A 57,671-nucleotide genomic window follows, 5' to 3' on the forward strand; every position below is an offset into this window, starting at 1 on the left:
TCACTTTTATATTCTAAAATATCTCCCGGTTGGCAATCTAATGCTTTACAGATCCCATCTAGAGTTGAAAGTCTTATTGCTTTTGCCTTTCCATTTTTCAATATTGAAATATTGGCCATTGTAATTCCAACCTTCTCTGATAATTCCGTAACACTCATTTTTCTTTTCGCCAACATCACATCGATATTTATGATTATCGCCATTGTTTTCACCTCAGACCGTTAAATCATTTTCTTCTTTTATATCAATAGCTTTTTGCAAGAGTCTTTGTAGAACAGAAGCAAAGACTGCAACAGCAAATGACGTACCAATAATTATCATTCCAATTAATAGAAGACCCGGTGCGTCATCCCACTCCGCTACAATATACACCAATGGTAGTATGACAACATATAAGCCACTGATTATTTTGGCACCGTTTTTTATCTTTTTTAAAGCTATTACCGAAATTTGAGAAAAGGCTTGATCCTTTTCAATATAATTTAATAATTTTAACGTTTGATACAATGCCATATAGAACGGTATCGTAGCTATATACATAACAATTAAAATACTAAGTACAATATAACCTAGCGTATCACCATTTGCTGTATGGCTAAATGCTACCTTTACTAGCTGTGGTAATCCAAATATACATAAAGCAAGAACCGGAATTCCCATAATGATCACAGTTATTTTTAAAAATAATGTTGAAACTTGTTTCATAAAAAGCACCTCACTTTAATATTTTCATATCAATTATAAATCGGATATTTTCTGTAAAAAAATATCAACTTTTAACAAACTTAATTATTTCAAATTATTAATAAACTTGATTCTGCCTTATATAGAAAAAACATACAACGAAATAGGAAAAAATCTGTTCTGTATAGTAAAGAAAACACTAAGAACAATAGAATCATATCTGAATTCATATATAGGCGGAAGACTCCAATTATGAATCCTATAATCTAATAGCTTTTTGTGGAGATGTAGTTTTATAAAAATTGTTAACACTTTAATAATTACTTTTACACATCACGTTTTTTAAAACTATATATTGCAATGAGTAGGATAATTAATCCATAAAACAACGCATACCAAACCATCATATTACTAGGAGAAGAAATACTAGTGAACATTCCGCCTTGAGCTAGTGACAATGGATTGTCTGATGAATCAAATAATAAAATTGTCATCTTTCGATATATCGAGTCTATTGGAAAGACAAGACTCATGATAATCCCGATATTTACTAGACTTGCTTTTTCTGCTATTACTCCAAATTGTTCAATAAAGCCTCCAATAAACGCCGATCCATATATAATGATCGAAATAATTCCTGCATTTAAAGTTGTCATTCTTGTACTTAATAACAACCCGAACGATATCAGAACAAAGGGCTGAATAACAAATACACTTACTGCCTTGAATAGCTGTATCGGTTTAATATCTAGCGACATCCATTCCGATCCAAACGATTTGTGGAGTAGAATAATACTTAAAAAAAGGAAGACTGTATAAGCCATCAATAAAAAAGCTAATCCTATAAACTTTCCTAACACGTATTGGGTTCTAGAAATTGGGCGCATTAACCATGTATCAATTTGATGATTAGATATTTCACCTGATATTGCACTAACACTTGACAATATCGCAAGTAAAGCAACAATAAAAGATGAAAAGTATAATCCAATTCCTAAAAATTGTGAGGCAACAAACTTTTGTAATATAATGTGTTCTGTACCTTGAACCGATCCACCACCCGGGGTATCCTTTCCAGCAAAATAAATAGCTGTTCCATAAAGCGCTAGAAAAATCACTGTCATAATAATAGTAATTAAAAATATCCGCTTCGAAATAATTTCTTTAAAGGTTAGCTTACTGATTGTCCACATAATTGCTCTCCCTTTTCCGGTTTACCCAATGTAAAAAGACATCTTCTAAATATGGTTTGATTGGTTTTACTTTATAGATTGCGACCTGATTTGAGGAAAGATAATCGATAAGTCTTGGTATATTGGTTTCGTCCTCTAGTTGGATAACCCAGCTCATACGTGATTTTTCCTCATTTACTTTTTGATAATGTGTTACATATGAAGGAAGAGGCACATCGATAGGCCCTTCTGTTACAATTTCAACTTGTGCATCGGTTATCATTAGTTCTCGCCAAGGTCCTTGTACAATCATTTCTCCTTGGTGAACAATCGAAACATAATCACAAACGGACTCTACTTCATATAACAAATGACTATTTAAAAAAATTGTTTTTCCCCGATCTTTGAGATATGCCATGAGATTTCGCACATCTTTGCGTCCGATTGGATCAAGTGCAGAAGTCGGTTCATCAAGAAAAACTACCTTTGGATCATTTAAAATTGCACAAGCAAGACCGATCCGTTGGGACATTCCCTTAGAAAATCCACTAATACGGCCATTTTCTCTTCCTGTCATCCCTACTAGTTCTATCACTTCTTCAATTCGAATATTTCGTTGTCTGATTGGTATCTTACATAACTCAGCATGGGTTTTTAACAATTGTTTCCCAGTTAACCAATCTGGATAACGAAATAACTCAGGTAGATAACCCACATTTTCCAGTGACTTCGGTGACCCAATCGGCTCTCCGAGTATAAAACCTTCTCCACTTGTAGGTTGGATTAATCCAAGAAGCGTGCGTACGAATGTGCTTTTTCCAGAGCCATTAGGTCCTAAAAAACCATACACAATTCCCTCACCTACCGATAATGTCACATCTTTAATACCACCTTTTCCGTTGTATGTTTTTGTTAAAGATTTTGTCTGAATAACGTTCATCATCTTTCCTCCGATATATTTCATAGGTTCAGAGCGCGATATGCTCTGAACTTGCTATTCAATTCATTTGTTTAACTAATTGTGGTAATTCATCCGCACCAATTTCACCTTCAGAAACGATTGTATGGATATTGCCATTTTCCTGCCATATAATTGCAGATTTCTGTTCACTTTCAACTAAAACTCCTTTAGAATTGCCTACATCAACTTTCGAGGCCGTATATTCTTCTGTTTCCACAAAAGGAATTGGCATTGTTGTTTCAAAGTTATGAATACCAGCAAGCTGCTCTTTTACATTGTTCGGTAAAAATGGTAGAGATAGTAACGTATTTCTTAACTCTCCAATAGACACTCCCTCTGGAACTTTAATTTCTGGAGATTTTGTACGCATATAAGAGATGCGTTGGTCTTTCATCTTATAATCTGTTTTAATGGCTTCATATGTTGATACGGTAAATGGTTTTCCATCTAACAATGCCTCAAATTGATAGTTAGAACCTAATTGAGATAAGATTTGATTCGTATTTTCTACATTTAGAGTAAACGTTATGGTTGATGCTGGGGTCACTTTTACTCCTTCAACGACAAATCCTTCTAACTTCGGTATATGATACCCAGATTCCTTAGCTAATTCATATGTTTCAAAGTACTTCGGCTCTTCAGATGTATCAGATATTTCCAACTCTCCAATCCCCTTTAAATCAAGAGTTCCTTCTTTATTTTCACTAACCCAATTCTCAATTTCCCTTAAATCATTTTGTGTCAACTTAACCATTTCAACTTGGTCAACTCGAAATAATGATAGAAATTGATTCGCCTTCACCTGAACTTGAGGGATTGCTAATGAGCTAAAAATAGCTGTTGCTACAATACTTGAAGTTAATAATTGTTTTGTTGTTCTATTCAAGATACATCATCCTTTTCTAACTTTAAGATATTTTGTCATTTTTAAAAAAATATCATGTCAGATTGCTATAACAAGTCACATCTTCAATATTTTTTACATAAAAAAATAATCCACCTCACTTTTCCTATGAATTGATGGTAACAAAATATTTATCGTAACTCAATAATAAAATATTGAATTACACAGTATTTTTATTGTTTGATTTTTTGGTTTTTTTAATAAAAAAAAGCATTCCCAATAAAGAAATGCTTTAAGATTTACCTATTCTGTTTGTAAATTGCAGGACATAGGGACAGGTTCATCGTCCGAGTATTAACAAAATTGCAGACATTACACCTGTCCCTATGTCCTTCTTTCTAAGTCGTCGGTCCATTTCGATGCTTGGAAATCAATACCCTCTGTCATCGTCGGGCTTTCTATCTTTCTATTATAATAGTCATCCTCATCCCGATGGAGAAAGGCGATGATGACTACATCTTGTTCGATGTTTCCAGATTCTCTAAGATTAGACATAAGCGAGCGTTTGTCCCGTCTCGATTCGCGACAGGGACAGCTGAGAAAGGATCAATCATACCTTCAGCAGAAATCATGCGTTCCACGAATTACTTTGTCCCCATTTCCAAGTTAAGCACGAGCTATGATTCCTTATTTTTTCAATAATCTGTAGCAAGATTTAAGGCAAAAGCCGTTTTCCCAACGGATGGTCTTGCCACCACAATAATCAGTTCTCCCCTTTGTAGGCCTCCTCCATGGCATCCTCACTCGGCGCTTCCAAATAAGACCTTACAAATTCCCGGCTTTTTCGCATCCTATAGGAATTAAACAACGTTTCCTTTTTACCTGGAATAAGATAACCAAAAGAAGGCATTGTTTGCATCGCATCAAGCAATGGTTTAATTAATGTTTCAAACCGATTACTAGAAACCATGATAATTGCAAGGGGAACCCAATAATGATAGTCATAACCATACTCGCAATGACAATAGTTAATGTATACTTGCTTACAAGGTCACTCCTGATAATGCAGATTTTACTTTTTCAGCAATGTCTTCTGGAAGCCATTCTGTCCACACTTTTTCATAATTTTCTAAGAACCATAAAGCCGCTTCCTCTGGCGTTGCCTCATTTTCCTGCATATAAAGTAATGCTTCTCCTGTTAAAACATTAGAAGTTTGATAGTTACTTAGAAATTCTGTAACTTCTGGTGCCCGCTTTGTAAATTCTGCATTCGCTACAATATAAGCTGGATTTTCAGGGAATGCAGTACCAAAGTTTTTATTAAAAATCTCCTCATTATACGCGGGTTCTTCAAGTCGAGTCATATCATACTTAGTCATTGTCCATGTTGGAGACCATTGATAACCAACCCATGCTTCATTATTCATAAATGCTTTCTCTATCGATGCAGAGACTGCTCCCGCAGAGCCAGGTGTAAAATAATTATAATACTCATTAAGACCATATGTATTAACTTTCTCCTCTAAAACATCATGGATAACTGTTCCAGAGGGCGCACCAATAATCACGCCTTTCGATGGATCTGAGGGATCTTTAAATAGCTCTGGATACTTTTTCAAATCCTCCACCGTTTTTAAATCAGGTGCCATTGGTTCAATTCCCTTTTCAGGATCACCTTCAATAACATATGTTGGAACAAAGAATCCTTGGTCATCGGTCACAAGATTCGTCGAAAGTTCGACCACATCACCAGCAGCTTTTGCCTCCAAGTACGGTTCCTCCATGTTGTTGTACCAAAGTTCCATATAAACATCGATTTCACCTTTCGTAAGCCCTGTAAATGTTGCAATAGAAGAACCATTTACAAAATCAACAGGATAATCATAGCCATTTTCAATAATGAATGCTGCAATAAAATTATGTACTTGCATACTATCCCATCCCCCATCAGCGATGGAAATCACTTGTTTTTCAGCGGCCTTTTTCCCGTCTTCTGAAACATCGCTATATATCCCCAATCCAATTAAAAGAACAAACATAAAGGACCAAATATATCTCCATTTTTTTACCATCTTCTCCCTCCTTTCTATAGAAAGTGTAACATCTATAATCCATAAGTTTATGTAAAACGAATCCAATTGGGACATGTAGACATGAAACATATGGTAGGTTCATCTTCCGAGTATTAACAAAATTACGGACAGTTCACCTGTCCCTGTGTCCTATTTTTCCAATAAATAATTTTTTGCAACCCCTCTTATCACATTTGTTGAAATGCCATCAAAAGTTCCTCCAATGATTCCCCCTGCCAACGGAATCATTTTCCCTAATATGACACAAGGCCCTCCGATTGGTTTTTCCTCCATTTTTGAGGTGGGGGTGTTACTGCCCCTTAACCTGCGATAAAACTCCCCTCTACATAATAAGCATCATTCTCTTCATGATCCCTCACGGTGAATTTCTCCCCTAAACTAAAGACTTTTTGTTTGATAAATAGTTTTTTCAACCCTTTACCTCCTTTTACTCTTATCTATAATACGAATCGAAGTTAAAATGTTTCTTTTTGATAAGTAGTGGCACGCCTCCACACCTAGTACTATTAAATATCCTTAGTTATGATAGAATAAAATCTAGTATTTCAAACTGGACGGTGCTAGCATTGGAAAAAGTGAAAAGGAAAGAAGTCGATTTGTATGAACCAATTAATAAGTATTTTAAACGCAAAGGATATGAAGTTTACGGAGAGGTTAAAGATTGTGATATTGCTGTAATTAAAGATGACTTGCTCATTATTGTGGAATTAAAATTAAACTTAACGGTCGACCTACTCATTCAAGCAACCAAACGACAACGATTGTCCGAGCATGTGTATGTTGCCATCCCGAAGCCGAAAAAGCACAACCCTCGCTCAAGAAAGTGGCGTGATACGTGCCATCTATTACGAAGATTAGAGTTAGGTTTGATTCTTGTTTCCTTTACCGAAAAGCAAAGACGAGTGGAAATTGTCATTGAGCCAACCCCTTTTCAGCGTCCAATCAGTATGGGGAAAGCCAAATATCGCAGGCAAGCAATCATGAAAGAGATTAATGGTCGAAGTGCGGATTATAATATTGGTGGGTCGAACAGAAAACAGATTATGACAGCATATCGTGAAAACTGCATCCAAATCGCTTGTTATCTAGATGAACATGGGGAACTATCTCCTAAGCAATTAGTGCAAATGGGGACAGGTAAGAAAACACAATCGATATTAAGTAAAAACTATTACGGCTGGTTTACTCGCGTTAAACGAGGAATCTATGTGATTAGTGAAAAAGGAAAGAAAGAATTGAAGCAATACCCGGAGTTGGTGGAGTATTATCGTCAATAGCTTTTATATTCAATTACCACAGCTGTGGTAATAGCAAAATAAAACTACTGTCCGTAAATTAACGAGTTTGATTCATTCGTTTATAGATGATACTTTCATCTTCAAGATTTCATAGACATAGCAAGTCGCATCGCTAGCCTTACAGGAGTCGCGGGGGTTTCTATTTGATTGACATCTCCAATAAAAAAACATGCCCTTTTCGGGATTGTAAAAGGCAAAGGAACCTGTTGAACCAGAATGACCAATTAATTTACCTTTTCCCATAAAAAGTGTTGCAAGCCCATTTAGTGGAATTCTCATAAATCCAGAACCGTAATGAATTGGAAGCATAGAAACCTTCAACCTGTTGTTTACTTTCAGTTTATGAAAAACAGTATGATTAAATAATTTTTCTTTAAAGAAAGCCTTCGTAAATACCATTAATTCACGAGCCATAGAAACTTAACCGCCACTTGCGCGAATGCTCATAAGTAATTTTAGACGGTAAAAGGCAGTGTTCTTGTAATAAATATACGGGATAAAATCTTCCTCATCTACCGGAAGATAGGTACTCCTTAAGGATTAAAAATTAATTGTCTATAAACTTCTTCCAATGTTGAATTAGTAACTATTTCAATTATTTTTCCGGGAATTTCAAAGTCTATATCTATGTAATAGCTCTTTTCCCCATACCCGATGCAAAGTGTGGTTTGATTTCCTTTGTCTTTATGATGGTTTCATCAAAACCAATTTGCGCATCTTTATAAAGAGCGCTTTTTTTCACCTTGCTGCTCCCCTCCTCAATCACATCCCTCAATCCACTAGTATGAAACAATAAGTTCGAGATGGTAAGTCTATTAGAATGCTCACGACCTTTGTAAACATGAAGGTTCCTTAATGTGTCCTTTTTTAAATATTTTGTTAGTTCATCACCTAATGACAGTTTTCCCTGCTCTCTCAAAATAAAAATACAAGTGGTTGTGAACAGCTTTGACCAATTACTTAGCATCATTTTTAAATTGCATACTAAAAAAACAAGATATACGAAAAGAGCCTATCATTTTATACGGAGAATAGTTACTGAGCTTTATAAGAATTTGTTTTATCTCCTATTAGCAGAGACCATATCATGATCATTAAGGATGAAGGAGCTACTCATGGAAAAAATAAATTTATGGGGAGCATTTATCGTCGCGGCTGCAATGCTGTTTTTTATCTTGCTAAAGTTACCGTTTAAAGATTGGCTGCTTATTTTTTTGTTTACTAGTTATATCTTGGTAATCGCTGGTACAGTTGTTGTAGAAAAAAATGCTATCCTACCCTGTTAAAATTCTTGAAAAACATTTTGAATCCAGCTTGCAGTTTGAAATGCTCACATTACATTACCAGTCCTTTTCCTCTAATTTTATAAAACAACTATCACTCGACATATACCGGAATCATCCTGCAAGGCTTATTATATACTTCTGCTCTATCCTTAATGGAAGTTTTGTTAGATACGCACACTGATGTCATTGAATACCATGCATGGGCATGGTTTTACACGTGCACGTTTATAAGTATCTTTATCCTAATCAATTTCGCACGTTCCTTCATAAAATGGGTAAATAAAAGCCTAACAATGTAACAACGCATAATTATTGGTTCTAAGAAAGGAATCGTTAGGTGTACTTTGAAATTTGGTTTCGCCGATGCTACAAGTGGATAGGTTTCCATCTGGTTAACTTATCACTATGGGTTATATTGGTTACGAAGAATACAACTAATTTGGTGGTATTATAACGGATAAAGAGATTAGTAACGTGCACGTATTACAAAATGAGGAACTACATACAACGAACATTTTTTAAAGTCAATGATGACCTTTATGGATGTACAGTGTCTTCTAAAAGGACTCTTTCAATGGTCTCGGACGGGTTCCATCTATTTTTTGCGTCTACTCGTCGATATTTGTCAAACGATTGCTAAAGGATTTTTGACTTCTTTGTAGAATTTTATAAATTAGTAAGGTATAGGGACAGGTGCACGCACTGTCACCTTGTACCGGAGGAGGGTATTAGATGTCTTATAAATATTTACGTTACGAAAGAGAAAATCATGTAGCAGTTGTGACGATTAGCAATTTGCCTGGTAATCAATTAAACACACAAGTGTATCAGGAAATAACTGAATTAATGGGGTATCTGGAAACAGATAAAAATATCAACGCCATTATTATCACTGGAGATGGCGAAGATGCATTTGTTGCGGGTGCGGATATTGGTGAAATGGAAAACCTAAGTACGGTTGGAATGATGGATTTGACCCAGGTAACGAGAGAAGCTTTTTCAAAGATTGAAAACTTGAATAAACCGGTTATCGCATGCATTAATGGGGAAGCACGCGGTGGTGGCTTTGAACTTGCCTTAAGCTGTGACTTACGGATTGCATCCCATGATGCACAACTTTCTTTTCCGGAAATCAATTTAGGTGTCATCCCCGGGGGCGGCGGAACGCAACGAATTCAAAAAGTTGTAGGACAAGGAACTGCGAAAGAGTTATTATACTTTGGGGAACCAATTGATGCCGAACGAGCGTACGAGCTGCAAATTGTGAACAAAGTGGTGGAATCGAGTGACCTTTTACCAACATCGATTGAATGGGCAGAAAGACTAGCTAAAAAAGCCCCTGTAGCGATGCGTATGTTGAAATTGGCAGTCAATACCGGTGCCAATGTTGACCTTGAATCAGCTTTGACCATTGAAGCAACGAGCTATGACGGTGCTTTCGCAACAGAAGACGCACAAGAAGGAATAACAGCCCGCTTAGAAAACAGACAACCTAGCTTTAAAGGCAGGTAATTGGGACACAGGATTGAGGTGACCCCCAAAAGTTAAAGTTTTATATTAAGCAGATAATTGGCTGGTGTGATTGCGGTATTGAACTGGACTCATACCAGCTAATTTTTGCTTGATACGTTTATTATTATAGTAAACTATATGTTTCTCAATCTTGTTTTTTAATTCCTTAAAAGAACACAATGCTTCTCCATGATACATCTCTTGTTTGAGTAAACCGAAAAAGTTTTCCATCGGCGAATTATCTAAGCAGTTTCCTTTTCTAGACATACTTTGAAAAATCTTATTCACTTTCAGTGTTTCTACCCATTTTCTATGTTGATAGTGCCACCCTTGATCAGAATGAATAGTTGTTCTGTATTTTGATTCTTTAACGATTTCTAACGTTTCATTGAGAGGTTTCATCACTAGTTCTAAATTCGGGCGCCTGTTTATTCCAAATGAAATAATTTCGCCATTAAACATATCCATAATCGGATTTAAATATAATTTTCCGTCGGTACATTTAAATTCAGTAATATCTGTCGTTAGTTTTTGAAGTGGCACATTGGTGTAAAATCGACGATTGATGCGGTTTTTGGCAACCTTCCCAATGGTACCTTTATAGGAACGATATTTACGTGTTTTTGTCCAGAATTTCTTGCCTTTAAGTCCTAGTTTCTTCATGATACGTTGAACCTTCTTATGATTCACTTTATGTCCACGGTTTCTTAATTCAAGGTGAATACGACGGTAACCATAATTACCGTTATGTTCATTGAAAATGGATTGAATGAGCCTCTCTAAGTCCTGATCTCGATTTTCCTTCATCATTATTTTAATATGATAATGATATGAAGACTCAGGGATGCCAACTATTTGTAAGACATCTTTTAATTTGAATTCTTCTTTGAGTTCGAATGATAGTGCTGCTTGTGCTTTTCTAGATATCCCTCCGGATCTATCTGAAAAGCTCGCAACTTTTTTAAGTATTCTACCTCCAAACGAAGAAATTCGTATTCTCTTTCCAATTGTTCACGTGTCATTTCTTTTTCATTTATTTGCTTCTTTTTTGTTTGTTTATTTTCTCTATTCTTAGATGTATTAGTCATAGATGGCAGTCCTTTCGTTTCAAAAACATCAACACCCCCCTTAAGAAAGGCTTTCTTCCAGTCAGCTATAATAGTGGAATTTTTCATCCCGAAATGAAGGGCTGTTTCCGTCTCTGAATATCCTGTTCTCTCTATAAATCTTAATACATCTAGCTTAAATTGAACAGAGTAAGTATGTTTCTTCTTCACACTTTTTAAACCATCTTCACCAAATTCTTCATATACTCGTATCCATCTACCTACACTGGATTTTGATTTTATATTATGCTTCTTAGCTAAATCTCTAATTCCTAAATATCCATTTTGATAATCTTTAACTACTTTTATCTTTAAATCATCACTATATTTTTTGACCATAATAGAACACCCCAAAAATTAGTTTTTTCACTCTAACTTTTGGGGTGCACTACAGTTCCTCGTCCCGCAATTTTCCCCTTCATAGATAAAAGCTCTGTGGTAGCATAGAGGCTTAGTTTTCGGTAATGAAGAAAGTGTGCCTTTCCTTCTTTTATTGATTAATCCTTCCTTTCATTAGAATCTACCAAAAACAAGTTGCTCTATTTTTGAAGCGCATGCTGTTGAATAAAAGAATTCGCAAACGTATCTAGAACAAGTGAGCAAATCAAAAAAGCCAAAGGAGAACCTTTGGCTTTGGCTTAAAATAGTTGGAAATGGGACGAGGAACCTGACCCTATGTCCCACTTAGTTTAATTTCTGTGCTGTTCCTGTACGTGAAGATGTTTCAATTGCGTCGAGAAGTTGATGGCGAACGAGAGCATGGGCAAAATCAGGCGTATGGTTCGTACCTTCACGAATATCCTTTGCAAATTGCGCATATAGTCTTCTCGTATTATTTGATACACCTTGCTCATATAGTTCCCCTGAATTACTTGATCCATCAACTGGTCCATCTTGAGCTAAATCATAATAAACAGAGGGAATAGTCATTTCGCTGACCACGGTATCTTCCCCGCGGCCACCTTCCAGTTTTAAATCTGTTAACTGAACTTGTCCAATTGGAGCAGTTAAAATCAAGTCCCCCTTAGTACCGTTAATTTCCCAACGCATATTCTCTCCACGAGAGCTACCACCTCGGTAAAATACAGAGATAGCTGCACCACTATTCACTGTACCTATAATAGAAGCATGATTTGGAGAAGTAACAGGAATACTCTCATTTTCCTCCATTAACAGAACTTCTGATTGGTTGGATACTAGGTTAGCTGAAACACTTGAAAAATCACCGAGCATGTAAGATAAAGCATCTAAGGCATGAAAAATTGGAATAGATAGTAGTGTCGCTCCGTTTGCTGCATCAAATAAATAGGCATGGTTACGATCGGTAACATTTCCCCAAGCCATGCCTGATCCAACTAGAATGGATCCTTGCACCTCACCAATATAACCATCTGCAATTAAATCACGCACGTAACGAATAGCTGGTTGAAAACGTGCCTGTAAGCCTACAGCAGTGCGAACACCAGCTAGCTCAGCGCGTTTAGCAAGATCTTTTGCTTCTTCTAGACCGTTACCAAGTGGCCATTCAGAAAATACCATTTTACCCGCATCCAGAGCAGCAGAGATTAGTTCATGATGGTAAGGAACCCTTACTGTTACAACAACTAAATCCACGTCAGGATGATTTACTAAATCCTTATAATGATCAAAAGCTGGCACTCCAAATTCCTTTTCAGCTGCTTCTGCTGATTCACGACGGCTCGTACTTACTGCCCGTAGTTCATACTCTTCTGGTAATGCTTTAATAGCTGGAATATGTGCGTTGACTGCCCAACTATCAGGGTTTAATGGGCTTGCACCAATAATGCCAACACCAATTTTCTTTTTACTCAATTGTTTTTCAGTTGCCATGCAACCTCTCCTTTACTCTATTTATTATTCCATTTAATTCGCTTGCAAATGAAATGATTAAGAAGGAAGGGTTTAAAAATGGTACCCTCCATCTATTTCATGAGCTTCTCAATCATAAACGCTCTTCAGGTCTAATANCCCTCCGGATCTATCTGAAAAGCTCGCAACTTTTTTAAGTATTCTACCTCCAAACGAAGAAATTCGTATTCTCTTTCCAATTGTTCACGTGTCATTTCTTTTTCATTTATTTGCTTCTTTTTTGTTTGTTTATTTTCTCTATTCTTAGATGTATTAGTCATAGATGGCAGTCCTTTCGTTTCAAAAACATCAACACCCCCCTTAAGAAAGGCTTTCTTCCAGTCAGCTATAATAGTGGAATTTTTCATCCCGAAATGAAGGGCTGTTTCCGTCTCTGAATATCCTGTTCTCTCTATAAATCTTAATACATCTAGCTTAAATTGAACAGAGTAAGTATGTTTCTTCTTCACACTTTTTAAACCATCTTCACCAAATTCTTCATATACTCGTATCCATCTACCTACACTGGATTTTGATTTTATATTATGCTTCTTAGCTAAATCTCTAATTCCTAAATATCCATTTTGATAATCTTTAACTACTTTTATCTTTAAATCATCACTATATTTTTTGACCATAATAGAACACCCCAAAAATTAGTTTTTTCACTCTAACTTTTGGGGTGCACTACAGATATTAACTGGGGGTCAGGCACCACAGTCATGAGGGATTTAGTTGACGTGGATTTCGGTGTCAGTCCCCCGCTTCTTTATACGTAATTTTTTTACTTCACCGGGGGATAGCCACCATATCACGGTCAAGAATTATTATTAAACAAATAATTTATAACACTCTCAAACGCCGATACATCTTTCGTTATCAAAAAGGCAGGCATAAGAATTATAGTGAATATAACTGCTAAATAAGAAACTACCCATTTTGCAAAGATATTTGAAACCGTTTTCATTTATATCGCCTCTTTCTGACTTTTAATAATATTCTATTATATCTAACGAAGAAAATCAAGTAATTGTGACATATTTGTGAACTTTTTTTATGTAACTTAATAGTTTTAGGAAATGCTTAAGTATAATATGGAACAATTGAATAGGAACTATAGAAGAGATTCCTTGACAAGTTATCATGGATTGACTAATGAATTTAGTCTATTCAACAACCATTCTATCTATCAGCCACCCTGTTCCCATCAAAGATGTATGTTTTAAATAGCTCAAGTACTAAACCTCGTTTGAAGATACCCTGAACAAACGAATGGTTCAAGCTCAGTTCCCAACTTTGCTTGGTTGCTTCTTTCAAATTCTTCTGTAAAACACAAAAAAATTCCTCCCCTTTTCGTTTCCGACTTTGGAGGAGGAAAGGATATACACTTTTGTTAGCCAGTTTTTTACAGCCTTTATTCTTCGACGATAGAATCAGCGTTCTTCACTGCCCTCAGCTGGTATTAACCGGGTTCAAAGGGGTCAAGAAATGAACCTTGTCTCAGCCAAGCGTATAATTTTTTTACAAATCTAACATATTATAACTATTAAATTGTTATTTTTCTGTTGCTATATTCCCCATTGCAATAGAAATTCTATTCCAACTATTAATTTGATTAATGATCAGAACAAGGTCAACATATTGTTTCTCGTCATAATGTTCTCGCACTCGTTGGTAAAGCTCATCTGGAACACGTTTTGTCGGGATTAATGTCACATGCTCAGCTAACTCTAAAGCTACTTTTTCTGCTTCTGTATAGAATTCACACTCGCCCCAGGCACTAACACAGTAAATTCTTTGTTCGGTTTCCCCCATTTTTCGTGCATCACTTGTATGCATATTCAAACAAAATGCACACCCATTAATTTGAGAAACTCGAATTTTAATAAGCTCACGAAGTTTTCGTTCGATCGCTGTCCCTTTTGTGTACTTTTCCATCCCCATCATCATTTCCATTCCTTCAGGGGCAATTTCATAATAAGAAACCCTTTGACTCATAAAGCAAGACTCCTTTAATTTGGTATATGACCATTATACCACTCAAGAACATATGTACCATTCCAGGTGTTGGGGACTGGTAGTCTAATGCATAATAGGTGCAAATTCATTTTCTGGAAATGCGCTCGTTAATAGATGATACTTTCATCTTCAAGATTTCATAGACATGACAAGTCGCATCGCTAGCCGTACAGGGGTCGCGGGGCTTTCCATTTGATTGAAATCTCCTATAAAAAACTTGTCCTTTTCGGGATAGTAAAATGCAAAGGAACCTGTTGAACCAGAATGGCCAATTAATTCACCTTTTCCCATAAAAAGTATGCAAGCCCATTTAGTCGAATTCTCATAAATCCAGAACCGTAACGAATTGGAAGCATAGAAACCTTCAACCTGTTGTTTACTTTCAGTTTATGAAAAACAGTATGATTAAATAATTTACAGCTTTGTGATGCTTGCAAGTAAGAACGGTGTATCTTTATTCTTACCCCCGTACCCAAAACTATATGAAACATCTCCATTAAAGTTTTCAACAAGAAGAACAGATTCATGTATTTGTTTTTCTTTGTAACGCTTCCGAAAATTTTTTGGACTTTTCTTTTTTGAATTTCCATATGGATGCCCCCATGATATTTTAGTAAATAACGATTATGAATAATACCATTATTCCATTAAATGGCCCGTCCGTGGAAGACTGTAAATGCTAAACTAGGCTTAACACTTTTATACAAATAAGCGAATATGATGTCATTCCATGTTAATACTTTTCTGCACTGAGAACGTGGGAACTAATATAGTATAGGAAGATTTTTTGTCATCATTTAAATGTGTAACTAACCTAAAAACCCCACTTGTATGAACAAGTAGGGTTTTATTTGACTTCGACTTCTGATTCTAATGGAAATTCCGTTTTCAACACGTCCTTTTCTTAAATAGCCAACTTACTATACTCGTTAATTTGTTCTTCTGTTAATTGTTCTATAAAATGATAAAAGCTAACTGACTTCATTCCATATCTTTCACAAATAGACAAGTAACCACGGTATGCTGCTACACACATATTTTCCATTATTTCCCTCCTATTTGTTATATAACAGAGATTATTTTATATTTATAATATATAACAGTACTATGTGTTTGTCAATAACTATTTTGAGGGAAAATTAAAATAACCTCTTTAGAATAAGTTCATCTGTTATAAAACACAAGGACGGTTCTAATGCTCCCACCCAAAAATAGAAGCAGAACCGTCCACCATACTTCCAACAGCATGAATGGCCATAATATTTATGCTGCCTGAATATGATAAAACAACGTCAGCTTGAGTGAATGAAGAAGGGCAAGTAGAGGAATATTCCTAGTAAAATCATCGTAATAAGCAGTACAATACTTTTCCACCTTTTTCGCCTCCAGAACAATAGGGAAACGATGATGCTTTGTACAAATATCATTGTTGCCCCAATGATGACCATCCAAAGTGAGCCGATAAATGTTCCTAACATATTGATAAGGATCCCAACAGGCATCAAAGCAATCACAATGATAACAACTGGACTTCCTTTAATACGTTCTAAAATCTTTGTGCGTTCAGATTCAGAAAATTGGTCGTATTCAATAAGTGCAAACCACCCAGTAAGGAGAACGATTGCACCTAGTACCGAAATCGAACCCATGTGAAAACCCCCTTTATTATCATACTAACCAATTTCCTATCCAATTGAAACATCATGGAGAACTGCAGATTTTGGGATTAGCCCCCAACCCGCCGCAAACAAAAAACACCCGTCAGGATAAACGCAACGGATGTTATTTAACGAAGCATTATAAATTAGGTCGCTTGCCACCAAGTGGATTCAATTTTTCAATCGCATAACCGGTATTCAGTACACGTCCATCCGCAAATGCTGGTCCCGTAATTTGGATTCCTACTGGCATCTTTCCATTCCATCCACAAAGAACGGATAGGGTCGGTGTACCAGTCATATTTAATGGGTTTGTCAAGCGAATAAAGTTCGGTAGTAATGGCACCTGCTCACCGTTCAAATCAACCATTTCATCCCCGATTTTATTCGGCATAACTGGTAATGTCGGTGAAATTAGCACGTCTACTTTTTTGAATATGTCATTGAATTCTTCTGTCAACTGTTCTTTTACTCTAGCAGCATCTGCATATTGCTTGGAAGATGGGAAAAATCCAGAAACTAGGGAATCACGTATATCTTTCCCAAAGTCTTCGGGTCTTTCAATAATACTATTATAATGAACAGCAGAAGCTTCGGAAACAGAGAACGTAAATCCTGCCCAGTCAGCATCTTTCATCGTAGGTATTTTAACCGTTTCTACCTCTGCACCCAGATCAACAAGTACTTGGATGGTATCACGAACAGACTTTTCAATATTGGAATCGATGTTGTTGAAGAAGTACTCTTCATTAACACCAATTACTAAGTCTTTCACATCTCCCGTAATTTGATTGAGATAGTTTTCAGGCTTCCGTTCAACAGAGCCAGCATTTTTTTCATCGTGACCAGCGATGATTTCGAGTAATCCAGCTGCATCTTTCACCGTTTTTGTCATTGGGCCAACATGATCCTGAGTCCATGATAATGGGAACACTCCATGGGTGCTAACTAACCCACGAGTAGGTTTTAATCCAACAATTCCACAAGCAGCCGCTGGAATACGGATAGAACCGGCTGTATCTGTTCCAATAGATGCAGCACTTGCACCAACTGTAACAGCTGCGCCTGACCCACCACTAGAACCACCTGGTGTCTTCTCCAAATCCCATGGGTTACGGACTGGACCGTAATACGGGTTATTGCTTGTAATACTCAGCGCATATTCATGTAAATTCAATTTCCCTGTAAAAATAACTCCAGCATCCCGAAGTTTTTGTACCACCGTAGCATCATAAGAAGGGACATAGTCTTTATGTATTTTTGAGCCCATCGTTGTTAATTTATCTTTAAAGAAAATATTGTCTTTCATTCCCATTGGGATTCCGTGATACATTCCACGATAGTTACCATTTCCGATTTCTACTTCTGCCTTCTTTGCAGATGCAATTGCCTCATTGCGATAAATGGATATGTACGCATTCGTTTTTTCCTGCGTTTCTTCCGCACAATCAAGTACCGCTTCTGTCAATTCAACAGGAGAAATCTCTTTGCTTTTAAGAAGTGGTGCTAATTCCTCAACTGATTTTGATACAAGCTCGTTTGCCAATTTCTCTCCTCCACCTTCTCTCGTTGTAATTTTCTGTACACTTTCATTGTAAGATGGAGAATTCTAGTAATCAAGAAATACAATTTTTATAGAAAGGTATAAAGTTAATTGATTGAGAATGGTGTCAGTCCCCCACTTCTCTAAAGCATTAATGCTTTACTACACTGGGGGATAGGCACCATTCCTATAGGCTCTTCAAAGCCGATATTTCTTCTATCAATTCCGCGCCAACATTTGTTTCTAGTACTAGTTTCCTTTCTACCTCTTCGTTTACCACTTGCGTTAATTATGATTTTACATTTTGTAGACTACTTTTATTTATTAGGAAATACCAATGACCGAAAAAATATCTTATTTTTATCCTTCATATTTCCTCACTACTGTAGCGATTCCTTGGCCAACACCAATACACATAGTTGCTAGACCATACTCCACTTTTCTTCTTTTCATTTCATACAATAAAGTAGTTAGAATTCTGGCCCCACTTGCACCTAATGGATGCCCATAAGCAATCGATCCACCATTGACATTTACTTTATCTATGTCGATTGATAACTCATTAATACAAGCTAGAGACTGCGCGGCAAAGGCCTCATTTAATTCAACCAGCCCAATATTATCTATGGATATATTTGCTCTTTTAATAGCTTTCTTTGTTGCTGGTACAGGCCCAATTCCCATGATGGCTGGATCTACTCCTGCCACAGCAAATGATTCAATATAAGCCATTGGGGATAGCCCCAATTCTTTTGCTTTATTTCCCGTCATTAATAATAAAGCACTAGCTCCATCATTAATTCCTGAAGCGTTCCCTGCTGTTACGGTTCCACCTTCATAAACCGTTTTCAAGGTCTGTAATTTTTTTAATGAAGTGTTAGGGCGTGGATGTTCATCCTGTTTTACTAAGCTTGTTTTTCCCTTGATTTTTATTTTAACCGGAACCATTTCTTCTTGCATGCTTCCAGTTTCTATTGCTATATTCGCCTTTTGTTGACTCTTATAAGCGAACTCATCTTTACTTTCCCTGGATATGTCATACTTCTTCGCTACATTATCTGCAGTTTCAATCATGGAATATGGATAATGCTTATCTGCTAATCTCTTATTCACAAATCTCCACCCAATAGTTGTATCATATGTTTCGATGGATCTCTGGAAAGATTTTGTTTGTTTTGCCGTGACGAAAGGAGCTCTTGTCATACTTTCTGTTCCACCGGCAATGAATATATCTCCTTCCCCACACATGATTGCTTTTGCCGCTTGATTCACTGCTTCAAGACTTGAACCACACAAGCGATTTACCGTAACTCCACCGACTGACAGTGGTAAATCTGCTATTAGGGATGCCATTCTAGCAACCATTCCTGTTATCTTCCCCACTCTGATTAGCGCACCCTATATAGACATCTTCGAGTTCTTCCACTGGAAAATCATTTCGCTTAACAATCGCCAGTATAACAATAGCTGCAAGGTCATCAGGGCGTACGTCTTTTAAAGCACCTCGATATTTACCTATCGGTGTTCGAATTGCATCAACTATTACCACCTTATCCATTATCTTCCTCCATTCATCTCTTTTATCCGATCATGCTATGTCCCCCATTCACACTTAGAACCTGACCAGTAATCCAATTAGCCTCATCAGATAACATAAACAATACTGCACCAACTACATCACTTGTGGTGCCCAACCGTCTTGAAGGATATTGTTTGACTATTTTATTTACAATTGACTCATCGAACTCGCCCTGGTCAATCAGTCCAAGCGAAATAGTGTTACACTGGACATTGCTTCTTCCGACTTCTTTGGCTAAAGACTTCAGAAAACTTATTGCCCCATTTCTAGCTGCTGCAGACACAATTAAGTTCCTATCACCAGTTCTAGCGGAATCTCCAACTATATTAATAAACTTTCCATGATTATCTTTCATAGAAGGTACGAATTCATAAACCAGATTTAATACACCATAAAAACACACATCTACTTCTCTCTTCCACTCCTCCGGTTCATATTCGAAAAATCCTTTCATCTGAGCCCAGCCAGCATTGTTGACGATCATATCAATGTGACCAAAGTCCCCACCGAGCTTCTCCTTCATTGACTTCACTTCATCATAATTGGCTAAATCCCCTTGAACAGATGTAGCATGAACTCCTAGCCTTTCTATCTCTTTAACTAATTGGATTGCTTCTTGCTCTGATTCACGATAATGTAACGCAACATTAGCTCCGTTTTCAGCTATAGCAAGCGAAAGCTCGCGCCCAACCCCTTTTGCTGCTCCGGTAATGAGCACATTCTTATTTTTTAAATTTATTTTCATTACCGCATGCCCCCTTTAAGATTTTTATTTTCCTGCAAAAGCAGCTGTTCGTTTTTCTAAGAATGCCTCTGTACCTTCCACCTTATCTTCTGTTCCGTATAAGACTGCCTGCGCTAATGTCTCAATCAACAAGCCCGTGTCTGTATCTAAGTCATTTCCCTTCTGCACTGCAATTTTTGCCATTTGTATGGCCAATGGTCCTTTTTGGGTAATCCGTCTAGCCTTATCCTTAGCTGCATCCAAGAGATCCTCTTGCCTTACAACTTTCGATACTAGTCCCAATTCTTTCGCTTCATCTGCCAGTAAAAATTCACCGGTTAAAATCATATCCAAAGCAACACCCTTACCTATGATTCTGGAAAGGCGTTGTGTACCTCCTGCACCTGGAATGACTCCAAGATTAAGCTCGGGTAATCCTAACTTGACATTTTCTGAGGCAATACGAATATCACAAGCTAACGCTAATTCTAAACCTCCACCTAAGGCATATCCATTGATTGCGGCAATCGTTGCCTTTTTACTACTTTCAATACGTTGATATAATTCAGTCATACTGCCAGAGACAAAAGCATCCATTGGTTTTCTTTTCGTCAGTTGATTAATATCCGCACCAGCTGCAAATGCTTTTTCACCTGAACCAGTGAAAATGATGACCCTAATTTGTTCGTTCTGTTCTAATATTTCCATAGCAGATAGTAAGTCCTTAACTGTCTCCCCATTAATGGCATTACGCACCGAAGGACGATTGATTACAACCGTAGCAATACTCTCTTCTTGGATTAAAAGAATATTTTTAAAGTCCAACCGAAACTCCTCCTTTTTTATACTCCTTTTGAATTTGCGACGCGATAATATTCTTTTGAATTTCAGAGGTACCTTCATAAATTCTTGTAATCCTAGCATCACGATAAAAGCGCTCAATCGGATATTCAGAGATGTATCCAATACCCCCATGAATTTGAACAGCTTTATCTGCTACTCTATTATAAGTCTCTGAGCCTAGTAGTTTTACCATGGCCGCTTCTTTAATCACCTTTTTATTCTGATCAACCATGGTAGCTACTCGATACACCATGGAACGAAGCGCTTCAACCTCTACAGCCATTTCTGCTAGATAATGTTGAATAATCTGTTGTTCCATGATTGGTTTTCCGAATTGAATTCGATTATGAGCATAATCGATGGACATTTCTAGTAATTTATCAGCTGATCCTAAATTCCTTGCAGCCATGCCTGCTCTTCCATTTGCTAGAATTTTTAAGGCATTAATATATCCTTCACCTTCCATACCCAGCACATTATCCACAGGTACTTCACAACCTTCAAAGAAAACCTCTGATGAATGTGAACCATGCAGCCCCATCTTTTGTTCAATCTTCCCAATAACTAATCCAGGAGTATCTTTTTCCACAATAAAGGATGTAATCCCCCGTGCTCCTCTTTCTGGATCCGTAACTGCCATTACAGTGAATATATCCGCAATTGGGGCATTAGTAATATAATGCTTACTACCATTAAGAATATATTTATCCCCTTTCTTAATAGCAGTTGTCTTTAAATTAGAGGCATGTGACCCCGCACTCGGTTCTGTTAGAGCAAATGCACCAATTCTTTCCCCCGAAGCCATGCCTGGTAAGTATTTGCTCTTTTGCTCTTCTGTTCCCAATTCAACAATACCTACTCCACCAATACCGGTATGACCACCAATGACAGTCGTATAACCATTGTGGGTTCTTCCAATTTCTTCTAAAATTGCACATTTCCCTACCATACTTAATCCAAGTCCACCATATTCTTCAGGTACACTTAGCGCAAATAACCCCATTTGCTTCGTCTTTTCCATAATCCGTTCTGGAATTTCGTTCATTTCTTCTATTTCCATCGCATATGGTTCCACTTCATGATCAATAAAGTCACGTATTCCTTCTTTTAGTGATTGAATATCCTCCGATAACTCAAAGTTCATTTCAAATTCCCCTCTTTCTTATCATGATAAAACCCGCGTCCAGATTTTCTCCCTAATCTACCTGATTTCACATACTTTACAAGTAATGGAGATGGGCGATACCTTTCACCTAAATGGGCATACAAATACTCCATATTACATAATCTAGTATCCAAGCCAACTAGATCTACCATTTCAAGTGGGCCCATTGGATGATTTAATCCAAGTTTCATAGCTTTATCAATTTCTTTTAGTGAAGCCACGCCTTCCATCAACATATTCATCGCTTCGTTCCCGATAACACAGTTCATTCTACTAGTAACAAAACCAGGGAATTCATTAACCCCCAACCGTTTCTCATTCCATTTTATCGGCAATAAATTTAATCACTTCTACAGTCTCATCAGACGTATCCATTCCTCGGATAATTTCAATTAATTTCATCCGATGAACTGGATTAAAACAGTGCATAGCAATGAATCCGTTTGGGTATTTAGTAGTTGTACCAATCTCGGTTGTGCTTATTGTCGAGGTATTAGTAGTCAAAATAATAGATTCTTTCACAACTGACTCTTGCTAAGTCGTTCATATAAACTTGGGCGCTCTCAATCGCATATTATGAAATATCCTAAAGATTTACGTTAAATCCAGAAATTACTGATTGATAAGCAATCCCACGCCCCATTGTTCCACTGCCTATAACAGCAATATTAGTGACCATATTATTTCCCCTCCCACTAAAATATTTTCTTTAGAAGAGGATGAGACATAACTAAAGTATTTACTCAAAATATGAAAAACGCATTACTTAGCGGAGTATATTTCTGGAGCGGTTCGTATACGCCAATTATCTGCGGGTTTTGATTTAAGAAAATACTTTCGTCCCAGCCTCTATTTGTTTTAAACCATTGTTAATCCGCCATTAACTGATAATGTCTGCCCTGTTACGTAATCTGCCTCTGGTGATGCAAAATAGCCAACAGCATTAGCAATATCCGTCGGTTTTGCTAGACGTCTGAATGGGATTGCTTTTTCTAAAGCTTTCGTTATTCCTTTGTTATACGATCCAATTTCAGCAAATAACGGGGTATCACTTGGTCCGGGTGCCACGCAATTTGCGTTTATATTATGCTTAGCCATTTCACGAGCAATTGTCTTGGTAAAAGCAATAATTCCTCCCTTGGCTGCAGAGTATACCGCCTCCCCACTTGATCCAACTCTTGCAGAATCTGAAGAAATATTAATGACTTTTCCAGAACCATTCTCCATCATAATCGGTAAAATTTCTTTCGTAGTATGAATTTGCCCCATTAAGTTAATATCGATTACTCGCTTCCAAGTACTTGGTTCGCTTTCTATGAATGGCTCAATCTTATCCCATCCAGCATTATTAACTAATACATCGATAGATCCATATAGGGACAACGATTCCTTTACTGCTTCTTGGACACTTTCTAATGTAGTGACATCACAATAAACAGCTGCTGCCTCTCCACCTTCATCTCTTAAAATAGACACTGTTTCTTCAGCATTGTTTAAATTAATATCAGCAACGATAACTTTCATAGATTTTGAAACTAGTACTCTTGCAATCTCCCTTCCAATCCCACTTCCAGCTCCAGTAATGAATGCAATTTTCTCTATCATTTAAATCTCTCCCATTCAATTAATTTCATTTACCATTATGATTGGGTAGGACTAAATTTTTCTTTGACTTGCTCTCTTAAGCGAAACTTTTGAATTTTACCACTAGGAGTTCTAGGAAAATCATCCACAACTTCCAAATGCTCAGGCCAATACTGCTTCGCCACATGTTTTTTCTCTAAATAATCCTTTAAGTCTTCCAATGTAATAGGCTTCTTACCTTGTTTCATACTAATATAGGCACAAGCTTTTTCTTGTAATCTTATATCTGGCATTGCAACAATTTGTGCTTCCGAGATATCCGGGTGTTCATATAAAGCGTTTTCAATATAGGCAACGGGAATATTTTCTCCACCTCGTATAATAATGTCTTTGTTACGACCGGTAATACGGATATAACCTTCTTTATCCATCACAGCTCTGTCACCAGTGATAAACCATCCATCCCTGTGTTCTGCCTCGGTTATATCCATCCGTTTTAAATACCCAACAAACTGTGCTGGTCCTCTACATAACAAAGTACCTTCTACATTTGGAGAACAGTTTACAAAATTTTCATCTACCACCTTTATTTCCATTCCTGGAAAAGGAAAACCATCCGTACTTACTAATTTTTCCTCCGGATCATCTGGTGAAGTTAATGTCACCAAGCCATTTTCCGATTGTCCCCATCCTGCTATGATTTTGAAATTAACTTTTCCCTTCGCTTCTTTAACTAAAGATCTTGGTACCGGTGCACCTAATGAGACAAATATACGGAATGTTCCAATATCTTGGTTTTCAATACCCTCTAGTTGTATCGTATCTTGGAGAAAAGGTGTAGCTGATGCAGTAAATGTTATGTTCTCTTTCTTGATTAAATCAATGAATTCATGAGGATTCCAAATATCTTGATAGACACCCGTCCCTCCGATATGAAATGGGAGCCTTACTCCGTATCCAAATCCAGTTTGATGTGCAAAGGTGGACGCCATAAACATGACATCATGCGAAGTTAAACGTAAACGATTAATCCAATAATTGGTCGATACACAGAGTGTATTATGTGTATGCATGACGCCCTTAGGTTTTCCTGTCGTTCCCGAAGTAAAAATAATTTCCGTAACATCATTAGGATTAATAGAAATCCGGTCTAAAATAGCTAGATTCTTTTTATTTTCCCAAGGTTCATCCGTTAAACAAGATAACGCCTTCATTTTTTCTGGGACATGATCTCCTATTACAAAAACGTGCTCTAAACTCTCCCACCCATCCCGAAGACGAGAAACCATTTCCGTATAATCAAAATTTCGGAATGTATCAGGTATTACTAGCATTTTTGCTTCCGACATTTTAATCATATAATTAATTTCCCGATCTCGATAAATTGGTACTAATGGATTGGTAATGGCACCAATTCGTGTTGCTGCTAAATGAAGTATAATAAACTCATTCCAGTTAGGTAGCTGTAGGGATATAACGTCTCCCTTCCCTAACCCATACTCGATCAATCCTATAGCAACTCTATCTACAAGTTTTCCAAGCTCAGCATACGTATACCGAGATTTTTTATCAATAATCGCCAGTTTGTTTGGATTTTTTTGAATTGCTTGATTTAAATAGTCTAGAATTGTTTTATTCGGCCAAACTTCTTGATACTTTGCTATATAAGCTTCTGTCAGAAGTGTCTCAAAGTTTCCCATAGCCATGCCCCCTTATTTTCTAAACTTATTAAAATCTACAGGTCGTTTTTCAAGAAAAGCATTTTTACCCTCATTCGACTCCTCTGTGTTATAAAACAAAGCCAAACTCCCCATTGCCAGTTGTGTTATTCCTTGAATATTTGCGGAATCCGCATTAAATGAATACTTCAACATTTTAATCGCTGTTGGACTTTTATCCAAAATTTTCCTAGCCCATTTTTCAGCCTCTTCTTGTAATTCATTAAGTGGAACTATTTTATTTACTAGTCCCATTTCTTTTGATTCCTCAGCTGTATATTTCTCACATAAGTACCAAATCTCTCTTGCTTTCTTTTCTCCAACAATCCTTGCTAAATAAGCAGAACCATATCCAGCATCAAAACTACCAACTTTAGGTCCGGCCTGACCAAATTTTGCCGTATCGGCCGCAATTGTTAAATCACAAATTACATGTAACACATGGCCACCACCAATGGCATAACCGTTCACTGCAGCAATAACCGGCTTCGGAATATTACGAATGGTTTGATGTAAGTTTTCAATTTCAAGACCAATTCCACCACCTAAACCGCCAGTATAATCATACCCTCCTTCTTCCCCTTTTTGTTTCTGATCTCCTCCAACACAAAAGGCTTTTTCACCTGCACCTGTCAGAACAACTACACCTATTCGGTTATCATCCCAAGCATCATAAAAAGCCCAAATTAACTCCTTAATTGTTTCTGCTCGAAATGCATTTAAACTATCGGGACGATTAATTGTTACTTTAGCAATTCCGTCTATTTTTTCATATAGAATATCTGTTAATTCCATTACATTTCCTCCTTCATCATTCTAGTTATTTTGAAGGTACTGGTCTTTCATAAGAACGAAACTCTTTTCCAATAATATCTTTTGCTATAACCATTTGATTCGCTTGAGCAGTACCATCACCAATCTCAAGTCCAATGACATCACGTAAGCGCTGTTCCAGTGGCATTTCCTTTGTATAGGCATAATGTCCATTTAATAATAAGCACTCATGTATCGCTTCTTGACTACATTTTGGCCCCATCCATTTAACCGATGCAGATTCCTTCGAGTGTTTTAACCCTTGATCCCGAAGCCAAAGTCCACGGTATGCTTGCCATTTAATCATTTCTATTTGTGTATAATGGGTTACAAGTGGGAATGAAACCCCTTGATATGTCGCCAACGGTTTCCCGAAAGATAGTCTCCCTTTTACATGCTCAATTGTTTCATCTAAACTCTGTAATGCTGCACCAACACATTGCAAGCCTATAAGTAGGCGACTAAGATCAAATCCATTCATAACTTGAATAAATCCCTTATCTTCTAGACCAATTAGATATTTTTCCGGTAATTCAACATCATTTAAATAAATCGAACCACGACCAATTGGGATATTTCCCATGTCCTCATACCCATTGCATTCCACTCCAGGTAAGTCAGAAGGACAGATAAATGCACTAATTCCACGACTTCCTAAGTCTGGTTTGGTTTTTGCGAAAATTAGGAAAGCGTCACCTATTGTTGCCACACTAATACCAGATTTTTCTCCATTCAATACATAAACTCCATCTTTATAAATAGCTGTAGCTTTAATTCCAGCAGCATCTGTACCAGCATCAGGCTCTGTTAATGCAATCCCAACAATTTTATCTCCACTTGCAATCGGTGGAAGCCATTCTTTTTTTAAGTCTTCACTAGCATGATTATTAATGATTTCCCCAATAAGAGAGTTTAGCATGACGGCATACGTTAGGTTAAAGTCCCCCCTACCTATTTCTTCAGCTGCAATCCCTGCTGTTACACAATCCGCTTCACTACCACCATACTCTGCTGGAATCCTAAGGCCATTCACTCCTAACAGTCCTAATTTCTTCCATAAGCCTCTTGGCAATACTCCCTCTCTATCCCATCTTGTATAATTAGGAAGCAATTCCGCACGAACAAATTCTTTTAGCATATCTCTAAAATCTTCTTGTTCCGGTGTAAATGAAAAATTCAACATAAATACCCTCCCTTTCCGTTTTCAATTTTAATATGCAAAAAATATGCCAACACTTATTTATGAACAAACCAGCATTACAACCTAATATTTTCGCAAAATTGATAATAAATCCTCAAACTTGATAATTATAAATGCAAAAAAATGTGATTGATGGCTACAGCTTTTACAAACACTTAAATTAGATTGGATGGAAAAAATATTTGGAAAGAACTTTAGTAAAAAGGTTGAGGATAGTAGAATACGTATTAAATACTATTATCTTAGCAAAAGGGAATGTTCGTCTCATCTATAAGGAGGAGAAGCGTCTGTTCAAATAACGTATAGAGGAATCTGGATAGGCTTATCCTGTGAGTAATCGAGCGATGCAAAGTTTACAAATTGATGAGTAATCAAATTTTGTATAATATTCAATTAAACCTTTAGAAAACTAGAATGACCATTTGAATAAGCAATCAAAACTTTTCAAATGGTCACTTTTTCTTTCATATTAAACACAATACCGTTAAAGAGGCGGTCTCTTATCCAGTAATCCTAACATTTATTTTAGTTTATATTTAGAAATTTTCCGATATAAACTAGCTACACTTATCTTTAGCTTTTGTGCTGCTATCGTTCTATCTCCGTTTGCATCATCTAAAGCTTGTTTAATTATGCTAATTTCAGCATTTTCAACAGCTGCATGGAGACTCAAAAATTCCATGTTCTCTTGCATTAATGAAACAGGCATACTCGATTTATTGTTGGAGGGAAGATATAGGTTTTTTAATGTTAAAGTATCGTTATCAACTATATTCATTCCCCTTTCAATACAGGCTTTTAACTCTCTTATATTCCCTGGCCACTCGTAAGTTAATAACCAATCTTCCAAACCTGAATCAATATAAGTTACTTCTTTATCGAATTTATTATTATAAAACTCAATAAAACTGTATGTTAATGGTAAAATGTCTTCTTTTCTAACTCGAAGTGGGGGAATTTGCAAATCGAACACATATAAACGATAATATAAATCTTGCCTAAACTTTCCGTTCTCCACTAGTGTTTTTAAGTCACGATTTGTCGCTGCAATAATTCGAATGTCAACTTTCTTACTTGTTGTTCCTCCTAGTCTTTCTACTTCTCTTTCCTGAAGAACACGGAGTAATTTGCCTTGCGATTGGTAGGAAAGCTCTGATATTTCATCAAGGAATAATGTTCCATTCTGGGCTAATTCAATTTTCCCAGGTTTTCCCTCCTGTTTCGCTCCACTAAAAGCACCGGCTTCGTATCCAAAAAGTTCTGATTCAAATAATTCATCAGGAATAGCGACACAGTTCACTGCAATAAAGGACTGATTCTTTCGTGTACTTAATTCATGAATAGCCTGGGCAAATAGCTCCTTTCCTGTTCCACTTTCCCCTGTTAATAGAACCGTAGAATTATTCGTTGCAATTTTTGATGCTAATTCTTTAACCCTCTGTATGGCAGGGCTTTGACCTATTATATCATCAAAACTATATCGGTTTTGCTTAATCGATTTTTTCTTATATTTTTTTGCTTCGATTGAATTAATAAAAGAAATTAGTTCTATATAATCAATATTCTGCTCACTTAATAGAATATGGTAAATCTTTTTATCTTCCAAGTTTTTCATCCTAAGTAAACAGGAATAGCCAAATAGTTTTCCAAAAATAACTTTATTTTTCCCAAAATTTGTATGGCGACTAACTATCGTATAAATTGATTTTCCAATTAACTCTCCTTCATTAATGTTAAATTCTTTATAAAAGGCTGGGCTAACATCTGTTATCTTATGGCTTTTATTTGTCTCTACGTACAACCTATCATCCACTTCATCTATCCGCTTTTTTACTAGTACCATTCACATCACCCATCATTATTAATTCGATAATAGTAAAAGAACAACTTGACCCCTAATTACCTCCTTACCATCCACATCAAAGCAGGTTACTTTTTGTGTAACCCAATTTCTTTCTTCGTTAATGTCAATAATAACTAGTTCTGCCGTAATCATGTCGCCTACATATACAGGGGAATTAAACACCAAATCCTTTTGCAATAATACACTTGGAATTCCAGGAAGTTTTGTACTGATAACTTGAGTAATTAATCCTTCTGTTAACAAAGCAGGTACGATTGGTTTGTAAAAATGATTTTTCCAGATGTCCTCGTTCTGGTCATACACCGGACTATAATCTCTAGTCAATCCACTACTCAATTTCACTTCTTCTTCTGTAAACATTCGTTGTAATCGTTCTGTTCTACCTTTGTATAATTTCTCGAATGTATTCATTTTACTCCTCATCCCATTTTTTTAAATTTTCCCAATATTATTGTACATTATGCGCCATTCAATTTAAAGTAAACTGTATATAAAATCAAAATCTTTTGAACAGATAAAACAAATAAAAAGGTTAAATATATTACCACTATGTGCTTACCTATTTCCTTGCATACATAAATAGAAGTGGCATAATAAAAATTAATAAGCATACTGCCATAGAAAAACATTCTAACTATTAATCTAGTATTGATTGAAAGGAAATAAGTATAATATATTATTTTTAATTTATTGTAAATATTTTTAATTTTAAGAGGATTTACCATTTAGGTTCTATGCCTTCATTTTTTCACTCCCATTATCCATTTCAATTCATATATCAATACTGCAATAAACTCTTCAAAGCAGATACTTCTTCTAATAATTCCGCTCTAACATTTGTTTCTCGTACTAGTTTCCTTTCTACCATTCGTTTTACTATATTCAGCTTTCGAGACTACTTTATGGTGTTCTCTTACTTTAATATACATCGCATCTACAAGAACCTTATTTACCTTTTTCCACAATTTTTCAGGCCTTTTTCGTCGCTTATCGGCCATTTCTTGCATTGTTTAAGTTTTGCAGATTAGGTCCATATAATTGTGTAAAAAGAAAAGAGTCATTTTAATCTCTTTTGGTAACAATGTATTCAACCACGAAAAACATTGAAAAGGAGATTTAAAATGACTCAATTACAGTTTAACAAGGACCGCTAACTCCCATAATAGGAGCGTCTTTGCCAGAAATAAGGGCGATTCGTTTTCTATTTAAATAACAAAAATAAAAAGCCCTTCTGTGACAGAAGAGCTTTTTACCAATTATAAAATATTATTTAACAACATTAGCTGCTTGTGGTCCACGGTTACCTTCTTCGATATCGAAAGTAACAGATTGACCTTCTTCTAATGTTTTGAAACCTTCGCCTTGAATTGCTGAGAAGTGTACGAATACATCGTCTCCACCTTCAACTTCGATAAATCCAAAACCTTTGTCTGCGTTAAACCATTTTACTGAACCTGTGTTCATATGAAATTCCTCCATTGTGCATAGTGCACGTTTATTACTTTGGTTGTTCTGACAATAATTCAAGACGATGATATACATTGTAAAGTTATGACATAAATCTTGTATTGCTAGCACGAACAATTAAGTTATTTATAGTATAGCACGTTTCACTTAAAAAAGATACCATCCCGGTAAACTATTCCTATGTGATCCTTTTTTCACGGTACAGCCTCTTTGTTTCTTATCCATACCAATTCTATCAAACGGTGTCACTTTAGCTTTAGTCCATCCCATTACAAATAATAACTACTCATACCTATTTTGATTAATTAATTTCGCCATTTCCATATAAACCATATAACTTTTCTACCCAAAATCGCTGGGACCTGTTGAAATTATTTCCTAAGATCCCATCATCTGTTTAGACAGTAAGAAATATTATTACTGATTATCTCCATTTTTTTGGATAAATTGCCTTACCTCTGTGTCAGTTGGCATGCCAGATTGTGCACCTAATTTCATTACAGATAATGCACCTACAGCATTGGCGTAACGACACGACTCTTTAAGCGATAATCCCTTAGCCAGTTGAACAGCTAATCCCCCATTAAATGAATCACCAGCTCCAGTAGTATCTACTACATCGACGTGATAGCTAGGAAGATGTACTTGTTTACCTTTGTCATAAAAAACCGTACCATCTCCGCCTTTGGTGATGATTAGCTTCCTTTCAAGTTTGCTTAAATCACCTGAGTAATTCTTTATGAGCACCTTATATTCATGTTCATTTGGTGTTATCACATAAGCGAGGTCGATAAGTTTGTCTGGTAATTTTTGAATAGGTGCAGGGTTTAAAATAACCTTAACACCATGATGATGGGCGATTGTAGCTGCTTTGACAACCGTTGGTAGAGGAATTTCGAGCTGTACTATCACAACGTCACTATCCGCTATTACCTCTTCGTTTTGTACTATCATCTCTTCCGTTAGCTCATTATTTGCACCAGGTACGACTATAATACTGTTATCCCCTTCCGCTAAAGTGATTGCGGCAGTGCCAGTTTTTGAACTGGGGACTGACCTCACATGGTCTGTCATTACCCCTTCTGCTTCTAAACGAATTAAGAGTTCTTTGCCAAACAAATCCTCCCCCACACATCCGATCATTGTTACCTTTCCACCGAGACGAGCAGCCGCTACAGCTTGGTTAGCTCCCTTGCCCCCGGGAATGGTAGAAAACTTTTTACCAAGAATCGTTTCACCAGCTTTTGGTCGTTTGTATGCTTCCGTTACTAAATCCATATTTATACTACCAATAACCGTGATTTTTGGTTGCATCCTTTTATTCCTCCTTTGACCATCAATTAAGAATCTAAACAGACCCTACTTAGGAAGTGATCAACGAAGCGCTGAACATCAACATCCATACAAACTTTCATGTTACCATCCTCGTTATCTTTACCTACCGTTTGCCCTTTTTCTTTTCCTTCTGTTATCACATGGACACTCATCGTTTTCATTTTAACGAAAGAAGAATCGATAGCTACACCAACCGCCAAGGGGTCATGTAATGCACATCCGTTTAAATTCGAATTCCTTTCAGCATAGGCATCCATATAAAACTCACACATATTTGCTAAGAAATGAGATAGCAGCGTATCTTTTTTTCTCCAATCATCCAATGTAGATCGTTTAAGCAAGGTTTTCAGTGTGACATCCAAACCGACGAGGGTCATAGGAATGCCAGATTGGAAAGTAAACTTTGCTGCTTCCGGATCGTGATAAATGTTTGCCTCAGCATAAGGCGTCGTATTACCTTGAACGGTTACAGCCCCTCCCATAAGGATGACATCTTCTACTAAGTGAACGATTTCAGGATCTTTTTGAATGGCCCTTGCTAGGTTCCCCTGATTTGCTGTTGTAATAATCGTAATATCATTAGGATAACTATGTACAGTAGAAATAAGGAAATCATGAGCTTTCATGTTTTCAACCTGCTTACGTGCAGGAGGTAATTGGGCATTTCCAAGACCATTTTCACCATGGATCCAAGTCGTTTTTTCTGCAGGCTTTCGTCCTGTAAAGGTTTCTTCAACACCATGGAAAACTGGGATATTTTCGGCACCAAGTAATTGTAACAATTGCAATGTATTCCTTGTTGCTTCCGAAACGGATGTATTCCCAAAGGTTGTTGTGACACCTAAGATATTTAGCTCAGGAGAATGGACAGCATAGGCGAGTGCGAGTGCGTCATCAATACCTGTATCTACGTCTAAAATAATATTTTTCATCGGTTTAACCTCCTGTTAAGTAATATAGAATTTGGAATCAGTCCCCATTACACTAACACTTTAAAAAAATGGGGTACTGACCCTTTTTCCGGGTGCAAATCAGTCATTTCTATTTTAAGGGCAACTGCCGCCTTATTTTTTATTTTTTTTGGAGTACTATATTTCTAACATGCCGTAAACTAAAAACGTTAACAGTTTGGTAGAATATCATCCATATTCTGAATAAATTTTTAAAAGTTATGGTGCCAATCGCTCGCTACTCACTTTAGCGCAGTGGGGACAGGAACCATAGCTGTTGAAAGTACTAAAAGCTTTTTCATGTGAGAAAGTAGCGTAATGGGAGTACCTAATACCTAAATAGTAAACCAAAATCTACTTTTCCAAAAGCTTACCTAAAGGCTTTAACATTCCTTCAACCATTTGAGTTGGTCCTGGCATTTCCGGAAAGTAAACAAGAAGGGTAGCAAGTATAATCCCTACTACTGTCAATAATACAAAAGCTATCTTTTCCTTTTTCTGGTCTTTGCCTATTCTTGGCCATTCAACAAGTGTAATTAAAATACCTAAAAAAATGATACCTAATACAGATAAAAGTTTCATTTACCGCCAATCACCTCATCTTTAGGTATGCCTTGTGGAGTAGTGGATCTTCCTGGTCTTTCAATAGTTACGGAACTTTGGACTTTTACTTCTATTTCTGAAAATTTTTCCTCCCAATTATCTTCTACTTTTGCCCATTCATCAGGGTAATGACGATGAAAGGCTTCATCAAAACCAAATATATCTGATTTTAAATCTTTTTGAACGTATTCTAATGCCGATTGAATGCGTTCCTCAATATCTTTTTGCATTTGGTTTTCTAGCTTTTTCAAAATTTCTGGATTCATGATATTTAAGTTCGAATTATTTTCTAAGACATCATCTATTGATGTAGTTCTAACCGTCAACTTCCATTTTCCCTTGTCAATGATCGGAATTAATTTTGAATCAGCTTCTAAGATTTCAAAGGTGATTAATCCTTCCCCATTTTCTGGGCTAACGGTCACGTTTGCTGTTTCTATTTCATTCCTTACCCACAGCACTCCTCTAGTCATGGCATCGTCAATTTCTCCAACCAATTTTCCATTATTAAAAATAGCGGTTCCACTCAACGACAAATTAGCTGATCCTTGTGATCCCTTATCTATTTTAAGGATTGGCAATGCAGCACTTCTCCCTTTAGCATTCAGCATTTGCAGCACATCTTTCACAGTAACACTTAATCCTGTCTTACCCTTAGCTAATTCCCTTGCAACTTCAGAAGAGGTTCTTTCTAAATCGGGAGTGACTGCTAAAAGGTCGATAGGCTTGTCTTTAGTTACAAATACATATGTTCGTAGCCTTTCAAAAGGATGCCTTGCAAAAACATCTAGAACATCATGAATTCCTTCTTCGGCCTTTTTTTCGCCAATAAAGAGAACACTATTATGTCCCACAAATAGTTTTCTAGAAAGCTTTTGCTGTAGTTTGGAATTGACATCAGTAATCGTTTTTCCTGTACTTTGCTCAACAATTGATAACTTGTCCCCTTGACCTCCACTAGGTGCTTTTGGAATGATTATTTGTACAGAAAGTTCCATCTCTCCGTCACCCGTTTTATCTACGCCTGTTCCTGTAACAATGGCTACATCATTTACTTCTACACGATCCCAACAGCCCGTAAGAATGAGCATCATGAAACACAACAAACATGTAACTTTTGGTTTTAGATTTATATTCAACATGTCCCTTCTCTCCCCTTTAATGCGTTCATATTATTGCAGGTTAACAGACCCTACTTACACAATAAGGTGAAACTAAAAAGGATAAGCGGAGATAAACTACCCGTAAAGCCTGACTAAAGAATCACTTTGTGGGATTCGTTGGTTTTTCTGACTTTTTGCGAATAATAGCAAGGATCAACAATATTGTTGGAAGTAATGTAAAAAAAACAATGGCATAAAAAGGAAAGATTGTACTTAAAAAGGACTCAAGCTCTTGTAAAGTGGATGCTGACCAAATCCCCATTAGAACCAAAAGGAAACCTATTGGAAAAATAATTGGACGATAATCTGATAAATTTAACAGCTGTGCAGTACCTATTGCAATGGCATAATAAAAAACAGCGATCTTAACAAATGTACCAGCAACCCAAATTGCCATCACAATCGACTCTAAATGTTCAAAAAAATCCGCTACACTAATGTACCTAATAGCTTCCATGACCGGATATGTAAACCTGTCTGTTAAGTTTCCAAATAAAAACATCGTAATCAAGTTGGTGACTACCATTGTGAGCGCCACAATGATTACCGTAACCATGCCCGATTTCATCCCTTTCTTTCGATCACTCAAAAATGGGAGCATGAAAGAAATAAGGAAAAATTCCAAGAACCAGCTTGCCGGCACAATTGCTCCCATTAAAGAACGTCCCATTCCTTTTTCTAAAAATGGCAATAAATATCCAGGCTCTAATTCTGAGATAAGTAAAATAAGGAGTCCTACAAATAGAAAGATAACGATTGGGACAAAAATTTGAGCACTTCTCGCCATCACTTCCAGTCCTCCCCTTACAGCAAAGGCACAGACCAGTACCATGCTCACTAGTACGATGGTTAAAGGGGTATTTGGAAGAAAATTTCCCACGACAAACTCACTGTATTCTCTTACAATCAATCCATTTATATGAAATAAAAAAAGTACATAAGCAAAACCAATTAATTTTCCAAGAATCCTGCCGATAATCTTCTCCGTATACTGAATAAATGTCAGCTCTGGAAAGCGCCGATTTAATTGGACGGCAAGGATAACGGAAATGAAACCAGCAAAAGATGCCCATATTGGCGACAACCACATATCCTGCTCTGCATACTTATGACTGATTGCCGGTACGAGAAGAATTGCTGTCGCCATAATGGTTGGATAGATGAGAATGCCCATCTGCATGGCACTAATTCTCCCTTTTTCAATCATTTTCGTTCACCTCATAAACAATAAAAATAGCTTGATTTAATCCTCCCCTTTAATTGGTGACGGTTTCTGACTTTTGGATTGACGATATTTGTTATAATTTCCAGTCAAATGTGGTCTTGTATTCAGCTTCCACCACGGGGCACGCACAAGCACATCTTTCATATCTTGCTTTTTCATTGGACCCATTGGACTAAGATATGGTTCTCCAAATGACCTTAGTGTAGCAAGGTGGATAATAATCGTAATAATACCAAGCATGATTCCGAGTAATCCAAGGGTACCGGCTAATAAAATAATCGGGAAACGTAGCATTCGAATCGCAGAAGAAGCTGAATAACGCGGAATCGTAAACGAGGCAACTCCTGTAATGGCTACCACGATTACCATTGGCGCAGAGACTATACCTGCCGAAACTGCTGCCTCCCCAATAACAAGAGCACCAACGATACTTACAGCAGATCCCACTTGTTTTGGTAAGCGTAATCCAGCTTCCCTTAATGCCTCAAAAGTAACTTCCATCAGTAGAACCTCTACAATTGCTGGAAATGGTACCTGTTCGCGCGACCCAGCTATACTAATTAAAAGAGTTGTTGGAACCATCTCATGATGATAGGTGAGTATGGCCACGTACAAGGATGGGAGTAAAAGGGAAAGGACAAGAAATAGGTAACGAAGCCAACGAATCAGCGTTGATATCAAAAATCTTCCATAGTAATCTTCACTGGACTGTAATAGGGAATATAACGTCGTTGGAACAACCATTGTAATAGGTGTTCCATCAACTAGTATAGCGACACGTCCCTCTAGCAAATTTGAGGTTACAGCATCAGGTCGTTCCGTTGCTAAAACTTGCGGGAAAGGCGAATACGGGTTATCTTCAATAAATTCTTCCAAAACTCCACTTTCTAAAATTCCGTCGATATTTACCCTTCGTATCCTATTATTTACTTCTTCAATTAACGTTTTATCAGCTATCCCTTCTACATACGCAAGGACCACCTTAGTTTTGGTGTATTCCCCAATTTCCATGGATTTCATTTTTAACTTGGGGCTCCTTATTCTTCTTCGCAGTAAAGATGTGTTTACCGACAGGTCTTCAATAAATCCATCACGGGGACCCCTGACAACCCTTTCAGCCTGTGGCTCATCTATGGACCGTTTTTCCAATTTCGAAAGTCCTATTGAAAAACCTGATTTTTGCTGATCTACTATTATTACTGGATTGCCTGAAGAAATCTCCCCGATACATTCAGAAAATGTTTTAACTTCTTTAACACTGGAAACGGATACTCTCTTGTTAATTAATGTATCAATCCGATAACTTTTCTCTTCAGCCTGTTTCATAAGTGGAGATAGTACATTATCATCCATTTCTTCAACATTTGACAGGCCTTCAATGTAAATAAGAATAGCTTTATCTTTTTCACCTATGTAAAAGGAACGAAAAACAACGTCCGAGCAATCGCTATAAATGGAATGAAATTTTGTTTCATTATCCATCAAACTGCTAGATAAGGTGTCTTGTGTCTTTTCTGATTGTTTCCCTCCATGGGGTTGGGGTTTCTTCCCTTTTTTGGTTTTAGACGCCTTCCTTGACCTAATTTTGGATAGTAATCGATATTGACTTCCCTCTTTCACACCGCCAACCCCTTCATAATCCGAAAAAATAGTATTAATAGCATGGGATGATACATGGAAATTTATACCTAATAGGTACAGGGACGTTTGCTCAGGTTCATCGACCCATTTCTAACGATGACTAAGAGAACCAGAGAAACTGTCTCCCCTTGTATTTTTGTATAAAATGATAAAAATTAGCCATATTAATTGAAAAAAGTGGTGATATTATGGCTCAATCAAGAACAAATTCACTTACCATGAACAGTACAACCTTAACTAATCTTCTCAGTGTGATTATTCTTATATTAACCGTTTACCATCATTTCACCGTTCAAGAGGAGATTGCTAATCTGAAAAGGAAATAAAAACATGGGACTGTACCAGCCATGCAATAATAGGAACCGTGGCGAAAAGTACATTAATGTATGTTTTTCAACGTTCGAATTATTTTAATAGCGAATACTGTTAAAAAGCACAAGTATTTATCTTGTGCTTTTTAACTATGATGTCAGGCATCAAAATTACACTTTCCATACCGGAGAAAGGAAATCTACAAGAGCTGAACCTGTGCTTCTTCCTTATTCTAGTTCTTCAATAACTATTTTTTTCACAGGTAATAACAGTATCCAAGTAATGTACTGGTTTCTCCGTAGAAGTTATACAGAACCGGCATCTCACCATACTATTCCTATTCGATGAAATTCTTTTCAATAAAGTGAATCTTCAAATTCTCTAGGATAATCCTCTCTTTGGATCCACCTTAACTCCTTCTACGTAATATCAAAAAAACACTTATCTTTGGAACTTGGTCCGTCCTTTACTTCTAGTACTCCGGAAGCAACTTTATCAAGCTGCGACCACCCATTAAGTAGCTCGCTAGAATTTGAGAAATCTGTTTCGAAAGGACTTACTTCAAAAGTTATTGTCTAACCATATAAACTAAATCATACTATTAGGTGAGGACCATCATCGAGGGGGAGTAAGGATGAAATGGAGTTAAGACAACTTGAATATTTTATGGCGGTATCGAAAGAACTACACTTTACTAGAGCAGCAGAGAAATTAAATATTGCACAGCCAACCTTAAGCCAGCAAATTAAAAGTTTAGAAGATGAAGTAGGAATTCCACTTTTTGATCGAATTGGTAAAAAAACAGCATTGACAGAAGCGGGAAATATTTTGTTACGTCATAGCCAACGTGTGTTTTACGAACTTGAACAGGCTCAGGCTAGACTAAGGGACCTAAATGGATTACAAAGAGGAAAACTCACCATAGGTTCCTTGCTGACGTGTGTCAACTATCTGCTTCCTCCTGCGATTTTAACGTTCAAACGCTTATATCCAAATATAGAGTTATCGGTATTAGGGTTAAGGTCTGGGGATATTAAAAAGGGACTGTTAGAAAATGATTTAGACTTAGGGATTACCTTCTTACCCATAGAGGAGGAAGAATTTGAGTTCATTCCACTATTTACGGAAGAACTTTCTTTGGCTGTTCCATTGGATCATCCATTTGCACAAATGAATAAGGTTGAAATGAAGGAACTTAAGAATGTACCAATCATTTTACTACCAGAAAATTATTTCCTTAGGCAGCTTGTTGATACATATTGTACAGAAATAGGAATAACACTTGAACCATCACTTGAAATGACGACATTGGAATCATTGATCCATATGGTTTCTGAAGGGATCGGTGTCACCATCTTACCTGCACCATATCTTGATAATTTAAAAAATAATCAGATTGTAAACGTAAAGTTGATGAATCCAACCCCAAAAAGAAAGATTGGATTTGTGTTTAGAAAAGATAAATTCATGTGTACAGCTACAAGAGCCTTCATTGACCAAGTAACGGAAACGAGCAAATCCATCCCATAAAGTAATCTTTCAATCAGTGGGGGCAGGTTATACCACAAGGGTATGACACAAGGCCCTATCCCACCTAAATGATTTTCGTTTATCCTCCATTTTTTTAGATGGGGGTATTACTTCCCCTTAACTTGCGATAAAAAAACGAGAGGTACCATCAAACTGCCTCTCGTTTTGTCTTAATTATCCGTTTTTCACATCTTCCATACTTGCTCCATAATTAATATGGTAGGTTTGGCCATCTACAACAAGAGCCGGAACTGATTTTACTCCAGCGGATTCTGCTTCCTTAATTCTTGAAGCGTCTTCCCCGAAATGAACGATTTCGAGATCCACCTTTGATTGGTCTAAGTATCCTAACATCATTTTCTCTGCATCAACACACACAGGACAGCCAGCATGATAAAAAACCGCTTTTTTCAACTATAAATACCTCCTTAATAGTCAATCTATATATAGCTTAAAGCGTGGAAAAAAGATTATCAATTAGTAATTTCCTATTGTTATCATAGTCAATACCTATTTATCGGCTATGGTGTTAGGCTGATGTAAATGCAAAATAGAAAAATTTCAACCCCAAAAAAAGGCACGTTCTCACGCTCCTTTTTTTATGTATTAATTTAATTTTCTGTGGAGACTTCCCCTTAACGATGTTGATCGATTAAAATTGGATTTCCGTCTGGGTCCTCTATTGTAATAAATGCTGGTCCTTCTGTTGATTCATTGGCTTCTTGTATTAACTTAAATCCCTTCTTTTTCAACTCTTTTTGTAATTCTCGAATATCTGTAAAATCTTCCAGGTTTTCAGCATTGTTATCCCAGCCTGGATTAAACGTCAGGATGTTTTTCTCAAACATTCCTTGGAAAAGACCAATTACCGTTTGCTGATTTTTCATGATAAGCCAATTTTGTTTAATGTCCCCACCAAACGTCTTAAATCCCAGTCCCTCATAAAATTCTTTTGATCGATGAATATCCTTTACATTTAAACTTACGGAAAACGCTCCTAGCTTCATCAATTAACCTCCTTTTAAATAAATGAAATCTTTAACCAGTTGTTTTTTCATCCCCACCGAAAATAATCATTAGCTACGGTTATGGATGATTTATTTGAACTTTTCATTCCTCGCCTATAGTCTAGATAATTTCAACAAGGCATTACTTCAAATCAAATGCTTCCTTATAATATTCCCTTAACTCCGTAGCATTATCTTTCCATTCAACTTGTTGCCCGTTGACGATCTGATCAAGCACATCTAAACATCTATGCCACCCAGCCGCAACATACATTACCATGTCCTTATCATCAAAAATGTGAGTGAAGACCATTTCGCAACCCTTATCCTTTTCATGTAATGAGATTCGTAGCAAATCATCAACCTCTTGAAACTCAAAGGTATGCGGTTTTGTTAACTCCGTTATAATCCCCTCATACTTCGTACCCTCTCCATCATCAAAGGCAATCTTCCCTCTTAACCTCAGGTCCATATCCCCTGTTGCAAAAGGGTACCATTGAGTAAAATATTCTGGGTTGGTAATCATATTGAAAACATCTTCCTGGTTATATTCGAAATAGCGTTCGAATCTTAGAGCATAACGGCCATTTACCTCATGTAGTGTTCCATATTTACTCATCATCTTATCCTCCTAATTAGGTATCATTCGTAGCGTGAGTACTTCTTCCCGGTAGACTATTATAACATCAATATCATTTCTTACATGACACGGTTATAGTGTCCGTCCCCCACTTCTCTAAAGCGTTCTGGGAGACAGGCACCATTCCAAACCGCAATAAAAGAACAGGTCCATCCCGGTCCTGGCAGCTCATGTTCCATCTATAGACCATACCCCAACACCCATACCAAGAGCCATTTTTCTCTTGATGATTTACTAATTAATTGACACCATACAAATAACTGATAATTTTCGGGGGGTATGATCTCTGTCCCCCGTCGCGTTAGCACTTTAGCAGCAGCGGGAAACAGGTACATTGTCTCACTGCAAAAAATTGGGGCTCAACATGCACCTGTCCCTGCTTAACATCTCTAATAAGCCACTCATTATTTCAAACGAATTTCGGTTCCAATTTGTAGATTATACGGGTTAATTCCTGGATTGAGATTATATAAATCTAACAGCGTTACACCTGGATGCTCCATACTAATCGAATAGAGTGTGTCTCCTGCCTTGATTGTATAGTACTCGTTGCCGTAATCAGCGTCGTATTTGACTCTAACTTTGGATCCAATTTGTAAGTTATATGGGTCTACGTTCGGATTTAATACATATAAGTCTCTTAAATTGATATCTTCATACATGGTGGCAATGCTGTAAAAAGTATCACCGGCCGAAATCGTGTGATACCAATCACTTCCTGGATCAATGATAATTTCCGTTCCTATTTGTAAATGGTAAGGATCAATTCCTGGATTCCACTCATATAAATCATAGATGGTAACATTTTCTTGAGACGCTGCAATACTCCAAAGTGTATCCCCTTCCTCTACAGTTACTGTAGATACTTCAGCGTGGCCATGATCTACTCCTATTCCTGTGATCATGCCAACAGCTAAAATCGGTGCCATAAGGAATTTCAAACTTTTCATCATCACCCTCCTCGGTGTAATATCCATACTTTTATCCATTACTTTTATCTTTCTAAAACAATTGTAATAAATGTAATGGTTATGTAATATATGTATGTACTCTTTCATGAAGTAGTGATGAAACATGCTTATAAAAGCTGAATTATCAACTGATCGTGTTAATCGAATACAAAATGCCGCTACAAAAATTTAAAATCTTGGGTCAGTCCCCAAGATTTCCTCTTTTGAGCAATGTTACTTTCTGACATTGCCTAGATAGATCTCAACTTAAAATATATCATTCCTAATAATCTATTCCCGACGTTACTTTGAGTAAATATAAAGAAGGAGGAATATAGGTTTCTAGGACTCATTTAATAGAATAACTATCCTTAGATAACCAAGTTAAAAACTCGATATCATGTTATTTCCCTTTCAACCTTATATAAGGTCGTAGTAAATAACTTGCTACTTTTAACGGATCGGTTTTGGTTTGGAATAATTTCTTACCCCAGTAACCTTGTAGCGATTGAATCATTCGATCCAATCCTGTATTCGATAATTGCTCTAATGATCTTCTTAAAATGAGAGCATTTTTATAGCTCTTGCGAAGTGGTTTCATTAACTCCTCATACTTACCTAAACCACATAAATCATAGGCTGTAAACACCCCACTTAATATAGAAGCATACTGTCCAAAGCCCAAAAAAGGCATCATGGTTCCGAAACAATTTCCCACGTAAAAAGTATTCCCTATCCGCCCTGAGCCACATATTCCAATTGGATAACGGGTAATTTGGAACTGATCAGTTATTCGTATTTCCTGTTGAAGCTGAGAGCGTACCTTTTCATAAAATGAGCTCCAAAGATGATGTCCGCATTTTCAGGGTAGTCTGGAATAGCAAGTGAAATATTTGCCTCTTTTTCTGAAAATGGAATGAGATAACAATATCCGTACGGCGCTATGTCATAATCAAGCCAAGCCATGACAGTATAGCGGTCAAAATCACCTTTAACTGTTACGCCCTTTATCGAAACGGTTAGGTCTTCCCTAAAATTTCGGTGCTCCTTTGCATAATCCCCGTCTCCAGTTGCGATAACTACATGCGAATGTTTTCTTAGTAATTGTTCATATGTTTCTTCTGAATGATAATGAATCACTGATTTGGTTTGTTGTTCCAGCTGTGATTCAAATGAATCCTTATCCCTACCACGGATATTGGTAAATCCTAGTCGCCCCTCAATGTTTGTTTTTTCGTTCTTTGAAAAAAGCACCATTTCCTGAATATTTGAAGTAGGTTTGAGATAAATTCCAAATTCCTCTGATAAAGTTGCTATAGAATCATACACTGGTCTAATAAGAATAGACAGTAAAATTTCTCCGTTAACAAAACGGTCCCCTACTTTGCTTCTTTTTTCATAGATTGTTGGAGTAATGCCATTTTTCTCAAGCGTAATGGCACATGCTAAACCGGAGAGTCCGGCACCCATGATAGCAATATCCATTATCGAACCATACCCCTAAATGATTTATGTATAGCAAAAGCATTCCCTTATGGTGGGAATAAATACAATGGGAACATCCAATAACTGGATATTCATATAGAAAAAAGGAGAGTAGATGATTGGAATCTACCCTCCTCCACTTTATCTGCATCGACCTATTCCATAAATTCTCAAGTAAGTACTTATTTTTTAAAAAACAACTCCTTCTGCTCTATCTCACCCAACCGTTCTAGACCCTGTGGTTCATGATCTTGGAAATAAGCATGGTACAGCCTTCGTCATTACTTTTTTATTCGAATCTTGTGATGATCTTAGGTGGGAGCTATAGAGGATTGGGAAGTAATCCTGAAGAAACTTCCCTTCTACATGCGCAGTAAGAGCTATGATTTGAAAACCTAATTGTTCTGCAACAAAGAATACTGAGTTTAATACATGGTCACTGGAGGCTTTCACGATTGGATAACCTAAAATAACTACTCGATGCCGTTTCATAGATTTTGGAGTCAGTCCCCAAGATTACAGAAATTTCTTTTTATAATGGTTTAAGGCCAATAAAGGAAAGATATAACGATAGCTATGGTAATGAATATAAAACCCTCCTGCCATACCCTGTCCTTTAGGATAACTTATTGTCCAATCATTCTTTTTGGAGGATGCAAGCAAAAATTTTACCCCGGCATTTATTTCTGGAGTTGGTTGATCTGAGGCCTTTATTAAAGCATCTAATGCCCACGAAGTATGAGTTAGTGTACTAGCTCCTAAGGGGGTATACTCTTGATTTATATCGCTTTTACACGATTCTCCCCAGCCTCCATCAGAATTCTGTATGTCACCTAACCATTTTAGCGCTCTTTGTATCGAAGTGTTTTGAGGGGATACTCCTACAGAAACCATCCCGGTTATCGCAGCCCATGTTCCATAGAGATAACATATCCCCCAACGCCCATACCAAGAGCCATCTTTTTCTTGATGATCTACTAACCAGTTAACACCGTTTTTTATAACTGGATGATTTTTTGATAAATTTGTAAAGTTCCCGAAGAATTCCAACGTTCTTCCAGTTAAATCGGCAGTAGATGGGTCCGTAAGTAAAAATGCAGCACCTTCAATTGGTAAATGGTGTAATATGGTTTTATCCACATTTTTTTCAAAGGCCGGCCATCCGCCATCGTTATTTTGCATGGAAAATAGCCAGTTGATTCCTCTGTCCCATGCTTGTTGATATACAGAATCGTTATGAACAAGCTCTGCAATGGACCTTAATGCTGCTGTTGTATCATCTACGTCCGGATTCATCGTATTAACATGAGAAAATCCCCATCCACCTGGTAAACTGTACGGATTATGCACCATCCAATCTCCATATCGATGATGTTGGCGTGTTAGTAGATAGTTATTTGCTTTCTGAATCACAGGGTCCTGCCATGAAACTCCAGCATCTTGCATAACATAACTTATTAACGTTGTATTCCATACATTAGCTGTTGTATATTGCATATGGATATGTCCATCCACTTGGCTTTCCATTGATTTTAATCCGTTAACTGCCCTTATAATGACAGGGTCATTCTTTTGATACCCAAGAGATAACAATGAAAATATCATTAGAAAAGTAGAACTAAAATAGCTGTATAATGTTCCATCCGGTTCTATTCGGTCTAACATATATTTCTCCGCTTGTTGCATGCTGACGGAATGGATGTAGGCAGGTAATCCAACAATGTGGTGAATTCCTTTTTGAAGGAAAGACAGAAATGAACGCCACTCGCCCCGATTCCAATTAAAATCATCATTTTCTCCTGTTACACTGGAACGATATAAATTCGAAAGGTCTGGACTTCTGTTCGTCGTTTTTTGATATTTTTTATCCGCAAGAATCATAATAGGAACTATATTGACTCGGCCATAAACAGAAAAATCAAAGAGATTAATAGGAAAAGCTAATGGAAAAAGGATAAATTCCACTGGGATGGGGAAAAATCTTGGCCACTTAGATTGTCCAGTCAAGGCAAGCATTATTTTCGTAAACATATGGACGTTTTCCAAACCGCCTAATGATAAGATGATTCTTCTAGCAGCTTGCATTTCCTTGTTCCCTTCATGGAGGTACCCAGAATACAACAGTGCATAGTAAGCTTCAACCGTTGCTGATAAATTCCCTGTCTTTTCGTCGTAAAAAAGTTTCCAAGAACCGTCTTTCTCCTGTTTACTCAAAATTCTTTGCACTAAAGCCTCTATTAACTCTTCTTCTTCCATTTCCAACGTCCGTAATAAAATAATCATGTAAGCATCCGTTGATATACCTGTTTCAAAAGCATAGTCCCATGATCCGTCAGAAGTTTGGTCCTTTTTTAATGTCTGTACAATACGGGCAATTTCTTTCTCGATATTTTCTTTCATTCATTTCACCATCCTCCCTCAAGCTACCAGAACCATTTATTTAACCATTTTTATTCAAGTAAAAGAAAAACATTCATCAAGAGGCTTAAATCATCGTTTTAAATCGTATAAATTTTCTCAACAAACGCCCTAACGGTTATGGACCGTCATTCATATGTTAATTTAGAGAACAAAAAAAGGAGGAAATGAATATGTCTCAAGGAGGATATAACTACGGAAGCGGTTTTGCCTTAATCGTTGTTCTGTTCATCCTACTCATTATTGTGGGAGCAACATGGGGCTACGGTTATTAAAAAGAATGGCTCAATAAAAAGGCTGCAATAAATGCAGCCTTTTGTTTCGTTATAAGAAAAGATTGTTGTCTATATGAAAATAGCCAATCAATGTAAGGTGTCTTCAGCATTTATCATATATTTATATTACATAATTTTCTGCAAAAGGCGGGACAAATGCCCAGTACTTAGGACAACAGTGGAACATAGTATAAACATGTATAACGATTAGGAGGTTAAATGGTAATGAACTCACATTATGATAGGAATATGAATTATCCGACCATGCAAAGTCCAATGCAAGCAGGCACAATGAAAGGGTATGATCATCAAAAGGAAATGTATGATTTTTGTAGAAACTACAAAGATCATTATGTCATGATGGAAACAGATGATGGAAAAGTATATGATGGCATCATTATGAATGTAGAAGCTGACAATGTAGTTATATTAATGCCTGTCGGTGACCAGCGCCCGGAAGAATTCGATGAAAACAGACAATTTGGTTATGGCGGATATGGTTATCCTTATGGAGGTTATGGCCGGTTCCCATTCAGATTTAGAAGATTTCACCGATTTACTTTTCCATTCTTTGGAATAAGACGTTTCTTTTTCCCTTTCTTTTTCTAATCATTTAATTGTTAAATAGACTACTACCATCTCATTTTATGTTCCCAAGTAGACACACAACTTTTGTGGGCATGCATCCATAGTTAAATTTCTAGCATGCCCCTTCATTGACAGATTAGAATAGCCTTCAACTTTTTAAGGTTAGTAATATACTATACGCATCAGTTCCATGTTCATGTAGTGATTATGTCTATTTGTACATCATGATGAAAATATCTTTCGGCCCTTATACTCGCTAACAGTTAGACTACTTAATCCTCTAAATTTTGTAACACAATCATTTATTACAAGAAGGTTTAATACAATAATCTTATACGTAGCCACCCTACAACGTTCCTATTCTCCTTCTTTTATATAGAAGCTTAAATGAACAAAGGGAGGGATAAATCATACTTCCATGCTTAAATAAGAAATTAGAGCACAAAAAGCTGACTCCCAAATTAAAAAACATAAAAAAATATTTAATTCGTAAAAGCAGTAACACCATCAGTGAAAAACAATTAAACCAATCCGAACGTAATATCATACAGTTTATTCAGCTGGAGACAAAAAATAAAAATGTCAACAACATCACGAGAACGAATGCTTATTTAGATTTTTATAAAAAATTCCCTGAAATTCACTGGGCCTTTCTTGGACATATGGTATCCCGAAACGGTGGATGGAACATGACTGATTTAAAAGGAAGTCTATTACCAAGACTTTTATCAATAAACGAGCAGGAACAATTCTTCCTTTTTTTAGAGCGAGGAAATTGGTTAATCTTTCAAGATATTTATCCTCAATTATTGTTATACGAAGAAAGTGTAAAACGAAACACGAACCTGTTCTACCTTTTACCATTGTTCGGCGTTTCTTATTTTATGGAAGTAATTTGGAATTACTTTTACACCAATAAGGATGAATACCTTCTGGCCATAGCTCTGATAATCAATGAACAAAGCTATTTAGAAAAAAGAATCATCCAAAATGCTTATTATCAATCTACTGTATTAGAAACACTAGAATTTAAACTTCAGGAGCTATTAAACTTAAATCAAATCCTCTTTCCTTACTCTGATGAAAAGGAAGTCAAAGTTGTTGGTCAAACGATTCATCAATTCGCTTCTTTACATGATCGGATTATGTTGGGGAAACGTTTATACCAATTACTTTTTCATAAAGAAACGTCCCCCAAATTTTACCAATGGGCGATCCAACACCCCCATACAGGTTCTAGAAAGGATTACTGGATCCATTTATTTAACGATATAGATGAGTCCATACCTGGAACCTCGTATAAGCGAAGAATAAAGAACTGTAGTCTAAAATCAAATTCACCAAAATTATATAGTCCCCAATTATCTTACGCCTGGAACAATATAGAGCAGAAAGCCGCTGAACAGGGTGACTGGTATACAGATTGGAACGTGATCTATTATTTGCAAAAGAATAATCAAAAAGTGAATGGAGATATTTTTGATGAATATTGTGAAACATTGGAGCGAATCGAACTGGCAATCCTCGCAAAAGAAACATTCTCATTGGAAAAATAAAAACACAATCCATGCCTACCTATCTACTGTTATTTTATCTTCCCTAATAGGTACTTATTTAGATCTTCTGATGGTTGGAACAGGTCTGTATTCCTTTCCAATCCGGCCATTCCCGGAAGTATTTTCTATTCATATCATTTTTACACTATGTATCCTGCCCATTTTTTCTGTCTTTGTTATTGCTGTATTAAAAAGATTAACTAGATTGCAAAGATACATATTCATATTCATTTGCAGCTTTATAATATTTGTAGTTGAACAAATTACAGAACTACTAGGATTTTTTACCCACTCCAGTGCCTGGAAGCACGAATTTTCCCTAGTAGGTTATTTTATTTTCATGGTTATGATTTGGAAATTTTACAAGTGGATGGATAGTAAATAGAAGGAACCGCGAGGACAGACCCTCATTTTCCAATTGAAAAAATGTTAGTCCTATAAGTGATATATATCACATAATCAACCCACAGAATTCGTTATAATAAGGATAGTTTCACCTTATGTTAATAATTTCTAATCAATTATATAAAGGAGATATGCAAATGTCTGTAGAAAAATTGTCTGAATTAATTAGTCCTGAAGCTGTGATAAATTTTGAAACTGGTGCAATTAAAGCAAGCACGTTGGATTCCATCATTAATCTTCTGCCCTTTGAAATGGGTTTTTGCGATGAGAACGATATTTTCCGCTGGTATTCAAATAATCCAAACCGTGTACATGGTCGCCGTAAAGAAGCGATTGGTCGTCATGTACTTGAGCTTCACCCAAAAGTGACTCATCACGTTGAAAAATTGTTAAATGATTTCCATTCAGGAGCACGCGACGAATGGGAATTTTGGTTCCCAAAGCGCTCTGGTGAATCTGGTCAAATTTACCAAAAATTCATGGCAGTACGTGACAAAAATGGAAAATACCTGGGCTGCATGGATGTCACCGTTAATCTCGATCTTTTCCAAGGAAAAGAGGGTAAACATACCCCTGAAACGATTGACGAATTTATAGCTGTGAAGCCCGAATAAAAAATACCTATCTCAGTTAAGTTGAAAAACACATGGAATTTCCTATGTGTTTTTCTTTATATTAGAATTAGCGAGTTACTTACAATCAGAATCTGCATTCATAACGATAGAAGATCCATGCGGTAACCTAATTTTTTATTGATTGAATCGTTAAACAGATTTGGACATGAGGTATACATAGCGTACTACTCCATCATATTTCTATGCCTCTCCATTCTGTTTTGTCCTGATTGGGATATTATGTAATACTAGAGCTTTTCTTTGAAATGGTTTAGAAATTGTAGGTTGACCCCATTTGCTAATTTCATCCTCGCTCTAATGACATAGTATTGTCAATTTAAATAGGATGATAATTATCCACAATCCACTTTTATTTTAAGTATATTAAAGTTAATTCGACGATTTTCGCTCGAATTATGGTATTTTCGACATTTTTCAAACATTTTACTCCCAGTATGTACTGTTTATTCAGTATTAACTGTACAAACAGTGTTTGATAAACAAATTTTATAGTGATAGAATCATATTGTTGTTTTTCTTTTGGGTGCTACTCAAAAGTTTTTTTATGAATATTTTTAATGGAGGTGTAAACAATTATTGATTTCTTCAATTACTTTAGTAATAACTATAGTCAAATACTGGAATATACGATAGAGCATGTACAACTAGTTGGACTTGCCATTATTATTTCCATTTTGATTGGTGTTCCCCTTGGTATTTATTTAACGACAAATGAAGACTTGGCTGGAACTGTTCTTCAAATATCTTCTATTATGATGACTATTCCTAGTATCGCCCTATTCGGTATCATGATTCCAATACTATCAACCATTGGACAAGGTATTGGATTTCTCCCCGCCCTAATCGCGCTTGTCCTTTACTCTCAATTGCCAATAATTCGTAATACCTATACAGGAATTAATAATGTTGATCCAAATGTACGTGATGCTGCAAAGGGACTTGGTATGACAACAAGACAGAGATTACTAAAAGTCGAAATCCCTAATGCCATGCCACTTATTATGGCTGGTGTACGAACAGCAACCGTATTAAATATTGGAATTGGAGCTATTGCAGCCTACATAGGAGCTGGAGGTCTTGGTTCATTAATCAACCAAGGAATTTCCAGATCAAACAATACCATGGTACTTGTTGGTGCAGTGGTTGTATCCATACTAGCGATTCTAGTTGATTATCTATTAAAATACATCGAGAAAAGAGTTACTCCAAAAGGAATTAAAAACTAAGAGTAGGTGATAAGGTGATAGAATTTAAGAATGTTTCTAAAGTATATAACGGTAGTGTGAAAGCTATCGATAATATTAACTTTAACGTGGAAAACGGGGAATTTGTTATATTAATTGGTCCGTCTGGTTGTGGGAAAACAACTTTATTACGAATGGTGAACCAATTAGAAGAAATAACCGATGGGGATATTCTCCTTAACAATAAAAGTGTTAAACAATCCAATAAAATTGAGATGCGCCGTAAAATTGGTTATGTTATCCAAAGTAATGGATTATTCCCAAACATGACAATTGAAAAAAATGTCATGATTGTACCTGATTTACTAGGATGGGACCGGAAAAAACAACAAGATCGATTCAACTATTTAATGGAATTAATTGGATTAAATCCAGATGAATACAGAAAAAGGTATCCACATGAACTTTCAGGTGGACAGCAGCAGCGTATAGGTGTTGCACGTGCCCTTGCTGCAGATCCGCCCGTGATGTTAATGGATGAACCTTTTGGAGCACTAGATCCAATCATACGTACCAAATTGCAGGAAGAGTTTTTACAAATTCAAAAAGAAGTGAACAAAACCATCCTGTTTGTCAGTCACGATATTGATGAAGCGGTGAAAATGGGGGATAAAGTTGCCTTACTACGTGGTGGGAAAATGATGCAATATGATAACCCATCTGAGATTCTACATCATCCAGCTAATGATTTTGTTTCCGAATTTGTTGGACAAGATCGCGTACTAAAAAGTACCAGTCTATATTCCGTTAAAGATTTAGCTGATACGATTACCTTAGATTCGTATCAAAAAGCAGATAGTGCTCAAGCAGTTACTGAAGACATTTCTCTTCGTATTGTCATTTCCAAACTGCTTAATCAGGAAACAGATCAGTTAGTAGTTGAGGACAAACAAGGGAATAAATTAGGAAAATTAACACTAGATTTGGTAGAAAAATTCCTTCATAAAGAAGTGAAAGAAACTCCAAATAGATAGGAGTGAAACGATGATTACAAATAAACTAATTAGCCAAATCGTTAAAATCGCTTTTTGGTTGCTTATCATTGCCTTTTTTGCTTGGGTATTTGCGAATGATTTATTTCGACCGATATATGAAGAATTCGACACCTTTCTGAATCTATTAATCGAGCACATAACCATTGTGTTAATATCCGGATTACTAGCAATCATGATATCCATACCACTTGGCATTTTTGTTACGAGAGAGAAATTTCGTAAGTCTGAATTTTGGATAGTCAATATTGCAAATCTTGGTCAAACCATTCCAAGTTTAGCTGTATTGGCACTAGCAATGGGGTTCTTAGGAATCGGAATGCAAGCAGCAATTGTTGCCCTATTCATCTATTCCCTGCTTCCTATATTGCAAAATACGATAGCAGGAATCCAATCCGTAGACGAAAACATGAAAGATGCTGCTCGCGGTATGGGACTAACTCCAGCTCAAATTTTATGGCAAATAGAATTACCAAATGCGGCATCATCTATTATCGCAGGAATTCGTACTGCAATCGTAATTAATATCGGTACTGCTGCACTTGCCTATCTGATTGGAGGCGGCGGTCTAGGAGCTTGGATATTTACTGGAATTAGACTCTTTGATAATTCTTTCTTAATTTCTGGTGCTGTTCCAGTGACATTGCTAGCTATTTTAATCGATTACTTTTTCCGACTTATGCAAAAAGTCTTCGTACCAAAAGGGCTGAGATTAGCCAAACAAACACAAAAGTCATAAAACAAGGAGCAATAAAATGAAAAAACTACAATTACTCATTACCCTATTGATTACTGTAGCTGTACTAGCTGCGTGTGGAGGGGGGAATGACAAACAAATTACCGTTGGAGCGAAAAACTTTACCGAACAATATCTATTAGCTAAAATGACAACGTATATGTTAGAAGAAGAAGGCTTCGATGTGGAAGAAACAACGGACCTAGGTAGTACAGCATTACGACAAGCTTTAGAGAATAAACAAGTAGATATTACCTGGGATTATGTTGGTACTGGTCTAGTAACCTATTTAGGTGAAGATCCAATGACAGATCCTCAAGCAGCTTTTGAGAAATTAAATGAAATGGACCAAGCAGAAAATGATATTGTCTGGACAAACTTAAATGAAGTGGATAATACGTATACACTAATGATGCGTGCTTCCGATGCAGACGAATTAGGTATTACTTCTATTAGTGATTTGGCTGACTATGTAAATAATAACCCTGGAGAACTTACCATGGCTTCGGATGCTGAATTCACTAACCGCGAAGATGGACTACCTGGTGTATATGAAACATATGGTTTTACATTCGAAAATGTCATCGATATGGAAACTGGCTTAAATTACAATGCTTTGCGTGACAATGAAGTAGATGTATCCGTAGGCTTTGCAACCGATGCTCGCATCGATGCTTACGATTTTATCAACCTAGAAGATGATAAATCCTTCTTCCCATCTTATAACGCGGCCGTAGCAATGACAACAGATACTTATGAAAAATACCCAGAAATTGAAGAAATTCTTGCACCACTCTCTGACTTACTAACTAGTGAGATTATGCGAGACTTAAACTATCAAGTGGATATTGAAGAAAAAAGTGTTAACAAGGTAGCCAAAGAGTTCCTAGTAGAAAACGGGTTAATAGAAGGATAATAAAAAGGGATAGTGCTTTAATTAAGGCATTATCCCTTTTTTCTTTATGGGCCATAATATTCGATACCCTTAAGGAAAGATATGTGTAGGACTAATTTTAATTAATGCAAGCATACAGTAACTAGAAAATGTTTCCTCGCCTGTCTGCTAATACCACAAGCATGATATATATTTTTATTGGATTTTGTTAATTCCAATATGATAAGAACAACTATGCGAATAACCATGGCATGAACAATTCACCCACCTATCCTTACGTCCATCGCCCATTGTTCCCTATTCATAAAAAGTAATCTAGTTACGTATCCATCATTTATGGGAGGTGGAAACGTGTATTTTTTTCAACCTATTTCAAATGAGGTTCGTTTGTTTCAAAAAGAATTCCATCACTATAAAAATACGAAGAAACTTATATTAGGATCGATTTTTGCCTGTTTTGCTGCCATTTTCCAAGCTTCTGGAGGTTTTTTACCAGATATAGGATACGTAATCAGTCCTCTTGCCACGGCTCCTATTCTGTTATGTACCATATTTTCCATTCCATCGGGAGTAATGATCTATTTTTTGACCATGATGCTGTTATTCATTATCCAGCCAACGGAACTGATTATATTTCCTTTTACGACAGGATTGTTAGGACTAGGTTTAGGGACAGCTTTTTCCCTTTTTAGGAGGAGAATAAGTATTATTTTTACCGGATCCGTTCTATTAATGATAGGAATATTGAGCCTCCTCTTTATTTTTCACTTTCCCGTTCTAGGACCAGTAGTCTCTAGCACTTTTTCATTTCTTAAGGCTGGTGGTATTTTTGTATTTACGTTTCTTTATAGCTGGTTATGGGTGGAAATTGCTTTATTCATTGTTAAACGGTTAAACAGGTTGATCTCATAACTGTCAATGGAACGATAGCCATTCAAATTCATGAAATGATTTCGAATATAGTTCCTTGGTTAAAATCTGTTACTTCCATAGAGCCATAAACTCCTAAAAATAATCTACTTTGATTTAGGTTGGTTCCCAAACTAACGTAATAAGCTGATGAAGACCCGAAATCATGATTAATTTGAATTTCATTGAAATCATTATGTTTACCATCTGGTCTCATAAAAGTATAGGCTAAAGCTCCTCTCGCCGGTGATTGGGGTTCTTTTTTAACAAAATCTGTAAACACCACACACCCGGTTAAATCTGGAATTCCAGTCCCCATATAAGCCTGAATGCCTGTAAGAGCCGTTCCCTCAAACTTATCGGTTCTAGAATCGGAGTGAAAATAACTTGTTAAAGGGTGAAGACGTTTCCCTGATAGTGCTGCCGCCTCTTGGTAGAAAGCTACTATCTTCTCATTCAAAGATGAATCATTAGAGCAGTCTCTTAAAATCATAGTTGGAAAATCACCTTCCCATCCTCTCCAGCCAAGGTTAATAAAGCCTTCTTGGTCAAGTTTAGTATTCATATCATAAGCTTGAAGAAGCTGTGTGACCGGTATTGGCTTATCATTAACGTATGAAAAGACAGACTCTACCAATTCCTGTCCAACATTTCCAACATATTTAATAAACTGATTGTGAAACTTTTGAAATGAAATGCCAGGAATATTACGAACCCCTTTAGCCGTTACTGTGAGCGTTTCCTGAATGGTTGGGGGAAGTTCATCAAAACGAGTGGCGATGGGAGGATGATGGAAGTATGTATTTTTGTTTACATCCATTTCTATGATTTTTCCGGCGATTTCGATATCTTCCTGACTTAGGTTAAACGGGTCAAAGCCTGATCCGCCATCTCCAGTTGTTATCACAAGCTTTCCTATTTCAGGTGAAAAGTTTAAACTATTGACACCATTATGATTAGAAAAAGGTCTTCGTAAATTAAGTAATGTGCGTCGTTTTTGAGGATGGCCGTTTAAATTTAGAATCCATTCTTCAATCGTATCCACATGATCATACTGCGTCCCTCTATTTTCCCACTTTAGGTTTAATGTATTTGGATCACATGGATTAGGAGTAAACGAATCAGGTAAAGCACCTGGACCTTGAGTTCCGGCCACGGAATAATGAAGATAAAAGATGCCATTATAGTAAAATTCGGGATGAAACGCTAACCCTAGTAATCCACGTTCATCGTATCCTCCGCCAGAGACACCTAGCTTTAGGATGAGTGGTCGAATATCTAAGAACGTTCTAATGTCCCCATTTCCAATGAAAAAGATTTCTCCTACTTGGGTTGCAATAAATAACCTTTCCACGGAGTCACCTGGTAGGATTGCCGTCTTCAAAACAGTGGGTAAATTTATCTTATTTACAATGGGCCGTAATCTAACTGTCACCTTTTTCAACAACGGACCCTCCCTCTAATGGTTTACTTTTATAAGAATATGATAAAATTGTGGTTCCGATGCACCATGTTTTTGTATCACATTAAAACCCTCCCAACCATACAAGAAGAAAAACTGGCATAAAAAAACTGTAACCAGCCATGATAATAGCCGGTTACAGTTTTTTTCATCTTATTATACTGCATTTAGTTCTGATCCTTATCAGAATTCGTATTCTCTGTTTTACTTTGTGCTTTCACTGTTGCTAGCTCTGATTGAATTTCTTCCATTTTCTTATCGGTTAATTTATAGAATTTCATACATGTAAGGAAAACCCCTAACAATAATGCTGGTAAACCAAATGCTAGGATTAAAATAAAAGTGCTTTTTATGCTTTTTCATAAAACATTCTATGGAAATAGGGGTAAAAAAACCTCGTAAAATAAACTTTTACGAGGTTTTTTGCATATTATTTTTTATATCCTAAATTTGGAATCTCTTTCCAACGTTCACTTAAATAACGTACAACCATTTTCGGTTCTCTTGCTCTTGTAAAGATACCTTTTTTATTCCCTTGAACACGCATGATTCCAAATTTCGTTTGGAAATCAGCGAAATTCCACAATTGTTCCCCAACAAAGTTCGGAATTTCATCAAATACTTTACTATTCATGCGATAGTAATCTTCTTGATATTCTTCACTAAATGGTTCACCAGACATACTATGCATACCCGCAACGGTATCTGCACCATACTCGGTATACATAATTGGTTTTTCAGGATATTTTTCCTGCCACGCTTGTAGCTCTTTACGTGTTTCTTCCTCTGCTGTTTCCAAATCACCATGTTGTATATACCATCCGTAGTAACGGTTTAAAGCAATCACGTCATATAAATCGGCACATTTTTCCGTTTTTGGATTGGCCATCATGATAAGAACATTTGTTAGTGGACGATTTTGTGGATCTAACTCACGTGCAAGATTGAATAACGGTTCGAAATATTCATAAGCACCTTTTGAATACGTAGCAGACTCATTGGCAATAGACCAAATGACAACACTAGGATGGTTTTTGTCACGCTTAATTAATTCACGAATCACTTGTTCATGTGCTTCTGAAGTATTCATTGTACTCCATGTATCGTCCTCAAAATCCTCTTTTTCTAACATGGATACATCAAAATTGAAGGACGCCATTAAACCAACAGCTGGTGTTTCATCAATCACCACAATTCCTTCACGATCACATAAACGCATCATCTCTTCTGAATACGGGTAATGGGACGTACGGAAGGAGTTGGCACCCATTTCTTTCATTAGGTTGATGTCAAGAACATTATACACTTCATCCATTCCTCTACCATGAGCATATGTGTCCTCATGCTTACCGAACCCTTTGAAGTAGAACGCTTCCCCATTAATTAAGAATTTACCATCCTTCACTTCTACCTTACGCACACCAAATGGTTCTTCATAGACATCCTCTACTTCCCTATTATTTAGTCCTTCCACGCGTGCTGTATAAAGATAGGCATTCATTGGTTGCCATAATTTTACATTTTCTAGTACCGCACTAGATTCCGTACCTGTAGCTTGAGCCACTTCTTTACCAGCTTCATCAAGGACGGTCACTCGTATTTCATCAAATACGCCACCAGTTTGGACCGTAAATTGTACATTTGCTTGTTTTTTCTGCAAATCAACTTCAGGAACAATAACAATATCTTCAATATAGTTTTTTGGTGTTGAA

Annotated in this window: 61 protein-coding genes and 6 pseudogenes (1 of these 67 running past the window's edge); 15 read left to right on the top strand and 52 right to left on the bottom strand. The window is 36.7% G+C overall.

All coding sequences use genetic code 11. The annotated features are described in order from the left end of the window. From CAO17_RS07420 to CAO17_RS22175, 11 genes and pseudogenes are all read right to left on the bottom strand, one after another. Positions 1-203: helix-turn-helix domain-containing protein (locus CAO17_RS07420; RefSeq protein ID WP_085992203.1), on the bottom strand; the 203-nt coding region annotated here is incomplete at its 3' end. A 10-nt stretch (positions 204-213) separates the two neighbouring features. After that, on the bottom strand, positions 214-705 hold the full coding sequence (locus CAO17_RS07425; protein ID WP_085992204.1) for a DUF2975 domain-containing protein: 492 nt from the start codon (positions 703-705) through the stop codon (positions 214-216). Positions 706-1,010: 305 nt separating this feature from the next. Next, a complete protein-coding gene (locus CAO17_RS07430) occupies positions 1,011-1,877 on the bottom strand; it encodes an ABC transporter permease subunit (protein ID WP_085992205.1) in 867 nt (288 codons plus the stop codon). Continuing rightward, complete coding sequence (locus tag CAO17_RS07435) at positions 1,861-2,796, bottom strand: ABC transporter ATP-binding protein (RefSeq protein WP_245831796.1); 936 nt, start codon at positions 2,794-2,796, stop codon at positions 1,861-1,863. Before CAO17_RS07435 ends, CAO17_RS07430 begins: the two co-directional genes overlap by 17 nt. A gap of 58 nt (positions 2,797-2,854) precedes the next feature. Next, positions 2,855-3,703, bottom strand: a complete 849-nt coding sequence (locus tag CAO17_RS07440; RefSeq protein ID WP_085992207.1) for a DUF4367 domain-containing protein — start codon at positions 3,701-3,703, stop codon at positions 2,855-2,857. Between the two features lie 365 nt (positions 3,704-4,068). After that, a pseudogene (locus CAO17_RS07445) lies at positions 4,069-4,243 on the bottom strand (DnaB-like helicase C-terminal domain-containing protein); the annotation flags it as partial. A gap of 125 nt (positions 4,244-4,368) precedes the next feature. Then, positions 4,369-4,446, bottom strand: a pseudogene (locus tag CAO17_RS22080) (DnaB-like helicase C-terminal domain-containing protein); the annotation flags it as partial. Beyond that, complete coding sequence (locus CAO17_RS21345) at positions 4,425-4,631, bottom strand: hypothetical protein (RefSeq protein WP_085992209.1); 207 nt, start codon at positions 4,629-4,631, stop codon at positions 4,425-4,427. The pseudogene CAO17_RS22080 and the gene CAO17_RS21345, both read right to left, overlap by 22 nt. 73 nt (positions 4,632-4,704) lie before the next feature. Continuing rightward, on the bottom strand, positions 4,705-5,733 hold the full coding sequence (locus tag CAO17_RS07460) for an ABC transporter substrate-binding protein (protein WP_085992210.1): 1,029 nt from the start codon (positions 5,731-5,733) through the stop codon (positions 4,705-4,707). A 150-nt stretch (positions 5,734-5,883) separates the two neighbouring features. Beyond that, positions 5,884-6,027 carry a hypothetical protein gene (locus CAO17_RS21350; protein ID WP_218775542.1) on the bottom strand — a complete coding sequence of 48 codons (144 nt, stop codon included), beginning with the start codon at positions 6,025-6,027 and terminating at the stop codon, positions 5,884-5,886. A gap of 35 nt (positions 6,028-6,062) precedes the next feature. Beyond that, positions 6,063-6,167 (bottom strand): annotated as a pseudogene (locus CAO17_RS22175) (LURP-one-related family protein); the annotation flags it as partial. A gap of 162 nt (positions 6,168-6,329) precedes the next feature. Between CAO17_RS22175 and CAO17_RS07465 the strand changes: the two are divergent. Continuing rightward, the gene (locus tag CAO17_RS07465) at positions 6,330-7,031 is read left to right on the top strand and encodes a DUF2161 domain-containing phosphodiesterase (protein ID WP_245831932.1); all 702 of its coding nucleotides are present in this window, start codon (positions 6,330-6,332) and stop codon (positions 7,029-7,031) included. Positions 7,032-7,103: 72 nt separating this feature from the next. On the opposite strand, the gene CAO17_RS07470 is transcribed toward CAO17_RS07465, so the two are convergent. Both CAO17_RS07470 and CAO17_RS22085 read right to left on the bottom strand, forming a co-directional pair. Further along, complete coding sequence (locus CAO17_RS07470) at positions 7,104-7,466, bottom strand: hypothetical protein (RefSeq protein WP_085992212.1); 363 nt, start codon at positions 7,464-7,466, stop codon at positions 7,104-7,106. 340 nt (positions 7,467-7,806) lie between these two features. Next, positions 7,807-8,022 (bottom strand): annotated as a pseudogene (locus tag CAO17_RS22085) (serine hydrolase); the annotation flags it as partial. Between the two features lie 145 nt (positions 8,023-8,167). Between CAO17_RS22085 and CAO17_RS21015 the strand changes: the two are divergent. After that, complete coding sequence (locus CAO17_RS21015) at positions 8,168-8,338, top strand: hypothetical protein (protein ID WP_179151911.1); 171 nt, start codon at positions 8,168-8,170, stop codon at positions 8,336-8,338. A gap of 732 nt (positions 8,339-9,070) precedes the next feature. Further along, the gene (locus CAO17_RS07480; protein WP_085992214.1) at positions 9,071-9,850 is read left to right on the top strand and encodes an enoyl-CoA hydratase/isomerase family protein; all 780 of its coding nucleotides are present in this window, start codon (positions 9,071-9,073) and stop codon (positions 9,848-9,850) included. A 45-nt stretch (positions 9,851-9,895) separates the two neighbouring features. Here the strand turns inward: CAO17_RS07480 and CAO17_RS07485 are convergent, their stop codons facing one another. From CAO17_RS07485 to CAO17_RS07615, 29 genes and pseudogenes are all read right to left on the bottom strand, one after another. Continuing rightward, positions 9,896-10,819, bottom strand: coding sequence for an IS3 family transposase (locus tag CAO17_RS07485; RefSeq protein WP_342744227.1), 924 nt, complete (start codon positions 10,817-10,819; stop codon positions 9,896-9,898). Further along, on the bottom strand, positions 10,720-11,295 hold the full coding sequence (locus tag CAO17_RS07490; RefSeq protein ID WP_085992216.1) for a helix-turn-helix domain-containing protein: 576 nt from the start codon (positions 11,293-11,295) through the stop codon (positions 10,720-10,722). Before CAO17_RS07490 ends, CAO17_RS07485 begins: the two co-directional genes overlap by 100 nt. A 345-nt stretch (positions 11,296-11,640) precedes the next feature. Beyond that, the gene (locus CAO17_RS07495) at positions 11,641-12,807 is read right to left on the bottom strand and encodes a Gfo/Idh/MocA family protein (RefSeq protein ID WP_085992217.1); all 1,167 of its coding nucleotides are present in this window, start codon (positions 12,805-12,807) and stop codon (positions 11,641-11,643) included. A 131-nt stretch (positions 12,808-12,938) separates the two neighbouring features. Further along, positions 12,939-13,463: a helix-turn-helix domain-containing protein gene (locus CAO17_RS07500; protein ID WP_085992218.1), complete on the bottom strand. Its 525-nt coding sequence runs from the start codon at positions 13,461-13,463 to the stop codon at positions 12,939-12,941. 916 nt (positions 13,464-14,379) lie between these two features. Then, positions 14,380-14,823 carry a carboxymuconolactone decarboxylase family protein gene (locus CAO17_RS07505; protein WP_085992219.1) on the bottom strand — a complete coding sequence of 148 codons (444 nt, stop codon included), beginning with the start codon at positions 14,821-14,823 and terminating at the stop codon, positions 14,380-14,382. Between the two features lie 293 nt (positions 14,824-15,116). Further along, entirely contained in the window at positions 15,117-15,434 is a 318-nt protein-coding gene (locus CAO17_RS07510; RefSeq protein ID WP_085992220.1) for a hypothetical protein, read from the bottom strand. A 314-nt stretch (positions 15,435-15,748) separates the two neighbouring features. Beyond that, positions 15,749-15,889 (bottom strand): hypothetical protein, encoded by a 141-nt coding sequence (locus CAO17_RS21020; RefSeq protein WP_179151912.1) that lies wholly within the window; start codon positions 15,887-15,889, stop codon positions 15,749-15,751. A gap of 247 nt (positions 15,890-16,136) precedes the next feature. Beyond that, entirely contained in the window at positions 16,137-16,493 is a 357-nt protein-coding gene (locus CAO17_RS07515) for a hypothetical protein (protein ID WP_085992221.1), read from the bottom strand. Between the two features lie 148 nt (positions 16,494-16,641). Then, positions 16,642-18,048, bottom strand: a complete 1,407-nt coding sequence (locus CAO17_RS07520) for an amidase (protein WP_085992222.1) — start codon at positions 18,046-18,048, stop codon at positions 16,642-16,644. 357 nt (positions 18,049-18,405) lie between these two features. Next, positions 18,406-19,603: pseudogene (locus tag CAO17_RS07525) on the bottom strand (thiolase family protein). Positions 19,604-19,625: 22 nt separating this feature from the next. Further along, the gene (locus CAO17_RS07530) at positions 19,626-20,369 is read right to left on the bottom strand and encodes an SDR family NAD(P)-dependent oxidoreductase (RefSeq protein ID WP_085992223.1); all 744 of its coding nucleotides are present in this window, start codon (positions 20,367-20,369) and stop codon (positions 19,626-19,628) included. Between the two features lie 24 nt (positions 20,370-20,393). Then, on the bottom strand, positions 20,394-21,173 hold the full coding sequence (locus CAO17_RS07535) for an enoyl-CoA hydratase/isomerase family protein (RefSeq protein WP_085992224.1): 780 nt from the start codon (positions 21,171-21,173) through the stop codon (positions 20,394-20,396). Continuing rightward, on the bottom strand, positions 21,163-22,335 hold the full coding sequence (locus tag CAO17_RS07540; RefSeq protein ID WP_085992225.1) for an acyl-CoA dehydrogenase family protein: 1,173 nt from the start codon (positions 22,333-22,335) through the stop codon (positions 21,163-21,165). Before CAO17_RS07540 ends, CAO17_RS07535 begins: the two co-directional genes overlap by 11 nt. Continuing rightward, positions 22,332-22,869: pseudogene (locus tag CAO17_RS20700) on the bottom strand (3-hydroxyacyl-CoA dehydrogenase family protein); the annotation flags it as partial. The pseudogene CAO17_RS20700 and the gene CAO17_RS07540, both read right to left, overlap by 4 nt. Before the next feature lie 73 nt (positions 22,870-22,942). Further along, the gene (locus CAO17_RS22090) at positions 22,943-23,035 is read right to left on the bottom strand and encodes a 3-hydroxyacyl-CoA dehydrogenase NAD-binding domain-containing protein (RefSeq protein WP_085992226.1); all 93 of its coding nucleotides are present in this window, start codon (positions 23,033-23,035) and stop codon (positions 22,943-22,945) included. 179 nt (positions 23,036-23,214) lie between these two features. Further along, complete coding sequence (locus CAO17_RS07555; protein WP_085992227.1) at positions 23,215-23,961, bottom strand: SDR family NAD(P)-dependent oxidoreductase; 747 nt, start codon at positions 23,959-23,961, stop codon at positions 23,215-23,217. A gap of 35 nt (positions 23,962-23,996) precedes the next feature. After that, positions 23,997-25,640, bottom strand: coding sequence for an AMP-binding protein (locus tag CAO17_RS07560; protein WP_085992228.1), 1,644 nt, complete (start codon positions 25,638-25,640; stop codon positions 23,997-23,999). Positions 25,641-25,652: 12 nt separating this feature from the next. Beyond that, a complete protein-coding gene (menB, locus tag CAO17_RS07565) occupies positions 25,653-26,453 on the bottom strand; it encodes a 1,4-dihydroxy-2-naphthoyl-CoA synthase (RefSeq protein ID WP_085992229.1) in 801 nt (266 codons plus the stop codon). Between the two features lie 25 nt (positions 26,454-26,478). Next, positions 26,479-27,654 carry an acyl-CoA dehydrogenase family protein gene (locus CAO17_RS07570; protein ID WP_179151913.1) on the bottom strand — a complete coding sequence of 392 codons (1,176 nt, stop codon included), beginning with the start codon at positions 27,652-27,654 and terminating at the stop codon, positions 26,479-26,481. A 538-nt stretch (positions 27,655-28,192) separates the two neighbouring features. Further along, positions 28,193-29,515, bottom strand: coding sequence for a sigma-54 interaction domain-containing protein (locus CAO17_RS07575; protein ID WP_085992230.1), 1,323 nt, complete (start codon positions 29,513-29,515; stop codon positions 28,193-28,195). A gap of 18 nt (positions 29,516-29,533) precedes the next feature. After that, complete coding sequence (locus tag CAO17_RS07580; RefSeq protein WP_085992231.1) at positions 29,534-29,947, bottom strand: hotdog family protein; 414 nt, start codon at positions 29,945-29,947, stop codon at positions 29,534-29,536. A gap of 419 nt (positions 29,948-30,366) precedes the next feature. Beyond that, positions 30,367-30,543 carry a hypothetical protein gene (locus tag CAO17_RS21655; protein WP_245831798.1) on the bottom strand — a complete coding sequence of 59 codons (177 nt, stop codon included), beginning with the start codon at positions 30,541-30,543 and terminating at the stop codon, positions 30,367-30,369. Between the two features lie 259 nt (positions 30,544-30,802). Continuing rightward, complete coding sequence (locus CAO17_RS07585) at positions 30,803-31,000, bottom strand: cold-shock protein (RefSeq protein WP_085992232.1); 198 nt, start codon at positions 30,998-31,000, stop codon at positions 30,803-30,805. A gap of 420 nt (positions 31,001-31,420) precedes the next feature. Beyond that, positions 31,421-32,317: a ribokinase gene (gene rbsK, locus CAO17_RS07590; RefSeq protein WP_085992233.1), complete on the bottom strand. Its 897-nt coding sequence runs from the start codon at positions 32,315-32,317 to the stop codon at positions 31,421-31,423. Positions 32,318-32,343: 26 nt separating this feature from the next. After that, positions 32,344-33,270 (bottom strand): nucleoside hydrolase, encoded by a 927-nt coding sequence (locus CAO17_RS07595; protein ID WP_085992234.1) that lies wholly within the window; start codon positions 33,268-33,270, stop codon positions 32,344-32,346. A gap of 372 nt (positions 33,271-33,642) precedes the next feature. Then, complete coding sequence (locus CAO17_RS07600) at positions 33,643-33,870, bottom strand: hypothetical protein (protein WP_085992235.1); 228 nt, start codon at positions 33,868-33,870, stop codon at positions 33,643-33,645. After that, positions 33,867-35,033 (bottom strand): Ger(x)C family spore germination protein, encoded by a 1,167-nt coding sequence (locus CAO17_RS07605; protein ID WP_085992236.1) that lies wholly within the window; start codon positions 35,031-35,033, stop codon positions 33,867-33,869. The genes CAO17_RS07600 and CAO17_RS07605 overlap by 4 nt, the downstream gene beginning before the upstream one ends. A gap of 121 nt (positions 35,034-35,154) precedes the next feature. After that, positions 35,155-36,261 carry a GerAB/ArcD/ProY family transporter gene (locus CAO17_RS07610; protein ID WP_179151914.1) on the bottom strand — a complete coding sequence of 369 codons (1,107 nt, stop codon included), beginning with the start codon at positions 36,259-36,261 and terminating at the stop codon, positions 35,155-35,157. A gap of 36 nt (positions 36,262-36,297) precedes the next feature. Further along, positions 36,298-37,761 (bottom strand): spore germination protein, encoded by a 1,464-nt coding sequence (locus CAO17_RS07615; RefSeq protein ID WP_085994433.1) that lies wholly within the window; start codon positions 37,759-37,761, stop codon positions 36,298-36,300. Positions 37,762-38,108: 347 nt separating this feature from the next. On the opposite strand from CAO17_RS07615, the gene CAO17_RS21025 reads away from it, so the two are divergent. Then, a complete protein-coding gene (locus CAO17_RS21025) occupies positions 38,109-38,246 on the top strand; it encodes a hypothetical protein (protein ID WP_179151915.1) in 138 nt (45 codons plus the stop codon). A gap of 625 nt (positions 38,247-38,871) precedes the next feature. Beyond that, positions 38,872-39,762: a LysR family transcriptional regulator gene (locus CAO17_RS07620; RefSeq protein WP_085992237.1), complete on the top strand. Its 891-nt coding sequence runs from the start codon at positions 38,872-38,874 to the stop codon at positions 39,760-39,762. A gap of 174 nt (positions 39,763-39,936) precedes the next feature. Here the strand turns inward: CAO17_RS07620 and CAO17_RS07625 are convergent, their stop codons facing one another. From CAO17_RS07625 to shc, 8 genes are all read right to left on the bottom strand, one after another. Then, positions 39,937-40,176, bottom strand: a complete 240-nt coding sequence (locus CAO17_RS07625; protein ID WP_085992238.1) for a thioredoxin family protein — start codon at positions 40,174-40,176, stop codon at positions 39,937-39,939. A gap of 221 nt (positions 40,177-40,397) precedes the next feature. Beyond that, complete coding sequence (locus CAO17_RS07630) at positions 40,398-40,769, bottom strand: VOC family protein (RefSeq protein WP_085992239.1); 372 nt, start codon at positions 40,767-40,769, stop codon at positions 40,398-40,400. Positions 40,770-40,911: 142 nt separating this feature from the next. Continuing rightward, entirely contained in the window at positions 40,912-41,388 is a 477-nt protein-coding gene (locus CAO17_RS07635) for an SRPBCC family protein (protein WP_085992240.1), read from the bottom strand. 425 nt (positions 41,389-41,813) lie between these two features. After that, a complete protein-coding gene (locus tag CAO17_RS07640) occupies positions 41,814-42,359 on the bottom strand; it encodes a LysM peptidoglycan-binding domain-containing protein (protein WP_179151916.1) in 546 nt (181 codons plus the stop codon). A gap of 403 nt (positions 42,360-42,762) precedes the next feature. After that, on the bottom strand, positions 42,763-43,044 hold the full coding sequence (locus CAO17_RS21660) for a hypothetical protein (RefSeq protein ID WP_245831799.1): 282 nt from the start codon (positions 43,042-43,044) through the stop codon (positions 42,763-42,765). 104 nt (positions 43,045-43,148) lie between these two features. Further along, positions 43,149-43,844 carry an NAD(P)/FAD-dependent oxidoreductase gene (locus tag CAO17_RS21665; RefSeq protein WP_245831800.1) on the bottom strand — a complete coding sequence of 232 codons (696 nt, stop codon included), beginning with the start codon at positions 43,842-43,844 and terminating at the stop codon, positions 43,149-43,151. Between the two features lie 243 nt (positions 43,845-44,087). Further along, positions 44,088-44,336, bottom strand: a complete 249-nt coding sequence (locus CAO17_RS21360; protein ID WP_245831802.1) for a hypothetical protein — start codon at positions 44,334-44,336, stop codon at positions 44,088-44,090. Between the two features lie 24 nt (positions 44,337-44,360). After that, complete coding sequence (gene shc, locus CAO17_RS07655) at positions 44,361-46,244, bottom strand: squalene--hopene cyclase (protein WP_085992242.1); 1,884 nt, start codon at positions 46,242-46,244, stop codon at positions 44,361-44,363. A gap of 185 nt (positions 46,245-46,429) precedes the next feature. Between shc and CAO17_RS07660 the strand changes: the two genes are divergently transcribed. The 10 genes from CAO17_RS07660 to CAO17_RS07700 all read left to right on the top strand — a co-directional run bounded on the left by CAO17_RS07660 (position 46,430) and on the right by CAO17_RS07700 (position 54,500). Then, positions 46,430-46,537 (top strand): YjcZ family sporulation protein, encoded by a 108-nt coding sequence (locus CAO17_RS07660; protein WP_218775544.1) that lies wholly within the window; start codon positions 46,430-46,432, stop codon positions 46,535-46,537. A gap of 225 nt (positions 46,538-46,762) precedes the next feature. Then, positions 46,763-47,146, top strand: coding sequence for a hypothetical protein (locus CAO17_RS07665; RefSeq protein WP_143833735.1), 384 nt, complete (start codon positions 46,763-46,765; stop codon positions 47,144-47,146). Between the two features lie 428 nt (positions 47,147-47,574). Then, positions 47,575-48,681, top strand: coding sequence for a DUF2515 domain-containing protein (locus CAO17_RS07670; protein WP_245831936.1), 1,107 nt, complete (start codon positions 47,575-47,577; stop codon positions 48,679-48,681). Then, positions 48,608-49,066, top strand: coding sequence for a CBO0543 family protein (locus CAO17_RS22095; protein WP_425435871.1), 459 nt, complete (start codon positions 48,608-48,610; stop codon positions 49,064-49,066). Before CAO17_RS07670 ends, CAO17_RS22095 begins: the two co-directional genes overlap by 74 nt. A 157-nt stretch (positions 49,067-49,223) precedes the next feature. Then, the gene (locus tag CAO17_RS07675; RefSeq protein ID WP_179151917.1) at positions 49,224-49,700 is read left to right on the top strand and encodes a PAS domain-containing protein; all 477 of its coding nucleotides are present in this window, start codon (positions 49,224-49,226) and stop codon (positions 49,698-49,700) included. A 695-nt stretch (positions 49,701-50,395) separates the two neighbouring features. Next, positions 50,396-50,947 (top strand): ABC transporter permease, encoded by a 552-nt coding sequence (locus CAO17_RS07680; RefSeq protein ID WP_425435872.1) that lies wholly within the window; start codon positions 50,396-50,398, stop codon positions 50,945-50,947. 14 nt (positions 50,948-50,961) lie between these two features. Then, positions 50,962-51,939 (top strand): ABC transporter ATP-binding protein, encoded by a 978-nt coding sequence (locus CAO17_RS07685; RefSeq protein ID WP_085992248.1) that lies wholly within the window; start codon positions 50,962-50,964, stop codon positions 51,937-51,939. Positions 51,940-51,949: 10 nt separating this feature from the next. After that, a complete protein-coding gene (locus tag CAO17_RS07690) occupies positions 51,950-52,696 on the top strand; it encodes an ABC transporter permease (protein ID WP_085992249.1) in 747 nt (248 codons plus the stop codon). A 16-nt stretch (positions 52,697-52,712) separates the two neighbouring features. Beyond that, positions 52,713-53,609, top strand: a complete 897-nt coding sequence (locus CAO17_RS07695; RefSeq protein ID WP_085992250.1) for an ABC transporter substrate-binding protein — start codon at positions 52,713-52,715, stop codon at positions 53,607-53,609. Between the two features lie 330 nt (positions 53,610-53,939). Then, on the top strand, positions 53,940-54,500 hold the full coding sequence (locus tag CAO17_RS07700) for a hypothetical protein (RefSeq protein WP_085992251.1): 561 nt from the start codon (positions 53,940-53,942) through the stop codon (positions 54,498-54,500). A gap of 28 nt (positions 54,501-54,528) precedes the next feature. On the opposite strand, the gene CAO17_RS07705 is transcribed toward CAO17_RS07700, so the two are convergent. Both CAO17_RS07705 and uidA read right to left on the bottom strand, forming a co-directional pair. Then, positions 54,529-55,941 carry a PQQ-dependent sugar dehydrogenase gene (locus tag CAO17_RS07705; RefSeq protein WP_085992252.1) on the bottom strand — a complete coding sequence of 471 codons (1,413 nt, stop codon included), beginning with the start codon at positions 55,939-55,941 and terminating at the stop codon, positions 54,529-54,531. Between the two features lie 448 nt (positions 55,942-56,389). After that, on the bottom strand, positions 56,390-57,671 hold the 3' portion of the coding sequence (gene uidA / locus CAO17_RS07710; protein ID WP_085992253.1) for a beta-glucuronidase. It continues 530 nt past the right edge of the window; the window shows 1,282 of its 1,812 coding nt (coding positions 531-1,812); the start codon falls outside the window, past its right edge — the gene reads right to left on this strand; it ends in the stop codon at positions 56,390-56,392.

The organism is Oceanobacillus senegalensis (genome assembly GCF_900176885.1).
Classification (GTDB): Bacteria; Bacillota; Bacilli; order Bacillales; family Amphibacillaceae; genus Oceanobacillus; species Oceanobacillus senegalensis.

Coding starts and splice junctions, on each gene's coding strand:
- CAO17_RS07695 (WP_085992250.1), top strand. CDS start 52,713: ATGAAAAAACTACAATTACTCATTACCCTATTGATTACTGTAGCTGTA.
- CAO17_RS07560 (WP_085992228.1), bottom strand. CDS start 25,640: ATGGGAAACTTTGAGACACTTCTGACAGAAGCTTATATAGCAAAGTAT.
- CAO17_RS07635 (WP_085992240.1), bottom strand. CDS start 41,388: ATGAGTAAATATGGAACACTACATGAGGTAAATGGCCGTTATGCTCTA.
- CAO17_RS22095 (WP_425435871.1), top strand. CDS start 48,608: ATGAATATTGTGAAACATTGGAGCGAATCGAACTGGCAATCCTCGCAA.
- CAO17_RS07435 (WP_245831796.1), bottom strand. CDS start 2,796: ATGAACGTTATTCAGACAAAATCTTTAACAAAAACATACAACGGAAAA.
- CAO17_RS07615 (WP_085994433.1), bottom strand. CDS start 37,761: ATGGATAATGAAACAAAATTTCATTCCATTTATAGCGATTGCTCGGAC.
- rbsK (WP_085992233.1), bottom strand. CDS start 32,317: ATGCAACCAAAAATCACGGTTATTGGTAGTATAAATATGGATTTAGTA.
- CAO17_RS07630 (WP_085992239.1), bottom strand. CDS start 40,769: ATGAAGCTAGGAGCGTTTTCCGTAAGTTTAAATGTAAAGGATATTCAT.
- CAO17_RS07540 (WP_085992225.1), bottom strand. CDS start 22,335: ATGAACTTTGAGTTATCGGAGGATATTCAATCACTAAAAGAAGGAATA.
- CAO17_RS07510 (WP_085992220.1), bottom strand. CDS start 15,434: ATGGAAATTCAAAAAAGAAAAGTCCAAAAAATTTTCGGAAGCGTTACA.
- CAO17_RS21025 (WP_179151915.1), top strand. CDS start 38,109: ATGGCTCAATCAAGAACAAATTCACTTACCATGAACAGTACAACCTTA.
- CAO17_RS21665 (WP_245831800.1), bottom strand. CDS start 43,844: ATGGATATTGCTATCATGGGTGCCGGACTCTCCGGTTTAGCATGTGCC.
- CAO17_RS07640 (WP_179151916.1), bottom strand. CDS start 42,359: ATGAAAAGTTTGAAATTCCTTATGGCACCGATTTTAGCTGTTGGCATG.
- CAO17_RS07575 (WP_085992230.1), bottom strand. CDS start 29,515: ATGGTACTAGTAAAAAAGCGGATAGATGAAGTGGATGATAGGTTGTAC.
- CAO17_RS07555 (WP_085992227.1), bottom strand. CDS start 23,961: ATGATAGAGAAAATTGCATTCATTACTGGAGCTGGAAGTGGGATTGGA.
- CAO17_RS07690 (WP_085992249.1), top strand. CDS start 51,950: ATGATTACAAATAAACTAATTAGCCAAATCGTTAAAATCGCTTTTTGG.
- CAO17_RS07665 (WP_143833735.1), top strand. CDS start 46,763: ATGAACTCACATTATGATAGGAATATGAATTATCCGACCATGCAAAGT.
- CAO17_RS21655 (WP_245831798.1), bottom strand. CDS start 30,543: ATGCAAGAAATGGCCGATAAGCGACGAAAAAGGCCTGAAAAATTGTGG.
- shc (WP_085992242.1), bottom strand. CDS start 46,244: ATGAAAGAAAATATCGAGAAAGAAATTGCCCGTATTGTACAGACATTA.
- CAO17_RS07515 (WP_085992221.1), bottom strand. CDS start 16,493: ATGGGTTCGATTTCGGTACTAGGTGCAATCGTTCTCCTTACTGGGTGG.
- CAO17_RS22090 (WP_085992226.1), bottom strand. CDS start 23,035: ATGGTCACTAATATTGCTGTTATAGGCAGTGGAACAATGGGGCGTGGG.
- CAO17_RS07610 (WP_179151914.1), bottom strand. CDS start 36,261: ATGATTGAAAAAGGGAGAATTAGTGCCATGCAGATGGGCATTCTCATC.
- CAO17_RS07660 (WP_218775544.1), top strand. CDS start 46,430: ATGAATATGTCTCAAGGAGGATATAACTACGGAAGCGGTTTTGCCTTA.
- CAO17_RS07570 (WP_179151913.1), bottom strand. CDS start 27,654: ATGTTGAATTTTTCATTTACACCGGAACAAGAAGATTTTAGAGATATG.
- CAO17_RS07600 (WP_085992235.1), bottom strand. CDS start 33,870: ATGAAACTTTTATCTGTATTAGGTATCATTTTTTTAGGTATTTTAATT.
- CAO17_RS07495 (WP_085992217.1), bottom strand. CDS start 12,807: ATGGCAACTGAAAAACAATTGAGTAAAAAGAAAATTGGTGTTGGCATT.
- CAO17_RS07460 (WP_085992210.1), bottom strand. CDS start 5,733: ATGGTAAAAAAATGGAGATATATTTGGTCCTTTATGTTTGTTCTTTTA.
- CAO17_RS07585 (WP_085992232.1), bottom strand. CDS start 31,000: ATGAACACAGGTTCAGTAAAATGGTTTAACGCAGACAAAGGTTTTGGA.
- CAO17_RS21350 (WP_218775542.1), bottom strand. CDS start 6,027: ATGGAGGAAAAACCAATCGGAGGGCCTTGTGTCATATTAGGGAAAATG.
- CAO17_RS07480 (WP_085992214.1), top strand. CDS start 9,071: ATGTCTTATAAATATTTACGTTACGAAAGAGAAAATCATGTAGCAGTT.
- CAO17_RS07530 (WP_085992223.1), bottom strand. CDS start 20,369: ATGAAAATAAATTTAAAAAATAAGAATGTGCTCATTACCGGAGCAGCA.
- menB (WP_085992229.1), bottom strand. CDS start 26,453: ATGGAATTAACAGATATTCTATATGAAAAAATAGACGGAATTGCTAAA.
- CAO17_RS07490 (WP_085992216.1), bottom strand. CDS start 11,295: ATGGTCAAAAAATATAGTGATGATTTAAAGATAAAAGTAGTTAAAGAT.
- CAO17_RS07675 (WP_179151917.1), top strand. CDS start 49,224: ATGTCTGTAGAAAAATTGTCTGAATTAATTAGTCCTGAAGCTGTGATA.
- CAO17_RS21345 (WP_085992209.1), bottom strand. CDS start 4,631: ATGGTTTCTAGTAATCGGTTTGAAACATTAATTAAACCATTGCTTGAT.
- CAO17_RS07595 (WP_085992234.1), bottom strand. CDS start 33,270: ATGAAAAATATTATTTTAGACGTAGATACAGGTATTGATGACGCACTC.
- CAO17_RS21015 (WP_179151911.1), top strand. CDS start 8,168: ATGGAAAAAATAAATTTATGGGGAGCATTTATCGTCGCGGCTGCAATG.
- CAO17_RS21020 (WP_179151912.1), bottom strand. CDS start 15,889: ATGGAAAATATGTGTGTAGCAGCATACCGTGGTTACTTGTCTATTTGT.
- CAO17_RS07505 (WP_085992219.1), bottom strand. CDS start 14,823: ATGAGTCAAAGGGTTTCTTATTATGAAATTGCCCCTGAAGGAATGGAA.
- CAO17_RS07620 (WP_085992237.1), top strand. CDS start 38,872: ATGGAGTTAAGACAACTTGAATATTTTATGGCGGTATCGAAAGAACTA.
- CAO17_RS07470 (WP_085992212.1), bottom strand. CDS start 7,466: ATGGCTCGTGAATTAATGGTATTTACGAAGGCTTTCTTTAAAGAAAAA.
- CAO17_RS07580 (WP_085992231.1), bottom strand. CDS start 29,947: ATGAATACATTCGAGAAATTATACAAAGGTAGAACAGAACGATTACAA.
- CAO17_RS21360 (WP_245831802.1), bottom strand. CDS start 44,336: ATGAAACGGCATCGAGTAGTTATTTTAGGTTATCCAATCGTGAAAGCC.
- CAO17_RS07425 (WP_085992204.1), bottom strand. CDS start 705: ATGAAACAAGTTTCAACATTATTTTTAAAAATAACTGTGATCATTATG.
- CAO17_RS07430 (WP_085992205.1), bottom strand. CDS start 1,877: ATGTGGACAATCAGTAAGCTAACCTTTAAAGAAATTATTTCGAAGCGG.
- CAO17_RS07605 (WP_085992236.1), bottom strand. CDS start 35,033: ATGTTGAATATAAATCTAAAACCAAAAGTTACATGTTTGTTGTGTTTC.